The organism is Hirschia baltica ATCC 49814, assembly GCF_000023785.1.
GTDB classification, from domain to species: Bacteria; Pseudomonadota; Alphaproteobacteria; order Caulobacterales; family Hyphomonadaceae; genus Hirschia; species Hirschia baltica.
In genome coordinates this window covers 1728187-1785857 of sequence record NC_012982.1, presented here as the reverse complement: position 1 = coordinate 1785857, position 57671 = coordinate 1728187, and the positions used below count along the sequence as shown (strand labels likewise).

The window sequence follows — 57671 nt, the reverse complement described above, 5'->3', positions numbered from 1 at the left end:
AACAGCTAAGGAAATGGGAACATCCATATTTACGTGACCAGCACGGATTGCAGATATTGCGGATGAAAAGAACGGGCGTCCCGAAAATGCAACAACAGGCAGGGCAATACACGCAGAGATCCAATGCAGAAATTCTTTGGTCTCAGCGTTCATTTCATCAACACCAGCCCATACGGATACTGACAAAAGCATAACATTAGCTGCTGCAAAACCAGCTACAGCCATTGCCATAAGTAATTGACGTTCTCTCTTTGAGTGTTCGTTATCTGCCTCTTCAGGGTCAAAAGGGGTTGCACCGTAACCTAATGAAGAAATTTTTGATATGATATCAGCGGATTGCAGGCTTTTAGTTTTCCAAGAAACATGAAGACGACCGGTGGTCAGATTCATTCTAACTGCATCAATGCCTGCTAATTCACTGATGCCATTTTCTATTTTTGAAAGACAACCACCACATTTAGCGCCTCGAACGAGAATATCCAAACTGTATTCGTCAGCGGACCTCTTCACAAAAGCAGTCGGATCAACCAGAAGAGCAGTCTCGTCACTCTCTTTGGGTGCCAAGCCTGATGGACAACCAGCAATCTCTGAAGCATTTAAATCAATCGAACGGCCAGAGAGAGTCATGGGATGAATATCTCCTTTTGTGCTTTAAAGAATATTTCAGAAGATTTTTTTACTTCAATCTGCACGGTCCATCTGCCTGTTTCTAAGCTATCTATCGGGTGGGCATATTCTCCATTGGTAGAAAATTGCATAGGAAAAGACACGTTTTGATGTTTACTAGAGTGCTGATTTAAAACAGCATTTACTTGCAACTCATTTAGAGGTTGGTCGTCTCTATCAAAAAAACGAGCGACTAGGACTGAATTTTTTTGTGTGTCTTCAGAGTGCATCACACCTATTTCAGATCTCCAACCTAAAAGTACCTGTTGATGCATTTCGTGTATCGTATCGTTGTAATTAATACCTTGAACATATGATTTTTTGGAAATTTCGCCAGGAAAGGACTTTATTGCTTGAGACAGAAATATTCCGTTCACAATGAAGATTACGCCAAAAAATGCAAGAAACATGAATAGAACATGTTTACCAGTAAGTTTGGTTTTTGATGAGTTTGTCTTTTCCATTAATCATCTCTTTTGGGTATAGCAAAAAATACTCTGTTGCTTTGAATATCACCTGTCGCAACATCCTTTGCTTCAATGATGAGGTGTTTGCCTGACTTATGCTTGTCTGCTTCTGGAACAGTAATTAAAATTCTGAATCTATCGACATGCTCTCCAGACATAATGATTGTTTTGTCTGTATCGTCATTTCCAATTATTTTAAGGTCGAGACCGTTTATTCCGGATGCAGTGATTAGAACTTCTCGGTCTTCGCTTTTTTTGTTTACAAGTTTAATTGAATATCCATTGCGAATATCTCCATTGGATAATTTCACAAATGGTGGTGAACGATCTTTGATGACATTGAGCTCAAAGGTTGAGCGAGTTGAAAGCCCATAGACCATTATACAAGAAATTGCAGCAATCAAAAATGCGTACAAAATAACGCGTGGGCGCAGCATATTATAAACTGCAGGCTTACCTTCTGATCTAGCTTGAACATTTTTATCTGTATCATACGCAATTAGCCCAGTTGGCCGATCAACGCGTTTCATTATTGTATCGCAAGCGTCAATGCATAGCGCACAATGGATACATTCAAGCTGAGCTCCATGACGGATGTCTATTCCAACAGGGCAGGCGACGACACAGGCATTACAGTCTATGCAATCACCGCGACCATCCCAGCTCGTATTTTTTTTATGAGCACCTCGAGGTTCACCTCTATCCCATCTATAGGTTACATTTAAAGCGTGCTCATCAGTTAAAGCTGCCTGTATGCGAGGCCAAGGGCATAAGTAAGTGCAGACCTGCTCGCGCATAGTGCCGGCGAGAGCGTATGTCGTGAAAGTCAATATTCCTGCAAATACATAAGCACTGACTTCAGCATCTCCTGTGAAGAAGTTTGCAAAAAGCGTAGGTGCATCATGATAGTATAAAATTAGTGCGCCGCCCGTTGCGAATGAAATAAATAGCCACACAATATGCTTGCCAACTTTGCGCAGTGCTTTGTTTACGCTTAGCGGGGCTCTATCTAATTTAATGCGCGCATTTCTATCACCTTCAAAAATTCGTTCTACGGCGATGAATAGATCAGTCCAAACCGTTTGTGGACACGCATAACCGCACCATACCCGCCCAAAGAGCGATGTAACCAGAAATAATCCAAGCGATGCTAATATCAATAAACCTGTAATATAGTAGATTTCTTGTGGCCAAATTTCCAAAAAGAAAAAATAAAAACGTCCGCCAGCGAAGTCTGCCAATACTGCTTGATTTGGTGCGTCAAGACCACGGTCCCAACGCAACCAAGGGAGGATGTAATAAACAGCAAGTGCAAATACCAACACCACCCATTTAATGGTCCGAAATTTTCCTGAGACTAGTTGAGGGTATATTGGTTCCCTTGCCTTGTATAAGGCACTTTGTCCTGGAGGAGGAGGTGTGACGTTGTTATACATCGCTGTGAATCACTTTTTGATTGTTATTCGCCGCCGCCAAGTGTGTGAACATAAACCGCTAACGCTTTGATGGTGGCCTCATCCAAGCGTTCATTCCAATGCGGCATAATGGAGTTTCGTGCGCTATAAATAGTCTCACGAATTGCACTGGCATCTCCGCCATATAACCATTCTTGATCGGTTAGATTCGGCGCACCAAATGTTCGGTCCCCAGTACCATCAACACCATGACAAGAAGCACACTGATATTCAAAATTTTCTTCAGCTCGTGCAACTGCATCGGTATTTGCTTCCTGCCCTGAAAGCGAAAGAACTTTTTGAACAAGGTCATCAATTTCTGATTCGGAAATAAATCCATCTCGACCAAAAGCTGGCATTTCAGAATAGCGTGTTTCATCGTGGGTTGAACGAATTCCGTACGTGATTGTTTGTTGAATATCGTCTAGCGAACCACCCCACAACCAAACATCATCAGCAAGCATTGGGTAGCCAATAGCACCTCGTCCGCCAGCTCCATGACAAGTCGCACAATTATCACCAAATGAACTTTCACCCATAGCCAGTGCAAATTGTTGTAGTTCTGGTGTTTTCTCAATTTCTTCAAGAGAAGCACTCATGAGTTTTTGGGCATTTTCAATTCGCGCAGAGCGTAGTTCTCCAACTGCTTCACCAACTTGAGCGCGGTCAGATTGATTCCAAACCCCGACTGTATTTCCCTGAAACCCTGGTAGTGCAGGCCAAGCCGGCATCAAAATCCACCAAAGAATAGAAAATGCTATTGTGGCATACCAGACATAGAGCCACCAACGAGGCAGTGGATTGTTTAGCTCTTTGATACCGTCCCATTCATGGCCGGTTGTTTCTACACCGGAAAAGGCATCGACATCTTTATTTTTATTATCTGTCATCGGAAATCTCCCGATCTTCTAAAGGAACATTTGCTGCGGCATCAAAAGTAGATCTATTTGACGGCCAAAGCGCGTATGCTAGCGCAGCGGCAAACATGAGAACGAAGTAGAGAAGTCCCCAAGTTTGGGCAAAGCTTGATAGAGCGTGATAAGTCATAAACCCTATCTCCTATTGTGTAGGTCGTCGGCTTCGTATTTATCGAAATCGACTAGTGAACCCAGCATTTGCATATATGCGATTAAAGCGTCCATTTCAGTGACGTTTTCAGGATCGCCATCAAACGCGCGAACAGCAACGGAACCTTCCCGGCCAGCCAAGTTTTCGTAACGCTCGACCATTTCTTCCCAATCAGAGTTAGGGTCGGTTTGGACAATCAAATCAGATTTTGCAAACTCGACCATTTCATCTGTATAGGGGACACCCAACGCTTTCATGGCTTTGATGTCCGCTTCAATATTTTCAAATTTCAATGGTCGACCAATCATGAATGCATAGGGAGGCATTACAGATTCTGGAACGACAGATCGCGGGTCTTTCATGTGGTCCATATGCCATGTGTCAGCATATTTTCCGCCCAATCTTGCGAGGTCTGGCCCTGTGCGTTTAGACCCCCATTGGAACGGGTGATCATACATGCTTTCTGCAGCTAATGAGTAATGACCATAGCGTTCAACTTCATCTCGCAAAGGTCGCACCATTTGTGAGTGGCAGACATAACAACCTTCTCTGATGTAAATATTGCGGCCTGCGAGTTCTAAAGGTGTGTAGGGGCGCATTCCTTCCACTTTTTCGATTGTGTTCTTCAAATAGAAGAGCGGAGCAATTTCGATTAATCCACCGATAGCAACAACAAACAAAATACCAATTGTCAGTATTGATGAATGCTTTTCGAGAAATGAGTGTTTGTTAAACAAAGACATGTTCCAAAGCTCCTATTCTGCTGGTTGCGCTGGAGCGCGTGTTGTAACAGGTTCATTGCTTAAGAGTTCTGCACGCTCCGCATCGCTGAGTTCGGAGAGGCGGGTGTCGCCGCGTGCTGTTCGCCATAAATTATATGCCATCACAATGGCTCCGCCGAGGTAAAGAACACCACCAAGTGAGCGGATAATGTATGCAATATGTTTGGCTTCTACAGTTTCAACGAATGAGTATTCCAAGAATCCGAATTCATTGTATGAACGCCACATTAGGCCTTCCATAATTCCTGCGACCCACATTGAGGTTATGTAGAGAACTATTCCTAAAGTTGCAGCCCAGAAATGCCATTCAACCATCGCTATGGAATACATACGTGGTCGTTTCCATAGATATTGAGTCATACAATAGAGAGCGCCAAATGATATGAAACCTACCCATCCAAGAGCACCTGAATGCACGTGTCCAATACCCCATTCGGTATAGTGGGATAATGAATTAACAGCACGCACAGACATTAATGGACCTTCAAAAGTCGACATTCCGTAGAATGCTAATGAAAGAACCATCATTCGAACTACAGGATCAGTTCTCAGCTTGTCCCATGCACCTGATAGCGTCATCAAACCATTGATCATTCCGCCCCATGACGGCATCCACAACATAAGTGAGAATGTCATACCCAAGGTTTGTGCCCATTGAGGCAATGCCGTGTAATGGAGATGGTGTGGACCGGCCCAAATGTATATGAAAATCAAAGACCAAAAGTGAACGATTGAAAGGCGATAGGAATATACCGGACGATTTACGCGTTTGGGGATGAAGTAGTACATTATGGCAAGGAAGCCAGTCGTCAGAAAGAAACCAACAGCATTGTGTCCATACCACCACTGCGTCAGGGCATCTTGAACTCCAGCCATAGCTATATAGCTTTTTGAGCCAAATAAGCTTACGGGCAGAGTTAAATTGTTTACAATGTGAAGCATTGCAATTGTGACTATAAAAGAAAGGTAAAACCAGTTGGCAACGTAGATGTGTGGCTCTTTACGTTTCCAAATTGTACCAAGAAATACAAAAAGATACCCAACCCATACGATTGTCAGCCATAGGTCTGCATACCATTCAGGTTCTGCATATTCCTTTGATTGTGTGATCCCCATCAAATAACCGGTTGCGGCTATTACGATGAAAAGTTGATATCCCCAAAAAACAAACCAAGGCCACGCACCGCCAGCAAGTCGAGTGCGGCAGGTTCGTTGAACAACATAGAATGAACTTGATATGAGGACATTTCCTCCAAAAGCGAAGATCACGGCAGATGTGTGCAAAGGGCGTAGACGACCAAAGTTCGTGAAACCCCATTGGTCGAAGTAAAAGAGATTGGGGTAGGTCAATTGCAGGGCAATAATGACTCCGACGAGTAATCCTGCAATTCCCCAAAACATTGAAGCAAAGACACCGGCTTTTACGATACCGTCTTCATATTTTGTGGGATCAAATACTTGCTCGTCGTCGCGCCCAGCGTACCAAAAGACTAGCGCTAACGTGCCGAGCACAAATCCTGCTGATAGAAGTCCAGCGTGAAAACCCATTCCTGGATCGACCGACCGGGAAGCTACATACAATGTGATGAAAGCAAGTAGGGTCGTAAAAATCCCTACACTCACAACACTAATATCGGGTCCATTTGCCCCTCGCAATTGCATATTCGTCACTGTTTGCCCCCTCGCATTGTAGCCATCTGGAGTTGCTTTCACCATATTTAAAATGAGGCTAAAAAACCACACAATAAATCCGTCTATTATTGTGAATGCGCTGGTTCTTTTAATTTTACAACGGCACATTTTGCCGCAATGACAGAAATCCAGATTTATTATAGGGTTTTTGAGCGTTCAGAATTATTGTCTTGCCGAAAAGGTATGTAAGATGTTGAATAAGTGGTCTTTTATAAGTTTAGGCGCTGCCACAGCACTTACCAGCATTGGGTTGGCTATGCGTTCTTGCGCTACAAATAAAGTGGATAACGTATTTGGCGCAACATGGTGTACACAGGATTTGAATGCAGTTACCCAAAGTACATTTTCTGTAAACGGTGCATTACACTGCGGCGGTTGTTACATTGCCGCGTTGGGTTTAGTCATTGCCGGAGTATCAGTTTTTCAACTTTTATTAGCGGTTTTGAATTCGAACAAATACTCAAAGATAATTTCAGCTTTCTCTTAGCATCGTAATTTCACAATATTGAGATTATGCGGTCTTGATTCTGTCAGCTGCCAGTTTTTGTACGGACCCAATATCCATTTTTCCTGACCCTAACAGTGGAATTTCATCTACTTTGAATACTTTCCGAGGTAGGGAAAGTTCGCTGACCCCGTGATTTTGAAACCAATGAAGTAAATCCATTCTATCTGCGTTATCATTCGTCGTAAGAAGTATAATTTGCTCGCCTTTGCGGGGATCTGGTAAAACCGCCGCAGCATGGTTGTGTTCTGGCCATACACTTTGAGCGCAATTTTCCACAACTGCCAACGACACCATTTCTCCACCAATTTTTGCAAATCTCTTGATGCGTCCGCGTATTGTCAGAGCGCCGTCTTCGTCTTGACTAACAACGTCGCCGGTATCGTGCCATCCATCTTCGATTGGTTTTAGAACCATGGGATCATCTTCAGATAGATACCCAAGCATAACATTGGGCCCCTTCGCTTTCATTCGTCCCGCACCAACGATGCCGTCAACAGGCTCAAATTCGACCACAATACCAGGAAGGGGCCTTCCTACAGTGCCTGGTCTATTAAAATCTGGTTGGTTCACGGCAAGAACAGGAGCTGCTTCTGTCGCTCCATAGCCTTCGAGAATATCGACATTAAATTTCTTTTTGACGAAATCTCTAGTTTCTTTTTTGACGCTTTCAGCACCACAGACGACATATCGTAAACAACTTAATTCCTCATTGCCGGAGGCTCTGGCGTATTGGTTGAGAAAAGTGTCTGTTGCAAAAAGAATCGTAGCTTTAGTGTCAGCTATTCGCTTAGGGATTTCTTTCACTTGCAAAGGAGAGGGGTGAAGGACGACCTTCATTCCTGTAAGTAATCCTATCATGACCCCAGCTGTTAGTCCAAAACAGTGAAAAGTTGGAAGTGGATTATACATGATATCTTTAGGCGTGAGCATGCCTTCAACATGTTGAATAATTTGAAAAACATTAGACACTAGATTGGCATGTGAAAGAACAACTCCTTTGGGACTACCTTCAGTGCCTGATGTGAAAAGAGTTACAGCAGGAGAATCCCAATGCGCTTGTGAACGAAATAGCCAAGGTATGAATGGACCCAAACCACCTTTGATTTTGTCCATAAATGTAAGCGACTCTCTGACGTCTTCTAAGTAGATGAAATTGAGTTCATTCTTGAGTTCATCAACAAGGTTTTTTAGGTTTGCTTTTTCTACAAACTGATGTGCGGTAATGATGTTTGTTATATTTGCAGCTTTGCAAGCTGCTTTGATATTTGCACTTCCGGCGGTGAAGTTAAGCATAGCCGGTATGCGGCCATAAGCATTGAGAGAAAAGAAAGAGATGATAGAACCAGCTCCGGTAGGGAGCATGATTCCCATAGTTTCTTCTTTCATTCTTCCTTTAGTTAGTGCACTTCCAAGGGCAAAGCTTGCTCTGACAATTTCTGTATAACTGAGTTGTCTACCATCAGAGTCTTCAATGATAATTTTCTTTCCGCCGACTTTTGAACGAGCATCGAGTAATGCACCAAATATATTTTTCTGTGCTTTTCTAATGTCGAAAGACACATCTAGATTTGACATTTCCTACTCCCATCCGACGTGTTGATCACTTGTTGTGATACTTTTAAGGTATGGATACGAAATATTTTAACATGTCGACAAGCTCTAATTCATCACTATACTTGATCCTAATATAAATCAGGCCCATTTTCCGAACATGACAGAACTCTTCAACACGCTAAAAGATCGCCGCGCATCCAAACCAGACGTGCGCCATCCTGAAAAACAAAAGCGTCCCGATACGCCGGTTCTAAAAAAACCCGACTGGATCAGGGTGAAGGCACCTATGGGTGCTGAGTTTGCAAAAACTCAGAAGATCATGACTGAAGGTAACCTCACAACTGTTTGTGAAGAAGCGGGATGCCCCAATATAGGGGAATGTTGGACTAAAAAACACGCAACAATGATGATTATGGGGGACACATGTACACGCGCGTGTGCCTTTTGTAATGTTCGTACGGGTAAACCAAATCCATTAGATGCAGATGAACCTCGTAGAGTGGGTCTGGCCGTTGCAGAAATGGGACTTGAGCACGTCGTTATTACATCAGTTGATCGTGATGATTTAGAAGATGGTGGAGCTGCTCATTTTGCTGAAACGATTCGTTCGATTCGTGAACAAGCCCCCAATGCCACCATTGAGATACTGACGCCTGATTTTTTACGAAAAGGTGACGTTGCCAATATCGTCATTGATGCAAAACCAGATGTTTTTAACCATAATCTAGAAACTGTTCCGCGGCTGTACTTATCCATTCGCCCCGGTTCACGCTACTATCATTCTCTTAAATTGCTCGATCAGGTGAAACAACGCGATCCAAACCAGTTTACGAAATCTGGTATAATGGTTGGCTTGGGTGAAACCAAAGAAGAAGTTATGCAGGTGATGGATGATATGCGTTCTGCAGGAATTGATTTTTTGACAATTGGTCAATATTTGCAGCCAACACGAAAACATGCTGCGATCGACAGGTTTGTAACGCCAGAAGAATTCAAAACATACGAGACAATTGCTCGCTCAAAAGGCTTTCTCATGGTGTCAGCAAGCCCTCTGACGCGTTCTTCGTATCATGCCGGAGAAGATTTCGCGCAATTGAGAGAAGCTCGAGAAAAAATGAACGCCAAAAAATAAGATATGACGGTTGTTACTAAATCTATCGTCGTACCATATCGGGCCAAGCAAATGCTTGAATTGGTTTCTGATGTAAAAAGTTATCCAGAATTCATACCTTGGATAAGATCATTAAAAGTTGTGTCAGAGGCCGATTCAGAAGCTGGATGGGAAGGCAGAGCAACAGCCGCTGTTGGGTTTAAAGGGTTTTCGGAAACATTCACAACCGACGTTAAAAAGAGCCTATTGGAAAATAAAGTCAATGTTCAACTCGTCAAAGGGCCGTTCAAATATCTTGAAAATAGCTGGCAATTTTCTGACCATGAAAAAGGCTGCGAAGTTGATTTTAAAATTAGATTTGAGTTTTCCAACTTTCTCCTACACGCATTAATGAAGGCTAATTTCAATAGGGCGGTTACCGTTTTAATGGATGTCTTCATAGAAGAAGCAAGAAAACGTTATTCCGAGTGACTTTTACTGAGCAAGCCGCATCAAAAGCTCAAGCGCTACTTCCATAGATTTGCGACGGACATTGGAACGACCGATATCACCAAAATGACATGCTTCATGCAACGTTTCTCTATCTCGGCGTTTGGCGGCAATGTGTACTAATCCGACAGGTTTCATTGGAGTTTGGCCGCCAGGACCAGCAATTCCTGTGATTGCAACTGTTAAGGAAGCTCTAGAATGTTCCATTGCACCTTCTGCCATAGCTATTGCTGTTGGTTCAGATACGGCTCCAAAGTCAGCTAAAATATCACCCGATACGCCCAACATATCTTGTTTTGCGCGGTTCGTATAAACCACAAAACCGCGTTCGAGAGTTTGAGATGAGCCGGGAATTTCAGTTATTAGTCCAGCAAGTAGTCCCCCTGTACAACTCTCTGCAGTAGCTAGAGTTAATTTTTGAGTTTGGGCTGCTCTTAAGAATTTACGAGCTTCTTCAATCAATTGGTTGTCAAACATAAAAACACCCTAATGTTATTGAATTATAGGTTATTCACTTGAAACAAGTAAAACGCTTGCTTGAGCAGCAATACCTTCTTTTCGTCCGGTAAATCCTAATTTTTCCGTGGTCGTAGCTTTAACACTTACGCGATCTAATGGAATACCCAATATTTTAGATGTAATATCGCGCATTGTCATGCTGTGTGGTTTTATTTTGGGAGCTTCGCAAATAATTGTTATATCAGCATTTGCAATCATAAACCCTTTTGAGTCTGCTAGTTCAACGGCATGCTTCAAAAACACTTTTGATGCAGCACCTTTCCATTTCACATCACTTGGTGGAAAATGTGTTCCGATATCTCCTTCGGCTAGCGCGCCATATATTGCATCTGTTAATGCGTGCCACGCAACATCGGCATCAGAGTGCCCTTTAAGAGATGCTGAATGGGGGATTTCTAGACCGCATAGAGTGACAGATTGACCGTCTTCAAAAGCATGAACGTCATAGCCGTTTCCTATTCTAGGAAGAATATTCTTAATCTCTAAGCTGTTTTGAAGTAGTTTTTCAGCCATCTCAAAGTCCTCTGGCAGCGTTATTTTTACTAAGCTATTTTCACCCTGAATAAGCGCGATATCGGCACCTAATGATTCGACTGCCTCCAAATCATCTACAAATTGCGATGATTTTCCATTCTGCGCTTGCCAGATAGTATTGAATCGAAAAGCTTGAGGAGTCTGGATGCGACGCACAGGGGATCTGTCCAATGTTTCAAGTTTTCCATCGGCACCTACTTTTTTTATAGAATCCATCATTTGAAGTGCTGGAGCAGCAGCTAGATAATCAATCAAAGCCTCAAACAGTGAGTCTATAATCTTTAAACTCACACCTGGTCTGGCAGCATCGTGAATTAGAACAATGTCTGGAGAGTTGGGTTTAATGTGCTTAAGCGCATTCCTGACACTATCCGCTCGCTCTTTACCGCCTAGAACAATAGAAATGTTATTATATGGTTGGCAGATTTCTTTAGCTGTTTGCAGGTATTCATCGGAAATAACGACAACAATCTCGTCAAATTTTCCGCATTCTGAAAAAGTTCTAAGACTCCAATCAAGGACTGGGCGTCCGTTGAGCATCGCAAACTGTTTGGGTGTAGAAAGGCCGGAGCGGGAGCCAGTGCCAGCTGCGACGATAATTGCTGTATTATGTGACATCTCGGTGACTGCCTCTATATTAATCATCAAGCTGCGCTAAATGGCCTTGATAGATTGCTATATGCATATAAAATGCACAATAATTAGGCTATGTAAGCCGTTTTGGAATTTGTAATGATATCTGTTGGCGATGTTGAAATTAATGACGCGGTTTTTTTAGCTCCGATGTCAGGTGCTACCGATGCGCCGTTTCGTCGCCAAGCGTCAAGGTTTGGTGCTCCTGTCGTTATAACTGAAATGATAGCAGGTTCAGAATTGGCCACAGGTCGTCAAGACATGGTCTGGCGAATAACGAAACCTGAAAACACTTTTCCCTTCGTTGTGCAATTGGCAGGTCGAGACCCTAAATGGATGTATGAAGCGGCAAGAATAAGTGCTTCAGCAGGTGCAGACATAATCGATATCAATATGGGTTGTCCATCGCGGCAGGTAACAGGCGGTCAGTCTGGCGCGGCTTTGATGCGAGATCTTGATTTGGCGCGTGAACTAATCATTGCGGCACGTGAAGGTGGTGGACTACCCGTGAGTGTGAAAATGCGTCTGGGGTGGGACGATGACACCTTAAATGCTCCAGCCTTGGCCAAAATATGCGAAGAAGAACACGTTAAACTTATCACAGTGCATGGTCGTACGCGATGTCAGTTTTATACTGGGAAAGCTGACTGGAATAAAGTAAAAGAGGTCAAATTAGCATCGAATTTGCCGCTTATCGTGAATGGTGACATAGATTCATCTAAAACAGCCAAACAAGCTATTTTATTATCACAAGCCGATGGTGTGATGATTGGAAGAGCAGCTTTGGGACGGCCTTGGTTGCTTGGTAAAATAGCTTCCGACTTGGCTAACCGTCCCTACATTGAGCCAACTTGGTCTGAAAAATTGAGTTCTTTATGTGAACAAGTGTCTGATAGTGTTTTGCTTTATGGAGACCGGTTAGGTGTTAGAGTTTTTAGAAAGCACCTCGCGGCTTTTATAGATTATTCCAAAGAAATTCGACTAAACACTGAAGATAGAAATGAGCTTAGGGGACGGTTTTGCCGCATCAGCTCAGAAAATGATGTCATTTCAGCAATTACGTCTTTGGAAGCTCCTAAAACTGCCATTTGTAGAACTGAGGAGCTTGTTTAATGTCAACTAAAATGACCTTATCTGAACAAATCCTTGATACGCTTCCTGTAGCTGCGCTCAGTGTAAATTTAGATGGCATCATTGAATTTGCCAACCCCATGGCAGAAACTCTGCTTTGCCAAAGCATTGCACTTCTTAAAGGCAATCCTCTTGAAAAATTAACTGCAAAAGATTCTCCGATAGTTGATTTGATTCATAGAGCTGCGAAAGATGGAGGAACTGTATTTGCTAGAAACATCGTATTATCAGGCCCATTTATCTCACCAATTCATATTGATGCGACTGCCGCTCTGTCTCAAAACGAAGATATTATTGCGGTAAGCCTTTCGCCAACAGCCCATCAAGCGGATCATGAATCAAAAAGTCAATCAGCCGCTATGGCTGAGGTAGCTAGAATACTGGGACACGAAGTCAAAAACCCTCTTGCTGGTATAGTGGGTGCCGCGCAATTACTCGCGCGTCAGGCTCGCAATGACCAAATGTCTATGCTGACTTTGATTAAGGAAGAGGGCGCTAGGATAGGGCGCCTTGTTGATCGATTCGCTGCATTTGAAACGTTTTTCAGACCTCGGCCTACCATGACGAATATTCACCAAGTTCTAGATAGAATTATGGAAATGTCATCTGCAAGTTTTGCGGAGAACGTAAAACTAACTTTCAGATTTGATCCGTCATTGCCCGATATTTTCGTTGACCCAGACCATATACATGAAGCTTGTTTGAACCTCGTCAAAAATGCTGCTGAAGCCATCACAGACACTAGGGACAATGGGCATATTCACATAGAGACTCGATATCGTGCGGGCGTGAGTATGCGTCATGGAAAAGGGGAAAAAATCACCCGGTCAGGTGCTATAGAAGTTTCGATCAAAGACAATGGCCCCGGTGTACCAAAATCTGTTGCGGATAAAATTTTCACCCCATTTTTCTCAACTAAACAATCAGGCGAAGGGATAGGCCTGACAGTTGTTGCTGAAATTATATCAGCTCATGGCGGATTTGTAGAACTTGACAATTCTTCTACAGGAGCATGCTTTAAGCTGTTGCTGCCTATAACAAAATCAAAAACATAAAGGTAAATCATAGTGAGTGGTCCTACAGTATTAGTCGCAGATGACGACTCGAGCGTACGTTTAGTTGTCAGCCAAACCCTCGCTCAAGAAGGGTATCACGTTAGATCGACAAACACAGCGTCAACACTGTGGAAGTGGATTGAGGCAGGAGAAGGAGATTTGTTAATTACAGATGTCTATATGCCTGATGAATCAATCTTCGATATAATGCCGAAAATCCGCCAAGAGCGGCCTGAATTGCCTATTATCGTTATAAGCGGACAAAGCACCGTATTAACAGCAACAATGGCATCTGATCATGGCGTTTACGATTATATGCCAAAGCCATTTGATATTGATGTATTGGCAGATTCTGTAAAACGCGCGCTTCAAAAGCGGTCATTGAAAGGAATTGAACCCGCTAGCCGGAAGGCAGAAAAAGACGAAGCACTTCCATTAATTGGGCGCTCTACACCTATGCAAAACGTGTATCGTGTAATTGCGCGGGTGATGAATACAGATTTAACGGTGTTGATTGAAGGTGAAAGTGGTACTGGTAAAGATCTATGTGCGAGTGCCATTCATGACCTTGGAAAAAGAAAGTCTGGTCCTTTCGTTGCGGTTAGTCTCGCCGCTTTACAAAAAGAACAAGTTGAAGCTGATCTTTTTGGGGTAAATATTGATGGTGAGGCATCTTCTCCCGGACGTGTCGGCGAAGCAAACGGTGGAACACTTTATCTCGACGAGGTAGGTGATATGCCATTGGAAGCTCAAACCCGATTGCTCAGATTTTTACAAGATGGACAATACTCCTCACATGGCGGTGGTCCTGTTCGACAATCAGATGCAAGAATCATTGCTTCAACAAAGCACGATCTTCGCAATCTTGTAGAACAAGGGTTATTTCGAGAAGACCTGTATTACAGGCTAAATGTTGTCTCTCTATCTCTTCCACCTCTTCGTGAAAGAAAGGAAGACATTTTAGAGCTTGCCGCTGCGTTCTTAGTACGCGCAAAAAGAGAAGGTTTACCAGAAAAGCAACTTGATAAATCTGCGTATGACCTTTTGTCAGCCTATGATTGGCCTGGTAACGTTCGAGAATTGGAAAACCTGATCCGCCGCCTTGCTGCTTTGAGTCCGGAACCAGTAATATCCGCCCGAGAAATTGAACGAGAAATGCGTTCTGGAACAAAACCAGAGACAAAAACGGATGCATTTGAGGCTGAGGTAGAGGCGTTATTGTCTAGACATTTCATGGCAAGGCTAAGTATTGCAAATGAATCTGAAGGTACGATTTATCAAAATGTAATTGAGCAAGTTGAACGTCCTCTTTTGAAGTTGGCGCTTGCTGCAACGAATGGAAATAAGGTTCGCGCTGCTTCATTACTTGGGTTAAACAGGAACACTTTAAGATCTAAAATCAATAGCTTAGAGATTTCTGATGAAGAATAATCGAAGATAATTAAAACTTTCTGCGTGTGCACTTAAATGTGTTCACGCAGATAAGTGTTTACGAACCCGTGTGTTGCGTTTATGTATCAGTGTGTCTCAGTTGCGACACGTAGTTTAGTAAGCATAAATGCGAACCCCTAGAATAAAACTCATATCTCCAACAAATTATGGTCCTGTAGGGACTGCTGTGCTGCGTGCTCTATTTGCGATTTCTGCAATCGTAGCTACTTTCGCGACGTACCTATCTGTTGCTGATGTCGGGAACACATCTACGGCCGGCAGCCCCATGATGACATGGCTTCTTGTGGCCAATCTGTTCATTATCTTGATACTTGCTGCTGCATTAATGGCGAGGATCTATCGACTTTTTCGAGAGAATAGAAGCACCCAAGGTGGCGCCAGACTTCGACTAAGAATTATTGCATTATTCGGGCTAGCTGCAATGGTTCCTACGATAATCGCAGCGTTACTTGGGACACTAATAAACAGAAGTGTCGAGAATTGGTTCTCTGAAAGAGTATACGCCGTAATCGAAAATGCTTCCGATGCTGCAAATGCTTCCTTTACAGCGGTCATAAGTGATGTGCGGAGTAATGTAACTGAAGCGGCAAAAGACTTAAATGATGCGTCAGTGGTAGCTGCGTTTACGGAAGCTCCTTTGCAGTTCAAAGAATTTTTGACAGCGGAATCTCAATTGAGAAATCTTCCCGTACTTGCCATTTACAATTCTCAGAAGGAAATAGTATTTTCAACGCAAAATGACACACCTCTGACAATAGGGCCGATGTCCGAGCTAAACTGGATTGCCGCAAAAAATGGCAAAGACGCAGTGAGTGTTTCAGAAGACTTTGTAGTGAGTACGCTTACACGGCTTACAGCTTATCCAAATGCATACCTATATAGCGCGAGCCAAGGTCCGATTTCGGTCGGTAAACAACTAAAAGCAACACAAGCAGGTTTAGAAGAATATCGGGCTGCTGGACTTCGAAAAGACAGTTTAAGAACAGTTTTTGTGCTGTCTTACATCGAGTCAGCTTTACTCGTCCTTTTAGGCACAGCTTGGTTGGGGATGTATGCCGCTGGGCAAATTGCAACGCCAATCGGAGATTTAGCAGCAGCGGCTAGGTCAGTACGAGACGGTGATCTATCGGTGCGATTGGATCGTCCTAAAGGTCGAGATGAAATAGACGACCTTTCTCAAGCGTTCAACCAGATGACTATGCGTTTATCACGCCAAAGAAGAGATCTAGACTCTGCTAGGCTAGAAGCAGAAGGGCGTTCTGAATTTATTGAGACGGTGTTATCGGGTGTTGAAGCAGGCGTTATACGCGTAGACCCGCTCTTTAAAATAACACTCGCTAATGCGTCAGCCGGTAGATTATTAGAGCTATCGTCTGAAATGCTTCAGGGCGCTCTATTACATGAAGTCGCACCGGAATTCTTATCTGCCCTCCGCAAAGCTGTAGAATCTAGTGAAGCAATAGGATCTAATATTCAGATTACGTCTGGTCGAGGAACTAGAGATATTCACGTTCGAATTTCTCCTGAAGCTGAAATGAGTGGCTTTGTCGTTACATTCCATGATACGACCAGATTGGTCGCTGGGCAAAGGCAAGCCGCATGGAAAGATGTAGCTCGCAGAATTGCGCATGAAATTAGAAATCCGCTAACACCAATACAGCTTTCTGCCGAACGGATACAAAGGCGTTTTGGCAAACAAATTACTATAGATAAGGACACTTTTGATAGCTGTACCGACACGATCTTGCGTCAAGTTGGAGATATTGGTCGCATGGTTGAAGAATTTTCTTCTTTTGCACGTATGCCAAAACCGACTTTAGCTCCGTTTGACTTGAATGAGCTTGTTCAAAATATTGCATTTGCACAACGTTTGGCATCACCTACAGTTGCTATTGTTGCTACAGTTCCAGAACAAAAAAGTATGATGACAGGCGATGAACGTCTGCTTGGTCAAGCGCTAACAAACATCATCAAAAATGCACGTGAATCTGTCGAACGGCACATACTCACTGGTGAGATTAAAGTTGGTTCTGTTTCTATAAATCTGGAAGTTATGTCTGAAAAAGCAATTTTAACTGTTCGAGATACTGGGGTTGGGTTTCCCGTTGAAGACAGAAGCCGCTTGTTGGAGCCATATGTAACAACACGCGAGACGGGGGTTGGTCTCGGTTTGGCGATTGTAAGTCGTATTGTCGAAGATCATGGCGGCGAAATAACCCTAGGGGATAATGAATTAGCGGAATCTGGCGCACGTGTGAATATCAGTTTGCCACTTACCGTACTTAATGAAGATGAGGAATTAACCCCCTCAAGTGAAGGAGTAGCATGATGGCGTTTGAAATCTTAGTGGTTGATGACGAAACGGATATTCGAGAGCTAGTCGGTGGTATTCTAGAAGATGAAGGCTACAAAGTCCGTACTGCTGCTGATGCAAAGCAGTCTATGGATGCAGTTAGAGAACGTGCACCAAATCTTGTGCTGTTAGACGTCTGGCTAAAAGGGTCAGAATTTGATGGTTTGGAAATTCTTTCAATGCTGAAAGAATTAGATCCCAATATGCCGATAATCATTATGTCAGGGCATGGAACTGTAGAAACTGCGGTTACAGCAATTCGAAACGGTGCATATGATTATCTAGAAAAGCCGTTCAACTCAGATAAATTATTAGTGCTAGTGCAAAGAGCCCTAGAAGCAGCTCAATTGCGCAGAGAAAATACACGACTTAAATCACAAACAGCTATAAGCGATCAATTGATAGGTGACAGTCAGGCAACGCAACAATTAAGAGCTGCGATAGCCAAAGTTTCACCTGCCAATAGTCGAGTCCTTATTTCAGGTCCTCCCGGTGTAGGAAAAGAACTCGTGGCTAGGATGATACATGCTAATTCTTCAAGAAATGATGGTCCATTTGTCGTTGTGAATGCAGCAACTATCGCACCTGAACGCATGGAAATGGAGTTGTTTGGAGAAGAAGATCAAACCGGACGACCAAGGAAAATAGGTCTGTTTGAACAGGCACACAACGGAACTCTGCTTTTAGATGAAGTTGCGGATATGCCGGCAGGAACTCAATCAAAAATACTTAGAGTTTTAATAGATCAACGTTTTAAGCGAGAAAATGGGAATTCCGACGTAAAAGTCGATGTCCGAGTGATTTCTTCGACAGCCCGTAATCTTCAAGATGAAATATCTGTGGGACGGTTCAGGGAAGATCTTTATTATCGCCTTAGTGTGGTGCCAATAAATGTGCCTTCTCTTGAGAGTCGTCGTGAGGATATTGCTGATTTAGCAGTTTTCTTTGCTAAGCGTATTGGTGAATCTTCTGGACTGCCTGCTAGAAGTTTCTCTGAAGAAGCCTTAGCTGTACTTCAATCATCAGAATGGCCTGGAAATGTACGCCAACTAAGAAATGTGGTTGAACGTATTTTGATACTTGCAGGTGGGGATTCTTCCCAGCAAATAATGCCTGACCATCTTCCAATTGATAGAAGTGGTGATGGAAGCAACACAGCTTCCATGGATACCATTTCTCTACCTCTTCGGGAAGCTCGAGAAAAATTCGAACGAGAATATCTTACGCTACAAATTACGCGTTTCGGCGGAAATATCTCTCGAACAGCAGCTTTTATTGGTATGGAGAGATCTGCTCTGCATCGCAAACTAAAAGCTTTGGGTGTAGATACATCTTCAGAGAAGCTTTAACACTTCAGTGTTGGATAGAAAAACATGCGAATTATCATTTGTGGAGCTGGGCGCGTCGGTCAAGGTATAGCCGAAAGGCTCTCTTTGGATCATGACGTGACAATGATCGACGCCGATGCAAAGCTTCTAGAGCAGGTTGGAACGCGCTTTGATGTTCGAACAACTATTGGGCATGCTGCATATCCAGCTATCTTGGCGGAAGCTGGCGCTGACAACGCAGAAATGATTATTGCGGTAACATATTCAGATGAAGTCAATATGGTAACGTGCCAAGTGGCACATTCGCTTTTTAAAGTTACGACCAAAATTGCAAGAATTCGAAGTCAGGCATATACGCATCCCGCATATTCAGACTTATTTACTCGCGATAACCTGCCAATTGATATGCATATATCGCCAGAATCAGAAGTAAGTGAGTCCATTTTGCAGGGGCTTATGACGCCTGGTGCTTTTCTTTCCGCAGATATGGGAATTTTAAGCTCAAGCGAAGGCGGCGTAGTCAAGCTCCTCGGTGTTGAAATCACCGATAAAAACTCTCCAATGCATGAAGTACGTCTGGAGGATGTATATGAGTTATGTCCAGACAGCGGTGCGCACATTGTTGGAATTGGCCGAGACAAAAGATTATTTGCACCAAAAGACAATCATAAAATAAAGCTAGGTGATCGTATCTATTGGATCATCCCAACGGACAAAATTGAACATATGTTTGATATTCTTGGCTTGTCTGAAGGGCAAAGCCGACATGTTGTCGTTGTTGGTGGTGGTCATATCGGCCTAAATGTAGCCAAACAATTGGAAAAAACGCACAAGAGAGACACGAAGAATGGTCGGCTAAAACACACGGTTAAAGTGCGTTTGATAGAAAAAGATAGTGAGCGAGCAAACCATGCTGCTGAAGCATTGGAAAGAACAATTGTGCTGCATGGAGATGGCTTGGATCCAGAATTACTCGAAGAAGCTGGTGTCTCAAATGCTGATTTAGTCGTTGGCCTTACCAATGATGATAAAACCAACCTTCTTTTAGGTGCGCTTGCTAAAAATATCGGTGCGAAGAAGGTTGTTTCTCTCGTAAATGAAGCTGACTTGGCAAACATCAAATCTAATGTCGGTATCGATGTCTTGATAGATCCAAGGTCGATCACTGTTTCGAAAATTCTTTTGAAATTGAGACAAGGAAGATTGTCTAATCTCAAATCACTTGAAAATGGTGCTGCTGAAGTTGTTGAAGGTATAGTTAAAGAAACGGCACCTTTAGTGGGTATGAGTTTAGTTGCCGAGGAATTGCCCGAAGGCATTTCCGCTGGTGCACTTATTCGAGACGGCAAGCCAATAGACCTATCTAACCGCGTAAAGGTTCAAGATACGGTTATTCTTTTTGCAGAAAAAGAAATGGCCCGAAAAGTCGATCAACTTTTCCGCGTTAAGCTTGAATATTACTAGGCTCTAAGGAAGGGAAGACAATATTGAACCTTTCAAGTGTTCTCAAGCATCTTGGGCTAACAGCTATCGTCATAGGTGCCTGTGCGTTGCTATGTGGATTGTTCGCATCCATCTCAGGTGATGCTTCATCAGCGCGTGGTTTTCTGTTTTCTGGAGTTCTCGGTACTTTTTTAGGCGGGTCATTTCTAATATTATTGTGGGATGTTCCTGCCAAAACCGGAGCAAGGGAAGGTCTTCTATTCGTACTTGGTTTTTGGTTTTTGATGCCGCTTATAGCCGCTCCCCCTTTCTGGGCGTCGGGTGTTTCGAATTCATGGATCGAAGCAAGTTTTGAAGCCGTCTCCAATCTAACGACCACAGGAACAACCGCTGGAGAAGCTGTTCAACCTGATTCAATACGCTACTGGCGCGCTATTTTGCAGTTTATCGGCGGTGTATTGGGGGTGGTTATGGCAGTTATCGTACTAGCTGCCTTAAATTTGTCTGGTCCTGGCGTGCACAGGTCGCATCTCTTAACGCTAACTAGAGACGATCTATTCGGGCGTATTGGTAGAATTACGGCGACTGTAGCACTGGTTTATGGGATAGCTGCTATTATTGGGACATTCGCCATTGTGTTGGCAGGCGCTGAATTTATTGATGCTTTCACACGTAGCCTAGCTGCGATATCAACCAGCGCGACTTTGAGTGGAGCAGCTGGTGCTTACGCATATTCTCCCGCAGCGGCGGCTGTCATAACGCTTTTACTTTTTATCGGTGCAACAAATATCGCTCTTCACGCGGATATTTTAAGGCAAAGCAGTTGGAGAGTTTACCTAAGAGATACCGAAACGCAGATTCTAATACTTGGCGTACTGGCCTTTGTATTGCTAATGGCTATCTCAAAACAGAAGTTTGATTTTCGTTTGATCTCTGAGGCACTTTCTTTTGTGTCTACTTCGGGAATGAATGTAACGGGAAGTGAAAAAGTTCTTGATATCCTACCACAACCTATTCCTGATGTTTTTGTCTTTGTAGGTGCTGCAGCTCTTTCGACAGCTGGCGGTTTAAAGATGACACGCGTATTGGTTTTATTTAGTCGTGCGCTAACTGAGTTCAAAAGGTTATCATTTGAACATTCTACAGCAAAACTTAAGTTCCAAGGGCGGACTCGCGCAGATGCCATTGTTGTCGGCGTATGGGTTTATTTAATAGCCTATCTTGGTGCCGCTATTATTCTAGGCATGTTGCTGGCATTGACTGGATTGAATGTCGAAAATGCTTTTCGGGGTGCCATTGGCGCGATCGCAAATGCTGGTCCGCTTATGGATGCAGCTGTCGTGGACCAATCCCCTAGTTCTACATCACTCTTTGTCCTTGCCATTGGGTGTATATTAGGGCGTATTGAAGTCTTAGCGCTGGCACCATTGTTTTCTAGTGATTTTTGGCGCAAATAGTACTAGATAAACTTTTTACGAATCAAAACTCAGTTTGTCGCAACGTTAAACCAAGACCCAAAACGGAAAATTAATAACAAAGTCCCGAAAAGAGGCTCATAATAAAATGTCATCCGATAAAAAACAAAACCTTCAAGACACCTTCCTAAACGCTGTACGTAAAGACAAAGTCCAATTGACTATATTCCTTATGAATGGGGTCAAGCTTCAGGGCGTCGTCACATGGTTTGATAACTTTTGTGTGTTACTAAAAGGCGATGGTAGACCGCCACAACTTGTTTACAAACACGCTATTTCGACAATTGCACCAAATAGTCCGGTAAAATTATTTACTGGTGATGATGGCTCTTCCGACGAAGCGTGAATACATCCAATTTAATAGATATCTCGGTGCCAACTCAAATAGCTGGAATAGTCATTCCAGCATTGTTTGATGCTCCAATCTATGATCAATCACGGATCGAAGAAACTCAAGGCCTTGTTGAAGCCTTAGGTGTAGAATTGGGCTTTACTGATGCTGTCCGCATTAGAAAGCCCAATGCTGCTAAATTATTTGGTGCCGGTCAATTAGATCTCATCAGTGAGAGGCTAGATGATTGCGAAGGCAATTTACTCGTCGTCGATTGCTCGCTTTCCCCCATTCAACAGCGAAACCTCGAAAACACTTTGAATGTTAAAGTAATGGATCGAACCGGTCTTATACTTGAAATATTCGGAGTGAGAGCACGTTCTGCTGAAGGGCGATTGCAAGTAGAAATGGCGCGTCAATTATATGAACGCTCTAGGCTAGTAAGAACCTGGACACACTTAGAACGTCAAAGAGGTGGAACAGGATTCCTAGCGGGTCCGGGTGAAAGCCAATTGGAAGCTGACCGACGGATGTTGGACGGCAGAATCGCAAAACTAAAATCTGACCTTGAAGCTGTTCGTCGGACGAGGCGACTTCAAAGGGCTGGGCGTAAACGTCGCGGCGCGCCAATAGTTGCACTTGCTGGTTATACGAATGCGGGAAAATCTACTCTGTTTAACTCACTAACGCATTCGAGTGTATTTGCAGCTGATATGCCATTTGCAACCCTTGATCCAACTGCACGTGATGTTGAGTTGAGCAGTGGCAAAAAGATTTCAATGATTGATACGGTTGGTTTTATTACGGACCTCCCAACTCACCTGATCGAAAGCTTTAGAGCAACAATTGAAGAAGCTATTGAAGCGGATTTATTACTGCACGTAAGAGATATCAGTCATCCTGAAACTGACAGGCAATCTAGTGATGTCAATGATGTTCTTACGAAACTAGAACAAGATTTGAATGCTGATCGTCCTCCAGTGATTGAAGTGTGGAATAAATCAGACGCTTTGAGTGATGATGTGCTGACCGCATTAAAGACAACCGTGGAAAATCGAGATGATATCGCTTTGACCTCGGCGACGACAGGTGAGGGCTTAGATGATCTCATGCAAATGGTGCAAGACAAGCTATTTGCTTCAACGCGTGAATTTGAGCTGAAGATTGAACCAAAATATGGGCGTGCGCGTTCTTGGCTTCATCAAAATTGTGATATTTCCAATGAAACGGTTGATGAGAATGGAAATGTCATTATCCGTGTGCAGTTGTCTGTTCGTGAACTCAATGAATTTGCGCATGAGCATCCAGACTTGGATATGAATTTAGTTATATTATCATCTAAATCCTAAAACGTGATGAGGTCGTGATGTTTATTTGGTCTCAGTAGCTTTTACTTGCTGCCAGAGGTCAGATTGAGCAGATAGACTGAGTTGTGAAAAGTCGGAGCCTATTTCTCTTGCACGTTCTTCCATTGCTTGAAAGCGGCTTACAAATTTAGCATTTGCTGCGCGAAGTGCGCTTTCTGGGTCAACATTATGCTTTCGGGCAAGATTGGCCACAACAAGGAGTATATCACCCATTTCCTCTTCTACATGGGCTTGATCATTTTGTGTGGCAGCTTCTTCAAGTTCCCTCAATTCTTCTTGAAGTTTATCTGTAACTTCTTTTGCAGATGGCCAGTCAAATCCTACTCTAGCAGCCCGTTTTAAAAGTTTCTCAGCCCTTGTCAGGGATGGTAACGCATACGCTACGCCATCAAGTGCAGAAACTGGAGTTTTATCATCTGATTTGTTTTCACGTTCTTTAGCTTTCAACTCTTCCCAATGACTTGTTTGGGCTTCAGAGTTTTCAATTTCGACACTCCCGAAAACGTGTGGATGACGGTGAACCATCTTATTGACGATGGAACGCGCAACATCTTGAATATCAAATTCACCCTGATCTTTTGCGATTTGACTTTGGAAAACCACTTGAAGAAATAAATCGCCTAACTCATCCCGAAGTTCCTGCATGTCATTTCTATTGACAGCTTCAGCAACTTCATAGGCTTCTTCAATTGTATAAGGAACGATAGATTCAAAAGTTTGCTCCAAATCCCACGGACAGCCGGTTTCTTTATCGCGAAGTCTTTCCATTAGTCTAATGAGATCGGAAATCGCATCTTCAGAAGAGATAAATGAGCGGTCTTTGGTCTGATCCATTGAGAATGTTCACCTGATACTAATATTTGAAAGCAAGCTTGATATGAGCTCGGGTTTAAATTGAATGATCCTGAAAGCTAGCGCTTTTAATCAATGCGAATACATTCATTCCAGCTTTTAATCCAAGGTTAATTAAAGAAGCACGAGTTATCCTAGATTTCAAAGAATGACCATTTACATCAAGCACAACTTCACCAAAGGGACTAGTTTCTTCTAATTCGAACGATCTAACGACGCATGGAATGATATTTTTAAAGCTCGTATTTTGGGGATAAATTGTAGCAATACCAACATCCTGCATACGAATTTTGATAGCGATTTTCTGATCAACCTTTAAAGGAAAACGTTGAGGTAGAAACAATTGCTGCCCTAATACATCTATTTCAGCAAGCATCATCTCTTTGTCGATGTTTTTGACAACGCCTACAAATAAAGAAGAATCTGATTGCGTAAAAATTTGTAGGTGTTCCAAAGGTTTTTCAACGAAAACTTCTTGAGTTTTACCAAAAGCAATTTTCCTACCTTCAGATATGATTAAAGTAGAACCTGTAAGGCGCAAAACTTCTTCTATATCGTGACTGACTAATATTATAGGAATGGAAAAATTAGACTGGAGGCTCTCTAAGTACGGAAGAATCTCAGTTTTTCTCTCCCTATCAAGTCCCGTAAGTGGTTCATCCAATAGTAAAAGTGATGGGCGTGAAAGCAATGTTCTACCCAAAACAATTCTTTGCGTTTCCCCTCCAGATAATTCTCTGCTGGTCTTATCCAGCAATGATGACAAATTGAGGTTTTCGATGACTGAATCTAGAGAGAGTTGAGAATTCTGATGTTTGCTTCGTTTGTCGGCATATTTCAGGTTTTCTATAGGTGAAAGGTGAGGAAATAGCCTTCCATCTTGAAATAGATACCCTATTTGTCGTTTATGCGTTGCTTCATCGATTTTCTGTTTGCGATCATACCAAACAGTTTCTATTCCTCTGCCATCGCTGGATCGTATTGAGCCGTTATCAGGCGTTTCCAAACCTGAAATCATTCGAAGCAGGGAACTTTTTCCCGAACCACTCGCACCAAATATTGCGACAGGTGCCTCAAATGAAAATTCTTGAGAAATTTCTATATTGAAATTTTCCCATTTCTTTTCAATGTCCAAATAAAGCCGATTAGCCGACATTTAGTCGAAACCTTTTATTGAGAGTGTATACGCCCAAAAGAATAGCGAACGACATGAGAAGAAGGAATGCAGACCACAAATGGGCTTGAGCATACTCAAGTGTTTCAACATGCTCATATATAGCAATTGAAATAACTTTGGTTTCGTTGGGGATATTACCGCCAACCATAAGCACAATGCCAAATTCACCAATGGTGTGGGCAAATGTTAGAACCATAGCTGATATAAACCCTCGCAATGACATCGGAATGATAACACTCACAAACGCATCTAAGGGTGTCGCTCCCAATGACTGAGCTGCTTCATATTCTTTTCTGCCGACAACTTCAAAAGCAGATTGAAGAGGTTGGACCATAAATGGTAAAGAGTAGACGAGGGAAGCTAAGACAAGCCCATTGAATGAAAAGGTAAGTGTCTCGCCCGTCATTGTCATCCAGAAAGCTCCTAGAAGCGAATTTGGATTGAAGGCAACCAGAAGGTAAAACCCAATAACTGTAGGCGGTAGAACAAGCGGAAGCGATACGACAGTTTCACATATTGGTTTTAACCGAGACTTCGTGTGAGCAAGCCACCACGAAAACGGTGTTCCTAGTATCAACAGGATTATCGTAACGGTCACAGCCAGCTTTAACGTAAGCCATAAAGGTCCAAAATCATCTATCATGGGGAAAAGCATTAATGTGCAACGTCATACCCACCATTCTTAATAATTTTTCTGGCTGTGTCCGACTTTAAAAATGATAGAAATTCAATGGCAGCCTGATTAGAAGACCCAGTTGAAAGCAACAAAGCATCTTGTCTAATTGAAGAATAGTCCTGCTCAGGAATAATCCAAACATCATCATCAATTTCAGGTGAGAAAAATGAACCCGCCAACAGGCCTATACTCGCATTTCCACTTGCTACCATAGCGTATGCCTGTCCGACATTTTCACCCAATACGAGTTTTTGTGTGAAACCCTTTGTTCCGTAATGCTTTTCTAAAAATTCCATCGCTGCAACACCATAGGGTGCCAGTTTTGGGTTTGCTATGGCAATCTTAGTATCAGTCTGTAAAATATTCTTCCAGCTCGCTTTGTCGCGATTAGGAGCCCAAAGAACAAGCTTGCCGATAGCGTATGTAAACCGTGTACCTGCTACAGCCTTGGGGGATTCTTCTAACAATTGGGCGTGCTTCTGGTCCGCTGAAAGATATGCATCAAATGGAGCGCCGTTCAAAGTTTGAAGATAAAGCTTTCCCGTTGAGCCAGAAATAATAGTCAGTTCATGCTGAGTTGTTTCTTCAAATTTGGCTTCCAGTAATCGCATCGTTGGGATGAAATTAGTCGCAACTGCGATATTCGCTGTTTCGGCTGTACATATTGGCGTAAACAAAAGCAGGCAAAGTAAAAGAGAATTCAGGAAATGTTTCTTGGCATTCAAGGACAATTGATTGAAAAATTTCGACATTCTCATATTTGGCTTAAAACTCATTTTTTGAAACAAAACTAAGAATGTAACATTGTCGGTGAAACTGCAATTGCCTGTTTGGGCTGATGCAAAGGCTAAATAGCGCAATCACAGCATGAGTAAGCGCCAATTACACTAATTCATAAGAAGTATGGATTGCCAGAAGCGTAATAGTGGCGAGCTTTCAACACCTGTTTTGATAAAAGCTAAATCAGCCATAGTGGCGGAGAAGGAGTCCGCATAACCAGAGTTTGCGTGTTTTCGTGTGAGTCCATTATTAAATATAAAATACAGGTACTTAAAGTATTTTTGTTCGTACGTGTTCATTATCTGTCGTCCAAATCTATCGTTTATGGCATACTCTTTGGCTAACCCTACGGCTAACCCTGAGACGCAATCGAACCTATGCCTGACCTTACTTCCAATAAGCTTAGTGACCTTAAATGCAAACGCGCGAAAACCGGCCGCCATTCAGACGGCGGCGGTTTGTATTTGAACGTAAAGCAAACCGGAGCGCGTAACTGGTTGTTTATATACCGGTGGGGCGATAAGCGTCCTTCCATCGGGCTGGGCGGGTATCCATCAGTTTCACTCTCTGAAGCACGGAAACAGGCCGCCATGTGTCGGGACTGGCTCAACCAAACGCCACGCAAAGATCCTAAAAAAGAATGGATGGTTCTCAATGCGCCAGAAGTAAGAATTGAGCCTTTCGGCCCGTTTGCGCTTCGTCATATAGATGCGATTAAAGGCGACTTCCGAAATGCAAAACATATTGCGCAATGGCGATCAACATTGGAACGCTATGCCGAGCCTATCTGGGCTAAGCCGTTAAATGAGATTGAAGTCGATCATGTGCTGAAATGTTTGGAACCGATATGGGCTACAAAGAATGAAACCGCGCGCCGCGTCCGAGGGCGGATTGAAGCTGTGCTGGAAAGTGCTCGAGTGCGCGGCATGCGCGAGGATCCAAATCCTGCATCTTGGAATGGTCAGCTAAAGCATGTGCTTGGACGTAAGCGGCCAAAGCAAAAGCATTTGGCGGCGTTGGAATACGACCAAATGCATGCTTTTTGGCAGACTCTTCGGCAAAAAAGCGGAATAGGCGCACTCGCGCTTCAGTTTACCATTCTAACGGCTGCAAGGTCAGGAGAAGTCAGAGGTGCCACTTGGAATGAGATCGATATAGAGGCGGGCATTTGGTCAATACCGGCTGAACGCATGAAGGCTGAAAAACCGCATATGGTGCCACTTAGCCAAGCGGCGCTTGCAATCATTGATCATATTTCGAAAGCCAGACAAGGCGAACTAATCTTTATGGGTATGCGCGCAGGAAAGCCGATTTCTGACATGACCATGACCAAGGCTTTAAGAGATATGAAGCTGACAAATTCACAGGGGGAAGCTGTCACCGCACATGGCTTCCGATCTACCTTTTCCGATTGGGCGAGGAATGAAACAGACTTTCCGCGTGAACTCATAGAAGAAAGCCTAGCTCATAGTCTTGGCAAAGTCGAAGCAGCTTATAGGCGGGGGCAGGCCATAGAACGCCGCCGCGCTTTAATGGAGGCATGGGCATTGTATGTGTGTGGCTAAGTCAAATGCATTAGAACCATGATTGGGTTCAGGGTTTAAACTGAGATTTCAGGTTGATGATATCCGCTTTGGTTCCAGATTGGCTCGATTCAACCTTTATCACTTGCTCGGCCATTTCCATCAAAGAATGACTCAAACACAATGCCTGATGCGCGGATAGTTTTATGACAGCTGACTCAACCGATTTACCTGTTATTGGATGTCTCGAGGTGAGAAGCACAACCAGCTGACCGTCGGGCGTGCAATGTGCAAGTGGGCAATCGTCCGTAGTCATCACAAGCATCAGGACGGCTTTTCTCTTAGTTCCTGTAATCGAATCAGCATGCTCATAGCCTTTTCAAACTGGCGTCCTAGGCGTTCGTCCAGCGCCATTAGTGTGCTCATACGATGAGGGTCTAGACTTTCCCCGTAGGCCTGCATTCGAACAATTGGGCGTTCTTCTGTTTCGTGTTCTAAATTTTTGAGCCAGGGCAGGAGTTTTTCTTCAATGAATTTTGTTAAACCTTCTGAGCTGGCTTCAAAACCATTTTCATTTTCCTGGATCTCTTCTTCCCACCATTCAAGACTTCCTTCGTCTAAATAACCTAATGCGTTAGTGTAAGCGTTCTTGTTTGGGTCTTTCAGAATGAGCAGTGCCTCCTTCAAACGGGAGAGGTTTTCTCTTACAAAAATATCCAGTTCTTTGTCATCTCCTTCCGTAGTTGATATCGCAGAGCGTGAGTTAAACGTTCGCTTGCGTTCTGAGTGGTAAACGAGCGCGCGGCGGGTAAGGAGATCGCACGATGAGTATGTTTCACCCGTTCCCGTGCAATTGTGAAGCTGATTAATGTGTAAGGCGCGCTCACCGGAAATGAGCCTTCTTCGTCTCCATTCAATCCAGACAAGTTGGTCAATGAGGCTATCTTCTGCGGGGCCTTTCGGCATATAGACCGTGCGCCACTCGTACAGTAATTCTAGGAATTCCGCTTCGTTTTCCCAGGGCAGAAGCGCGTTAGTAAAATGACCCGAAGGGATGTTCTTTTTGATTGGGGCAGTCATTACCAGAAATCCTTTTGATTGATGCTGAGCCGAACGCTTGTTTTCTGAATACGTTGTAGAATGCGGATCATGTCATCATTGATTTCGCACTCGGCTTCTTCAATACGTTCTAAGTAATGTTGGAAGGTGGTTTCGTGCATGCCCTTAGGTCGTGGAACATAATCACCGAGTCCTTGCGGTGCACCAAGCTTTGCACGCAGTTTCTGGTTCTTTCTGGTCGCACGATTGCCAGGCTGTTCCTGGCTGGAAGCATGGACAAGGTTGTGACATTTGCGACACCTAAAATGTAAGTTGGCGAGATAGAGTAGCTTCGCCCTTGCATTGCATCGAAGGCAGCCAAAGTAAGCCTGCGCGCCGCCTAAATGTCGCGGTGACCAGACGATGGGAAACGTGTCTCTAACATTTTTCCAGTCTGCGGCGTTGTCTTGCCTTGCGCGATAGATGAGCGTCACTTGGTTTCGACCACCTTCAACCGATATGCAGGGCTTGTCTTGGCTATCGTTTTTCCAATGGATCATGCCACGCCAGCCATCAGTCAAAATGCTGTGTTTTTGAAAATAGGCTGCATTCAAACTCCGGAATTGCTCCAGATATCTCTTGCGTAGATTGTGACCGCCAGATCCGAAACCGCCCATGTTTGAAATCTCCCGCTTTTGCCCAAATCAGTTGGCAAAATGAGGATTAAATCAAGTGTCGTTCCGGTGGTGTTCGTGTGCGTGCGCTTAATGGCAGGAAACGAATTGTGCCGCGTCATTTGGGTCGCGAACTTTCAGGGGCAAAAAATCGCCAAAAGTTGACTCATTGCGGTTCTGTTCATGGGGCTGCAATCAGAACCAGAACAGACATTCCCTCATACGAATCAAACAATCGCTGTAAATCCATTTTCATCACTCCGATCTCATGAATTTTTTATTCCCAGCTTTTCTTTAAGTTGTTTACCCACAGATTGGGTGCATTTTTCTGGCAATTGGTGTGTGTGGCATTTAACTGCCGCACGTAGAGCTGCAGAAACTCATCCGATTAAATTTTAAGATCAATATTTCCTAACTCAACTAGGGAAATCCCTAATTGACGAACTGCTCATCTTATTCTCACTTTGAACAGCAACTTGACCGCAATGTTTTCAGCTTGCGTGTTTAGAAGTCGTTCCGGGGGGGGAGACGAGTGGATATTGGACAATCCATTCTTAATTTAAGCGGTTTTCGCAAAATCGAACTGCTGCGCCAAGCGGAGGCTGCTGAATGCGGTCTTGCTTGCGTAGGGATGGTTGCTTCTTATTTTGGCTATCAATCTGACATTTCAACTCTGCGTCGCGAACATCCCATTTCTCTTAAAGGGTCTTCACTCAAAGATGTTATTGATATTGCAGCACAGTTAGGTCTTGGCTCACGTGCTGTTCGGTGTGAACTGGAAGAACTTAAAGATTTACGTCGTCCAGCCATTTTGCACTGGAATATGGATCACTTTGTTGTCCTTAAAGACGTACAAAAAGATAAACTAGTTTTACTTGATCCAGCCAGTGGTCAGAAAGTAGTCAAGCTCGTTGATGCAGATGAGAGTTTCACTGGCGTTGCCTTAGAACTTACTCCCACACCTAAATTTCAAAAAGCCAAGGTTAAGAAGCCAGTACGTTTATCCAGTCTGGTCAAGTTGGACGGCTCTACATGGAAAGCGTTGGGCCAAGGGTTGGTTTTGTCCCTCATCATGCAGGTCTTTGTCTTGATGAGCCCATATTTTATGCAAATCGTGATTGATGAAGCCGTGCTTAAAGGAGATTTAAGTCTGCTGGGCGCGGTGGCAGCAGGGTTTGCACTCCTCAAAGTGTTTGAAGTAGCTACCATCATCCTTCGCGGCTTGGTGTTTCAATTCCTCTCCAATGTTGTTTCTTTTGATATGGAGGCCAGTCTTTTGCATCACATGATGCGTCTGCCATTGCCATATTTTCACAGACGGCATGTGGGTGATATACAGCAACGTTTTCAATCCTTGCAGCCCATCCGCGATCTCGTGGTCAATGGCGCTATAATGGTTTTGATTGATGGTGTGCTCGCCATCTTCGTTGGCGCGATATTGTTCCTTTATAATATGCAACTCGCATTCATTACGATTGCAGGCATTTTACTCTATGTCGTCTTGCGATTGATCTTCTTGGAGCTTTCTAAGCGCTTGGCAGGTGATTTGCTGGTTGCCGAGGCTAAAGAGAATACTAAATTCCTTGAAAACCTACGCGCTATGCAAACAATCAAAATTGCAGGTGCAGAAAATAACAGAGCCAGCCTATGGCGTAACCTCGCGGCCAATTCCATTAATGCCACTATTCGTGTTGGCAATGTGAATATTGGCTATGGAGCGATCAGTCAGGCTATATTGGGGCTTACCACAATCCTGATTGTCTATATCGCGGCAAAATCCGTTATCGCCACGCAAATGACCGTTGGGATGATCACAGCATTTATCGCTTATAAAGGCCAACTTGAGCAACGTCTCATGGCGCTTGTCGAACAATGGATAAATTTTAAGCTCCTGGATGTGCATTTAGAGCGCGTGGCAGATATTGCTTTGCAAGATCGCGAAAAAGGAATTGATGCGCCTAGCGTAGAACGGGAATTGAGGGGCAATATCCAGCTTCAAGGTGTATCGTTTCGCTATGCCCCAAATGAGCCTTTAATCCTGACCAATGTGAATTTGGACATTCAGGCAGGTGAATTTATTGCTTTGACAGGGCCATCAGGTTCTGGAAAATCAACACTCTTACGCGTGTTGATGGGTTTATATCCATCCACAGGTGGACAAGTTTATTTTGATGGATTGCCGCTGTCGACTTGGGGGCCTTCGTCTATCCGTGCCCAGATTGGTGTGGTCATGCAGGATGACACTTTGCTGGCAGGTTCTATTACCGAAAACATCGCTCTATTTGATGAGAAGACAGATATGGAGCGTGTGCGCTGGGCAGCCCAAATAGCATGTATCCATGATGACATTGAACAAATGCCAATGGCATATCGTTCCCTTGTCGGGGATATGGGCACAACCCTTTCGGGTGGCCAGCAGCAACGCATCATGTTGGCGCGAGCGCTTTATCGTCAGCCGAGAATTCTCGTGATGGATGAAGGTACTGCGCATTTGGACGAAGCGACAGAGAAAAAAATCAATGAAAATCTCAATCAGCTCAAAATGACACGAATTGCAGCAGCTCATAGAAAAGAGACAATTGGCGCAGCTGACCGTGTGATTGGTGTGATGAATGGACAGGCAGGTGAATTGAGAAAGCCGCCATCCATGACATCTCCACCTCCAAAAGAGCAACAGATCCCATCGGCAATAACCGCCAATCCGGATCTTCAAGAAATCCTGTTCGGATCAAACGCAATCCCGCGCGAGACTGAAAAGGGGGAGTAGAGTGCATAAACTATTAGGAGAAAATTATGCGTGATTTAAAAATGCATGAGCTGGAAGCCGTGAGTGGTGGAAGCAGGCAACCGACTATTGTTGTAACAGCAAGTGCTGTTGGAGGACTAGATTTGCAGGCACATAAAGCATTGGCTGATGCAGCCGACGCTTGGGCAGCAAGTCAATTTACAGAAGATAACTTATCTTTTGACCAAGATGAATTGGTGATGGCACCGATTATAGTACAATACTCACCTGAACCACAAGAAGACTGGGGGCCTCCAGATGATAGTGATTCCTTTTGGAACAAATTTGGTGATGACGCAGAGAATGTTAAACAATTTATGATAGAAAACCCTGATTACCCCCTCAATGATCCTGCTTATAGGGAGCATGTAGAAGATTTGGATCAAGCTACTTTTGCGATACTCGTAGGTATAATTACTGGTACAGCCTCAGGAGCTTATAACGGATATAAAGTGGGGGGAGTGCCTGGGGCGGCGACAGGGTCAGCTAGTGGCTTTGTTGTTGCCGTGCTCGGAGCTGTCCTCACTGGATGGTATGTAAATAAAGATAATTGATCTAATGGTCGAGAGCCAATAGAAGAATTTACATTTTTTCTATTGGCGCTTAAGGAAATCCAAATGCAAGAAAATCGTTCTATTGGCAAAGTAATTTTACGAGGTTTACCAATGATTTTGGTTACCATGATATCATCATGGTATATAGTAAGAAATCATGAAGGGGCAATGTTCTTTCTGATAATTGAATTTCTTATCTTGTATTTTTTCTACTTCCTGTGGGAATACTACTTTGCTAAAATTTTGAAGTGAATTTCGTATAAAGACAATAGTTAAAGCTAACAAATAACGGGAAAACCCCTTTAATATTCAGGGAAGTTATTGATGTATATTCATATATTGCCCCGTTAGCTTTTAAGAAGGAAGCAGAATAACTCAAAATATAAACATAGATGCTTAATGAGTATGACTAATAATCATGATCTTTTCCGCCCCGAAACCCTAGAAGCAAATTCAACGGACCGTTGGGGACGGCCTGTTGGTCTTTTGCCTATGGCATGGTCACGCATCACATTACTACTATTGCTCTTTATCGTTGTGATTATCGTCTTTCTATCGACAGTCAACTTCTCACGTAAAGAAACAGTGCGTGGGCGATTGCGTCCAACTGAAGCTGAAGCGCGTGTGTATGTCTCTCAACCCGGTGTTTTGAAGTCTTTGGATGTTACGATCGGAGAACCTATCGAAAAAGGGATGCCGATCGGACTTGTGAGCACAGACCGTCAAATTGAATCAGGTGAAAGCCTTGGTGAACAGGCGGTGCAAGCTCTTGCAGAAGAAGCTGATAGCTTGAAAGACCGTCAAGCTGGTTTGTTGCGGAGTGCAAAGATTTCAGCAGATCAAATCGTCCTTGAAGAGGAAAAAGCAGAACGCGAACAACTTGATGCTAGAGCAAATTTGCAAATTATTGAGCGCCGCTATGAGATAGCTTTAGAACGCGTCGAGTCTGCTCTTCCGCTCATGGAAAAAGGATTACTGCCTAAGGAAGAATTCCGTCGGCGTGAAGAATTAAAGCTTCAAACCGAGCAAGCTGTTATTGATCTTAACGGCGCAATTAACAGAGCATCTTCTAGATTATCTGAATTAGCATTGGAACGTGCTTCTAGCAAAGAGAATTTAAAGCGAGAGAGTGCCAGCATTGATGAACGACTTTTGCAGATACAGTCCCAATTGGCGACTGCTCAATCTCAAATCGGCTATGTGATTAAAGCACCAATATCAGGACGCGTGGCAGCCTTGCAAATCTCTGAAGGAGAGCGTGCTGATCCACAACAGCCTCTGCTCACAATCCTTCCAGAAGGTGGACAATTAATTGCCGAATTGTTTGTGCCGACGCGCGCCATTGCTTTTGTGGAGCCTGGTCAAGAAGTTCGCTTACAATATGACGCGCTACCATATCAGAAATTTGGAGCAGCATTTGGCCTGGTGGAAAGTGTCTCGGCGACGACTTTATCTCCGCATGAATTGCGTAATGGTATGCAAACGGAAGAGGCCGTCTATCGTGTACAGGTGAACCTGAATGAACAATCAATGCCTGCCTTTGGCAAAGAACTGGCGCTTCAATCAGGTATGGAATTATCAGCTGATATCATTCTTGAAGAACGCAAATTGATGGAATGGCTACTAGAGCCATTAATGGCAACTCGCCAACGCATGAAATCAAGCTGATTTGTGAATTAATCCAGTCATTCATGCTAAAAGCAATATCGGACAATACAGGGCCAAATCCAGTCATCAATTGCTATACTCCCTGCTGACTGCTGTTGCTCAGATTGCAGACAATAAGAACGGCTGCAAAATTTCATTCTCTCAGGCGTCTCCATCCTACATTTCCTATTTCTCCTACAGTTGGGCTGAAAAATAGGACAAATAGGAACTATAGGACGATAACACCGTCAGATTTCATTTTTGTGATGCTCAATCTTTAGCGCGTCTTATCCGCCAGGCTTCGCGCCGCTTCTGGCCGTCAATGATCGCGCCACGGTTTTCCTTTACGATCCAGTCATGCGCTTGAAGTACTTCCAACAAGGCGCGGATGTCGCTTGCGCTAAACCCGCGTTTGAGCGGGCCGCGCTGTAGCGCGTCTGTTGCCGAGACATGATCGTGCGGCCACTTGTTGATGAGCCAAAGCCTCAACTTTTCTGCATTGATAATATCTCTAGTTAGACCTGCGCCGCCGGTCAGACGTTCTGCTTCGTTGATATAATAGCGGACTAGTGTGATTGCGTTCTCCATTGTCGGACCTTCAACGGAAGTTGATCTAAGATCCGCATACAGCGTCATGATGCCCGCCAGTCGTGCGGTGTGTTCTGCAGATTTGCTTGCAAAAGCTCGCAATCCTTCCAGCGTGCCATCAGGTTGCTGTGATTTTTCTATATCTTGCGCAAATGCCTTTAAGCGGTCTTTGGCATCGCCTGATAACTCTAGAAGACGGGGCTCGAGTTGGTTGCGAGTATTCTCCGCCAAGGGCAGGTCAGCATGCAGAATATCGCTAATTCTCAAGTGAAAGCGACTCAAAGCAGTTACACTTGAGGCGCAAAAACTATCTCGCAATCTAAAACCAATTGTGCTGGCAGGTTGTACAATAAGAAACCTTGCTAAAAGGCCTTGGCCATTCATGACAGGATCGGCAAGAAAGCTGGCAGAAGCAATTTCTTGCGCCATAAGGTGACAGCATAAGCGGCGACCAAGAAAGAGCGAGCTTCCATCCTCCGCTCGCCATCGATCGATGGCTGCGCCGTCCCAGAACTTGGAAAGCTTGGCGGCGGTTTTAAGCGCATTGTCCTTGTTCATGGCATAGCCGCCGATAAAAGCGCCAGCTTCATCAGAGAATAAACCCAGAGAAGGGTGCATGCAGTGTAGGTTTTTGATTACGCCTTCAATGGTCGGATCAGATGCTACGATAGAAGGAGATAAGGGCGGTTCCGGCTCTGGACCAAGCGCATCTAGATCACGTTTGGCTTGCACAGCAGCGTCGGTTGATTTCAAATTTCTTAGGATATTTTTGCGCCGCTCCATAAAAACAGCTTGCTGGTTTTGAAAGCTTTGCATTTCTGATTGTCGATCGCTTTGTAGCTTGGCTTCAAAGGACCGGACAGGCCCCATCGCAAGCTTGTCGCAACCCGATTTTCGTTCACCGCTTTCACAAATGGTTAGCAGAAATAGATTCAAGGGTCCGCGTGCAGAGCCGCTATGATGAAGCTGCACATCTGCAAATCCTTGAACGGCAAGGGATGCGACGCCTAAAACTGATTGCGCGGCCAGCGCAGAGGGCGCTTGTGTCATATCTTCAATTGCGCGTGCCGCATCACTCAGTGGTCCGAGTGCATCTATTGGAAATGGGGCGGCGGGTGGCTTCTCACGTAACAGCGGAGAGGGAGGGAATTCACCATGGCTCCATTGTGTTTGTTGAATTGCTGTTTTGTCGCCTGCCTGAACGCGAAGGGCATGATTGAGTATCTCGTCAGCAGGGCGGATTTTGCGGGATTGGTTCATAATGTTCACTCCCAACCTTCAATATCATCTGCCAAAGCATGCTCCAGTGCATTCAATACAATGAGTTTTGCAGTCAGAGGATGGACTTTCTGTCGATCACGAATTTTTGCGGGCTCACCTTCAAGCGAACAATTGCCCGCTGCAAGCGCCAGAATATGAGCAAGAAAGCGCGAACTGATTGCGCCGTCTTCTATCAAGTCGCAGGAGCTAGTCGCTGCATTCTTTATTCGCGCTTTTAATGTGTCTCGTGTGGCTGAGCTGGCGACGTGTTCGATCCGTTTTGCCAAGACTTCGCGAAGCAAAGGTGACAGGGTGGTAGTGGTCTCTGGTAGTATAAGGTCATAGACATTGTGATCCTCCAGATTCGAAAAACACTGCGCTTCTGTAAGCTCCAAGGCTTCATATAAATAGCCTAAGGATTGTTCGATGGCATAGCGTATTTCACGAGTAGCAAAGCTAGCAGCAAGACACATTTGCACACCTCTCAATGCGCGTTCCCAGCCTATTAGAAAGGCATCCATTTGTCGTGGTGTGGTCATGATTGTCTCTCCACGTGAAAGCCTGCTAATTCTGCAATCAAGCGAGATGTTGAGGGTGGCAGACCTGTAAGGTGTTGCACATGACGTTCGGCCAAACTTGGTGGCTCGATTTTACAACGTGATATTGGACCAATATTTGTGAGTAGGGGAAGATCGGTCCAGGCGCTTAGATTGTTTGGTCGTCGCCAGTAGCGATCAAACCTTCGAACACTCTGTTTAAAGGCAAGCCGGTCTTGTGCAGCGCTGCGAGTGCAGCGACGGCAAGTAGGGTAGGTTGTCATTGGATTAACTCCGCTGGAGCCAGCCTTGAGCTATCACAAAGAGTGGGGTATGTGTCGGGTATCCAAGCCAAACATACCGCTGCCTTGCAATGCTCGCAGGCGGCGGTTTTCTATTTTTTTGCAGTAGCGCTTTCATGTGATGCGAGCCAGGCTTCTATGGCTGACACGCGTATCAGGCGGCGTGTACCAATCCTAAAACTAGGTAACTCACCTGAAGAGATAGCTTCATATAATTTTGTGCGGCCAAGTCCGGCCATCTTAGCCCCTTCAGCTGGGGAAACAGCGATAGGTGTAGTTGTCTTTAACACGGCAGAAATATTCGACATTCCGTTCTCCTGTTTTCATGCATTCACCAGTGAACGCAAATCAGAAGATACATATGAACCGATCCCGTTTCTTCCGTCCGGATCTATACTCTTTTTCCGGATTCCGGATATTTAACTTGATATTCTTTTCTGTACCCTAGGATTCCAGAGCGCTCAATAGGGTCAAAATCTTCCGGCCAGTAGTCTTTTATGATTTCTATAAATACATCTTCCGTCCACGAAAATTCAGGTAAATGCTTTGTTTTCTCTATGATTTCAAACACAATTTCCCGGCTAGTCTTTTGAGCTTTCACCGATTTTCCGGATGTATTCAGGTGCCGCCTGATATGTTTTGCGTTGTAGCAGAGACGGTTCTGTTCAAGTTCGAGCACATCGCCAAACTTGACAAAATTATAGTTGAATTTTACAGACGTACATAAATCATCAAAGTCATGACAGAAAATGAGTGCTTGATCGACGCCAGCGATGCCTTGCTTGTTAATCTTATAAATCTCGTTTGCGATATCTGGGTTTTGAAGCTGTCTAGCCGCAAGAACAGTGTATTCTGTCGATCCGAGAAGCGTCTTACCAAGCTTCCAAAAATGCCCAGACTTCCCTAAACTAGCACCGTTAAAGTGTTTCACCTTCAGGCAATCTGCGAGTGCTTTTAGGAAAAGAATCTCATCCAGACGCCTCCCTTCACATTCCGACGCATCAAGTAAATATGGTTCTTCCAATGCAAAACAGAGCGCCAAGTAAGAATGGTGCTTTTCATCCCATGCAACTTCCACCGGGTGCCCTATCTGTTCGCATTCATAACAACTTACTTCAGGGAGCTGCTGTATATTGGACAAGAAAGTAGATGCCCATATGGTCCAGTCTTGTCCAAGCAGGCTTTCAATTCGTGCAAGAGATAGTGGGCCACCCGCACTATTAAACCAGAGGCCTATATTTTTAATTTGGTTCATGACTATGCCGCATCAAACAATGGCATGCCGGTGATGCAGACGCCTAGAGATTCGATCACATAAGCAACGATAAATCGGTCTTCCTCTGTTGCATTTGCGATGTTCAATGAGTTTTTCTTCAATGAGACATTTAATTTTCTTCCATGCGGATAGTCGTCGCAACGCTCCATCAGAATTTCTAGTTCTACACATTGAATGTCAGCTGATTTTAGCTTGGAAAGGCTATCATTGGTTTTTCCATTGTCCTCATAGTATGAAACCAGTGCTGGCTTCTCTGGGGTCAAACGATGACTAGCGGTATTGATACTATCGATGGCTTTATAAACCACGTTTGTTGTACCGATACGGGCGATACCGAAACGAGGCGGTATTGGCAGTGGCGTGCTTGTAACGAGTAACCGGGGCATGAAACGCGGACCGGCCAACTTTTGTGGGGGCTTATTAGCCCTTATCAGATGGTCGTTGAGTGCGTCAGCGAGCGCTTGTCGTCCATCCCGTTTAAGATATTTCCCATAAATGCTGACTGTTTTGTGCTCTCTATCAATTAAGATTGAGAATGTTTCTTCAGTATTAATCGAACCAAATTCCGGACCATTGCGCGTAAATATAGGGATGCAGATGTTCGGGTTTCCATAGCAGACCATAAACTCTAGTAGGGATTGAGCATTTTGTGGAAATCGCGGCGTCACCACTCTACGCTCAATACGGATATCCGTTTTTATTCCGATCGCTCGCGCGAGAATAGATTTCACTTGCGCCTCAAACACCTCATTTGCGTGTATGCGGCTATAAGCGGGCACTTTGGAATATTCAAACTGATCTGAATAGCGTTCACTATACCTATAAGTATCATTGAGTACCCGAAACTCACCCGTTTGAAACTCACTCTTATAATGCAAATAACAAAAAAGCGCCCGTTTTGGAGCGCTTGAAAGATCGTACAACTGTGTCTTAAGCTGGGAGGGATTTTTTGACGCCCCGATAATAGCATCAATACACTTCCTTTCAGACATTCGGTTGATCCGTTGCATATCTGAATAAAAGGTATTGAGCTTTTTAGCCGGGAACGTCTCTTGCCAAGCTGTTGTGAGTTCTAACCCAAAGGCTCGTTGTGGGTGTGAGATCTGAATGTCTGGTGGTTCTTGTTTTAGTTTTATTCGGCAGTAATCAGCCATTAATTCTGGGCCTAATTTGCCGACAATTGCAGCAAGTGATTCAGACATGTTTTCCTCCAAGCCTAATAGAGCTTGGAATTACTATTTATCTAGCGAATACGTCCGTACAGCGACGAATTTGGGGCATATATGCTTAAAATTTCTGAAGAGTTCCAGTTATCGCCTAAAAATCTTCATAAAAGCTAATTTCGAAATGTGATTCGTTTTACCTGATTCCTCAACACATTTTTGAATGATCTTATGGCTTTTGGGTAGCCATACCACATAGATTCACTTTATCAATTTCTGATGGACTTAATAGGGGGATTTGATGAAGGGCCGTTCAGTACGTTTGTTCCTTGTTGATGGAACACCTACAGGCTTAATCACAGCGGAAGTCATGAATTGGGTAGGGCATGTTCTCATGACGCCACGCTCACGATTGGTCGATGCTTTAGCAAGAGAAGAAGCAAGCCGAACAGGTGTCTACATTCTCCTTGGAGAAGATCCAGAAAATCCAACACGAACGAAAGCCTATATTGGTGAAGGGGATAACATCGCCAATCGAATAAAGGCGCATGCAAAAGATGAAACTAAAGATTTCTGGACGCGAGCTTGCCTGATTTCCTCAAAAGATAAGAATCTTACAAAAGCACACATTCGCTACCTTGAAGGCCGTTTGATCGACAAAGCGATCCAGGCAGGGCGTGCAGATCTAGCGAATGGAACAAGCCCCGATATAGTGAACTTCCTTCCAGAATCCGATGAATCCGATATGGAGTTTTTCCTATCTCAGATAGAGGTCGTTTTACCTGTTTTGGGGGTAGATATATTGCGTGAGCGCCCTAAGGTAAGCTTGTCTACTGACACGACGACCAGTCTACAAAAAGATGTGCAATCTCCTCACATACTAGCTTTATACCTAGAATCAAAAAAGCATGGCTATCGAGCGCAAGCTATAGAACAAGATGGTGAATTCGTTGTATTGAAAGGTTCAACGGCGCTTGCTGATCCGCCACATACTTCTGATGGCTATGCAAAATTGCGCATAAGCCTAATTGAGAATAATACACTCGCCAGCAGTGAGCCTGACAATGGTTTATTGGTGTTTCTACAAGATGTTTCATTCAACAGCCCTAGTGCGGCTGCGTCGGTTATCAGCGGTCGTAATTCAAATGGTCGCTGGGAATGGCGGCTGATGGATACCAACCAGACTTTGAAAGATTGGCAAATCCAGCAACTTGAAAGCAAACTCACAGATTAAGATCAAAGTGAACTTGCCTGAATCATCGGTTTGTTTCAGACCATTTACCATAGATATTATAAGGGAATTTTATGCCTGTATTGGATTGGATCGGTAAGAAAGCTGTTGTGAACCATCATCGTGAGGTGCCGTATCGCCTTGTGCATTGTGATGGGGAGTTGTCAGCGGGTGATCCAGATGCAGGCAATTTGTTGGTGCAGGGCGATAATCTGGGGGCGCTCAAAGCGTTGCTTCCCTATTATGCAGGCAAGGTGAAATGCATTTATATCGACCCGCCCTATAATACGGGGAATGAAGGCTGGGTTTATAATGACAATGTGAACTCGCCTGAGATTAAAGCTTGGCTAGAAAAGACCGTTGGCAAGGAAGGTGAAGACCTATCTCGTCATGATAAATGGCTATGCATGATGTATCCGCGCTTGCGCCTGCTGCGGGAATTTCTGCGGGAAGATGGTGCTATTTTTGTAAGTATTGATGATGATGAAAATCACCGTCTACGGGTACTTTTGGACGAAATTTTTGGATCTCAGAACTTCATTGCTTCACTGATCTGGCAAAAAAAATATGCTCCTGCGGGAGATGCTAAGTACTTCAGTGATGATCACGATTATGTACTTGTTTATGGAAAACATAAATCGCGCTGGGTTCCAAACAAATTGGCGAGGACCGAAGAACAGAATGCCCGTTATTCCAATCCAGACAATGATCCGCGAGGCCCTTGGAAAGCGGACAATTATGCTTCAAATAAAAACAACACAGAGCGCCCCAATGGATGGTATCCAGTATTGAACCCGAATTCGGGTGAAGAGGTTTGGCCTTCCTCTACTGCTGTTTGGAGGTATCCAAAATCTACTTTTGATAACCATGTTGCGGAGAATCGGATATGGTGGGGTGTAACAGGAAACAACCGCGTGCCTGCTTTTAAGCGATTTCTCAGTGAAGTTGGTGGGATAGTGCCACGTACCGTAATGTTGCATGGAGATGTTGGGCATACGCAATTTGCAAAGCGTCAAATTCTCGAAATTTTTCATGGTCAGGATGAAATTTTCGCCACGCCGAAACCATCAACTTTGATTCAGCGTCTGCTAGAAATCGGTTCAAATCCCGATGACCTAATCCTCGACTCTTTTGCAGGTTCAGGCACAACAGGCCACGCTGTGCTAGACCTCAACAAGCAGGATGGCGGCAATCGCAAATTCATTCTGGTGGAAATGGATCAAAAGATTGCACCTGATGTGACGGCAGAACGCCTCAAACGTGTGATTCATGGCTATGATAAGGGGGGTGACCCGGACAAGCCCGTAGAAGGCCTTGGCGGTGGTTTCCGTTATTGCCGCCTTGGCGTGCCCTTGTTCAATGAATTTGGCGATATTGATGCAGAGGTCAATTTCCCTGACCTTGCTGCTCATGTTTTCTTTGCCGAAACGGGTGCGCCTATCCCGCAAAAAGCCAATACCAATTCACCCTTCCTTGGCACCCATCAGGATAAAGCAGTTTACCTGTTATTCTCCCAAGCCATGCAGGGCTTTGCCCGCGAAGCCGATGGCAATGTGTTGACGCCTCAAGTGCTCGCAGACTTACCCGCGCCACCCGAAGGCTTTGACGGCAAACGTATAGTCTATGCTGAAGGCTGCACAGTCTCTGAAGACACATTGAAAGAGGCCAATATCAGCTTCAAACAAATCCCTTATCAGATTGAAGGGGGCGCATAATGGCCGCCGTCAATTTTGAACTAAAAAACTATCAAAAAGAGTCACTTGGTAAGTTTGAGCAGTATCTTGTTGATACTGAAGAAATGGGAGCAAACTTAGCTTTTTATAAGCTTACCAGTTTGCCTTATAGAGATGCGCCGAACATTGCAGATGGTACGCCTTATGTGTGTCTGCGCGTGCCAACAGGTGGCGGTAAAACACTGATGGCTGCGGTATCTGTCGGGATTGCAGCAAAGTCTCACATGCAGACGCCAAATCCAATGGTGCTTTGGCTTGTGCCGTCTACACCGATTAAATATCAAACGCTTGCAGCGCTTAAAAATGTAGATCATCCATACCGAGCGGCATTGATGGAACAATTTGGCCGCAACGTTTCTGTGATGGATAAAGATGAAGCGTTAGCTATGTCTCGCGCGGATGCTGAGGGCGGGGCGTGTATTATTGTATCGACCATCCAATCTTTCAAACGCGACGATAAAGACGGCCTTAAAGCCTATCAGGATTCCGGCGCATTGATGGATCATTTTTCGGGCTTGAAGGATGAACAAACCGAACATTTAGAGAAAGTTGAAGGCACGCATCGCCCGATAGCTTCGCTGGTAAATTTGCTACGCTTGCATCGCCCGATGGTCATTGTAGATGAAGCACACAATGCGCGCTCGGCTTTGTCATTTGATACGCTGGAAAATTTCCACCCGTCTTTGATATTAGAATTAACCGCGACGCCTCAAACTGAATATGAGCCTAAAAAAGAGAAGTATCCGTCTAATATTTTGCATTCAGTATCCGCCGCCGAATTAAAAGCGGAGCAAATGATCAAATTACCTATCCGTTTAACCACGAATAGTGATTGGCAAAAAACAATAGGGGCTGCTTTAGATTGCCGTCATTCTCTTGAGGAAGCGGCGCAAGCCGAACGCGCCGAAACCAAGGAATATATCCGTCCTATTATTTTGTTTCAGGCACAATCTGCAAGCAAGAATGATCCTGCACGAATAACGTACGATGTCATCAAAAAGCACTTGCTAGAAGACAAGCTAATCCCTGAAGATCAAATAGCGGTGCATACAGGGCCTGAGAAAGATCTGGACGGCCTTGATGTGCTATCTGAAGATTGCGACGTGCGTTACATCATTACGCAATCCAAACTAAAAGAGGGATGGGATTGCCCGTTTGCTTATGTGTTGTGTTCTGTTGCAGAGCAAAGGTCTGGAACGGCAGTAGAGCAAATCCTTGGCCGCATTTTGCGAATGCCAAAAGCAAAGCGTAAAACAATTGATGTGCTCAATAGAGCTTATGCCTTTGTGGCTTCCGCTAATTTTAATGCGACCGCTGAAGCACTAAAAGATGGCCTTGTAGAAGGTTCAGGTTTCAACAAACAAGAAGTAAACGAGCTTGTCACTGATAACAGTGATTTAGGATTTGACCGCTTTCGAAATGAAACAGATTTTGAGTCAGAGCCTGTAGAAATTGATCATACACCAGTTGTAGAGGTTCAGAAAAAGATTAGTGAACTTCCAGTACGGGTGCGCGCACGTCTTTCTTTCAATGAAGAGAAAAATACATTTGTTTATAAAGGCCAAATGAGCAAAGAAGACAGAAACCTTGTTCAATTGAAAATGGCGAATGTTGCGGGTGCTGATAAAGCTATTGATAGATTGTACCAAGAGACTAATGGCTATCAGCGCTCACAGGCGGCGGATATAGATAAGCCTCCGTTTATCGTCCCAGGCTTGGTTTTTAGTGAACAAGGTAAGCTAGAACTCTTCAAACGCGATCATTTCTTAGACTTACCTTGGCGATTAGATGAATGCGACGCGACCTCTATTTTAGACAGATTTACACTACGTTTGGATAGTAAACGTGGTGAATTGGATGTGACGCAAAAAGGCAAAATGGAAATACGTTTCATTGACCGTATGCATGATGATTTGCTTGCTGTGGTGCATGAACCGTCTTGGAATATTCCGCGATTAGCTAATTGGATCGATACGGGTATCAAAAAACAAGACGTGACCAAGCCTAGTTCTGTCATGTTTATGAAAAAGGTTTTGGATGCGCTAATCTATCAAGGTGGTTTTACGCTGGATGAACTAGTACGCAATAAATTTGATCTTCGTCGTGCTGTTTCAGATTTGATTGGTGATTTGCGTGAAGTGCGAGAAACGCAAAACTATAGTGCATTGTTTAGCGTCGATGCTTCAAAGTTTGCTGTTAGTGCCGAAGAAGGCGTTATTTTTGACGAACAAACCTACGCCTACAATCAACCACACAAAGGTGGGTATCGCTTCCAAAAGCACTACGCTACTTTGATTGGTGATCTAAAGGATTCTGGTGAAGAGTATGATTGTGCAAAATACTTAGACCAAATGGATGCTGTGCAATATTGGATACGTAATGTTGAACAAAAGCCAAATTCATTTTGGCTGCAATTGCCTAAGTACAAATTCTATCCAGATTTTGTCGCCCTATTAAAAGACGGTCGCATTCTTGTTGTTGAGTATAAAGGTGCTTACCTTTACAATGATGATGATGCTAAGTCTAAGCGTTTTATCGGTGAAGTCTGGGCGAATGCAAGTGAGGGCAAATGTTTGTTCGTTATGCCTACTGAACGACGCTTTGATGAGATTGATAAGATAGCAGGAGTGTAGGAACCCATTTAGCTTGTTGCGAATGTGGTTTCTTCTCTGAATTGAGCTGCCTTCAGTAAAAATTGTCAGGAATACTATAAGTTAATCACAATTTTTGATCTTAGAGCGGTGTTAGAAAACCGTCTGCGAAGACAATCGTACCTTGGCGAAGCGATCTTAACCTCAACAAAATGAACAAATCGATAAAGTACAGCGTTCAGCACACCACAACTATGGCTAACCCTATGGTTTACCCTGTCTATCATGAAGTATAGAAAATAATTTATAATCAACAACTTAAATACAAGTTATGGCGGAGAAGGAGGGATTCGAACCCCCGGAACCCGCAAAGGCTCAACGGTTTTCAAGACCGCCGCATTCGACCACTCTGCCACTTCTCCGAGGCGCTGTTCATACATAAACTAATTTTATTTGCAAAGGGAAATCTTACTTTTTTTTCTAAAAAGATAAAAACCACAAAACGCTGTTAATCATACTCTTGAGGAAAAACGTCGAAACGAGGCTATCAAAGCCCAATAGCTGTTAACTTATATAGTTAAAATTTAAGACCGTCTTATTAAGGTAAACGCACTGGTAACCATACAGGTTATCAAATTTGGGCATAAAATTAACTATTAATCCAATTTCCTTTGTTATGTTTACTTCATACCCGCCGAAAGAGCGGAGAGTTTGAGGAAAAAATTCCCGAGCTCGCCTTTTAAAACAAAAGGAAGACCAGACCGATGGCAAGAGCCGCCCAAACACGAAACGCAATGCGTTTTTGTATAGTAAAGAGAGTTGTGCTTAGCACAGCAGTAATTGTTTCAGGTGTTATAGCGCCTGGAGCAAGTGCTGAAACCTATAATGGAGTGCCAATTACTTTTGTTGGCAGTTCTCCTTCAACTCCCCAATATATGCAGATTGCCTCCGCGCCAACAAGTTCAGCAAAAGTGCAGGGCGGCTCTAAGCGAATTGAATATAGGTATCCTGACCAACCTAATATGTCATATGGAAAACAGGGGCCGCGTTTATTGGGAAATAATGCCAAGCCGATTGCCTTTGCTTCTGCGACAAGCGCTATTTCTCGTAACCAAGCGCAAAAGATTAGCGGCTCGTCATACGTGGCTCCAAGTGGTGTGCTAAACAATTCTGCTGCAGCGCCGAATCGTGGATTGAGAGCCGTAAAATTGGCCTCCACACCTCCAGCAGGGTTCGCAAAACAGAAAATCGGTGCTCCGTATGAAATTCAAGGACGATGGTATGTGCCGTTTGCTGAGCCAAATTATGATGAAGTCGGCGTAGGGTCTTGGTATGGACCGCAATTTCACGGGAAAGATTCTGCTGTCGGTGAAGTCTTCGATCAAAACGCTCTGACTGCCGCACACCCAACGCTGCCTATTCCAAGTTTGGCGCGTGTTACAAACCTAGAGAATGGCCGTAGCGTCGTCGTACGCATAAATGATCGTGGACCGTTTGTTGACGACCGTATTATTGATTTGTCTAAACAATCAGCGACTGTTTTAGGATATAAAGACAACGGCACAGCCAAAGTTCGTGTTCAATATATGGGATACGCGCCAGAGGCTCACAATTCCATTCCAGCGAAATACGTTGAGGAAGCACGCCAAACGCTTGCAAAAGGAAAAGCTGAGGCACCAGCAAATCCCATGTTGATGAAAGCAAGTTATTCGCCTCGCCCAATACAACGCCAGATGATGCCACTTCAACAAGCTTCACTTCCATTGTCTTTTTCTAATCAAGAGAAATATGTCCTTCAGGCAGGTGTGTTTGGTGAATTGGCCAATGCTCACCAATTACGTGCGAAACTTCACACTTACGGACAGGTGTCGGTTAAAGAAACGCGAATCAATGGTCGCGACATGTTCAAAGTCTTTGTCGGTGAATGGCAAACACGCGATCAAGCGGTTAAGGCCAGAGCAAATCTGGCTGGTAGCGGCTTTGAAACACTGATTGTGTCCAACTAGACAGATTTTTGTCAAAACATACGCTTCTTTCAGCTGGAAACATTGACGTTTCCAGCTGAACTGATTTTGTGTGCCTTATAAGGTTGCTTTTGGTCAGCCGTCCCTGTCTATGCGATCGTATAGATTGAGTATAAAGGTTTCACATGCGCATTTTTTCTGCATTCATTGTTAGTACATCCCTCCTGCTTGGAAGCGTTTATACGCCAGCCTATGCCGATGCTCTGAATACGTCAGCCGATTATGCTTACATTATGGATGCTGATACCGGCATGGCCTTGTATTCAAAAGATGGCGATACGCCATTTATCCCCGCGTCCATGACCAAGATTATGACCGCGTATATTGTGTTTGAACGTATTCGCGATGGCCGGCTTACTCTCGAAGATGAGTTTGTTGTATCTGAAACAGCGTGGCGTGAAGGTGGAGCCGCTTCTGGTGGTTCTACGATGTTTTTGGAGCTTGGCTCAAAAGTATCGGTTCGCGACCTTTTGCGCGGTGTGATCATTCAATCTGGAAATGATGCATGTATCGTAATTGCTGAGGCGATCAGCGGTTCTCAAGAAGCCTTCGCTGAAGAAATGACGCGGCGTGCCCGCGAGTTGGGATTAGATAGTGCTACGTTTGAAAACCCTACTGGGCTCTACTCAGACAATCACCGCATAAGCGCTGCAGACCTTGCACAACTTGCTTATCTTACAATCAAGGATTTTCCTGAATTCTACGCTTTGTATAGCGAGAAGGAATTTACTTGGAATGGAATCCGTCAGCCAAACCGAAACCCTCTATTGGGCGAAGTTCAAGGTGCTGATGGCTTAAAAACCGGACATTTAGAAATTTCGGGCTATGGCCTTGTTGGATCTGCTGTTCGGGATGGAAAACGCCGGATTATTGTTCTCAACGGCCTGGATAGTATTGCAGAGCGTGCATCCGAAGCTCGTCGAGTTATGCGGTCGGCTTTTGTAGATTTTAAAGTGGTTGAAGTCGTACAGCCAGATCAGATCGTGGGTGAGGCAGACGTATTCCTCGGAAAACAAAAAACTGTAGAACTTAAGGCCATTGAACTTATGAAGGCCGCTCTACATGCCGATTCCATTCGCGATATAAAGGTTGAAGTGGTTTACAACGGTCCACTTAAAGCGCCTCTATCCGAAGGTGATGTTGTTGGTGAAATAATCGTGTCAGCACCAGGCATGCAGGATGTAAGAGCACCTGCTGTTTTGGCACAATCGATCGCTAGAAAAAGTCTATTTGAGCGCGCTTTGGTCGGAATGGGGCTTGGTGGCTAGAACATGAACCTTGGACGATTTGTTACGCTCGAGGGTGGTGAAGGTGTTGGTAAATCAACATTAGCCTCCAATCTACAAAAAAAACTATTAGAGTTGGATATAAAGTGCCTGCTTACGCGGGAACCAGGTGGTTCGCTTGGTGGTGAGGCTATTCGCAACATAGTCCTTAATCCGCCACATCATCAGGATTGGTCGCCGTTGACACAAACGCTTTTGTTTTTTGCCGCGCGTTGCGATCATTTGGAAAATGTTATCAAGCCAGCTCTATTGCGAGGTGAATGGGTTATTTGCGATCGTTTCACAGACTCAACCCGTGCCTACCAAGCCGTAGCCGGTGGCGTTGATGATCATGTTGTCAGCACATTGGATCAGCTAGTTGTAAATGAGCAACAACCCGACCTTACGCTTTTATTAGACATGCCGCTGGAAGTCTCGGCGAAACGACGGATCGAACGCAATGGGCCACAAGATGCATTTGAGAAACTACCTCAATCTTTTCATGAAAATGTTAGGCAAGCATTCTTAGAAATAGCAGATAGGTATAAAGATCGATGTTATGTTTTAGACGCATCAAATTCAGTTGATCAGGTGACGGCTGAAGCTTTAGAGCTAATATGTAAGCGGTTTTCTGTTCAATGAGTGAAATAGACATAGCTTCATTTGGGCCCGTAATTGGTCATGACGATGCACAAGCAGAAATTCTTGAAGCTCTACGTTCAGGACGCATGCATCATGGCTGGATGTTTACTGGCCCACGAGGCATTGGGAAGTTTCGTACAGCAATGCAGTTTGCTGCAGCTTTATTGTCAGGTGAAACAGGTACACTAGATATTGATGAAGCTAACCATACAGCACATCTAATGTTGAATAATTCACACCCAGACCTTCGAATTGTCCAACGTCCTTTTGATGATAAAGGAAAACAAAAAGCAGAAATTCCTGTTGCGTCGATCAGGGATTTAATCAAATTTTTCTCATTGCGGCCCGCTATGGGAGGCTGGCGTATCGCTATAATTGATGCGTTGGATGAAATGAACCGCAATGGTGAAAATGCTCTTCTTAAAACCCTTGAAGAACCACCTGCACAATGCCTCATCATTCTTATAGTTCACGGAGAGGCGCAGGTTCTTCCAACGATAAAAAGCAGATGTCGAAATTTGCGTTTTAATCCATTATCAGAAGCAGAAGGCGTGACAGCTCTTGTAAACACAGGCATGCTTGAGGCTGATGCGAAAGATACACTCAGCTATGCTCCAGGCCGGCCGGGCATTGCCATGAAGCTAAAGTCTTCTGACGCACGTACTGCAGCGCGTTCAGCGAGAAGTGCTGCATCAAAGCCTTCTGGTATAGATTTTAGGCAATTGTCTGAAGTTCTCACAAGCGCGGCCAAATCTCCTGAAGCCTTTGATGCCGCGTTTAGCTCTCTATGTGCAGTGGCTTACAAATCTGCAAAAAATGCCGATGACGCATTATCAGCGGGAGCTTGGGCCCAAACGCATGAAAATCTAATTGCTTTAGCCGCTGAGACAAAAGCACTTAATCAAGATAAATCTCAGGCTGTCGCTAATGCGATAACTCAGATTCAAAGAACAGGACGTTTGGTAAGTCGATGAAGCCCACCTTATTTGATAGCCATATCAACCTTCACGGCGAACAATACGATGAAGATAGAGAAGAGGTTCTTCTGCGGGCGCGTGAAGCCGGTGTTTCTCGATTCATCTCCATTTGTGATAAATTAGAGAATTTTCCAACAATCCGTAAGCTCACAGACCAGCATAATGATATGTGGTGTTCAGTAGGTGTGCATCCTCATTACGCTAAAGATTACGAAGTTTTGACGAGCCAAGAGCTGATTGAGTTGGCCAATGATGAGAAAGTTTGTGGAATTGGAGAAACAGGATTAGATCTGCATTATGGCTATAGTGATATCCAATTGCAGGAAAAGGCCTTCCGCAAACACATTATAGCCGCAAGGGAGACCCAGCTTCCATTGATTATTCATAGTCGGGAAGCAGATGACCTTATGGGCGATATTCTAGAAGAAGAGATGCAAAAAGGTAGGTTTCAACCTCTTATGCATTGTTACACATCAGGTGCAAATCTAGCGCGATGCGCTACTGCACTTGATGCATATTTTTCGGTGTCTGGTATTTTGTCCTTTAAAAAAGCTGAGGATGTACGAGCAGTAGCTTTGGAGATGCCACTCGACCGTGTAATTCTTGAAACTGATTGTCCGTATCTAGCACCAACACCTTATCGTGGTAGACGCAATGAACCTGCATATCTAACTGAGGTCTGCAAAGCCTTCGCTAATCTACGAGGGTTGAGCTTTGAAGACGTCGCTAAGATAACGACGGAGAATTGTTTGCGATTATTTGGGCGGGTTAAATAATGTCCCAGAAAAGTAAAATACAGCTTCGAATTCTCGGATGCGGTTCATCAGGCGGCGTGCCGCGTATAAATGGTGATTGGGGCGATTGCGACCCGACAGAGGTCAAGAACCGACGTTCAAGATGTTCCGTCCTAATACGAAAGTGGAGTGACAAACATTCAAAGCCCACTCAGGTGTTGATAGATACATCACCGGATATGAGAGAACAGCTCCTTGCGGCAAATGTAAAAAGGCTAGACGCCGTTGTGTACACGCATGATCACGCCGATCAATCCCATGGTATTGATGACTTAAGAGCTATAGCTTATTCCAACAAAATGCGGTTACCCGTCCACATGGATACGGCAACAGCAAGCACACTGATGACCCGTTTTGGCTATTGCTTTCATGGAGGCGGCGGATACCCATCTATATTAGAGGGCAAAGATTCTATCCGCGTTGGTGAAGTTCTCAATCTTGATGGCCCAGGCGGGAAGCTTGAGTTATTACCACTAGATCAAGACCATGGACGTATCAGATCTTTAGGTTTTCGAATGGGCCCAATTGCATATTGTAATGACACTGTGGGCTTGCCAGAAGATACTTTCCAAGCACTTGACGGTGTTGATACGCTCATCGTTGATGCTTTGCGTTATCATCAGCACCCGTCACATGCGCACTTAGATCTGGCGCTAGAATGGATAGACAGGGTAAAGCCTCGGATAGCTGTGCTTACGAATATGCATATTGATATGGACTATAAAACGTTACAAAAAGAACTTCCTGAGAATGTTATGCCGGCTTATGATGGTATGGAGCTAGAAGCCTCATACTAATTTAGCTGGGCGTCAACAAATGATAACTCGCTGTTTTTACTTGTGTCTATTATTCAAAATTGCACATAATGTAGATTATGCGTTTTGTTGTGGTGGCTAGAATATGATAGTCTACGGTGCAAGTTTCTTGATATAACTTATCGATATGCATTGGGTGTGTTTAGATGTTCTGTGAGACATAATTGAATGAATGCGACTATTCTAGATAAGCAATTGCACCTGACCAAGCTTATGCTAGAGCGACAAGCGATTGTTACTGAACATAAGTTCCAGTACTTGGATGATGCCTCCCCTGTTTATTTTTCAGCATATCGCAGCGACCTTTTAGGTAGATACCTATCAGGCAACAAAATATTCAAATTAGCTCCAAACCTACAAGAATACCTGACCACAACCCAATCCCACATTCCCGTTGCGACTTTTGGCGGCAGCCATTCAAATCATTTAAGAGCTTTTTCAGCTGCATCTAGACTTCTACGGCTACATTCAATTGTGTTTATGCGGGAAAGTCCAAATGGAATGCATAAGCCTCTAGCTGAGACGATTATCCAAAGAGGTTGTAAGCTTATTCTTCTGTCACCAGAGGAATATAAACACCGTGAAGATCAAGCATTTTTAGATAGCCTACACTCCAAGCATGGACCATTTCACCTGATATCTGAAGGTGCAACATCACCACTTGCCGTGAGGCATATCGCCAATGTTTTTGCGCCGTTCAAGAGCCAATTTTCTCACGCTTTTGTACCTGTTGGCCTTGGCGGAACATTGGCTGGAATTGTTGCTGGTTTAGGTGCTGAAACCAAAGTTATAGGTGTTTCAGCGTTAAAATCAGATTACAGCCTAAAAAGTCGAGTTGAAAACCTGCTAAGAGCCTCCAATTGTGAAAATTCTGGAAACTGGACGATTGATTACAATTATCACTTTGGTGGATTTGGGAAAGCAAAACCTGAGTTGTTGAATTTTGCATCCCGTTTTGAGGCTCAGACAACACTCAAGCTGAACCAAACATATACAATGAAATCTGCATACGCATTATGCTGTGAATTGCGGGATGCGAAGATGGACAGTCCCTTATGGGTCAATACATTCAACCCCTATTGAAAATCACTTTCAGGGATTTGTATCACAGATGTATCAATAATTTCTTCCATGACAGGATAACTATCGGTTTGGTTTACGTTTGGTAGCTCAGCGATGACACCGCCCAGCAATTCTCTAAATGCGTCCATGTCTGATGTCCGAATTTTCATCAGATAGTCATATCCACCCGACAGCATATGACATGCCAGCACTTCGGGTATATTCTTCACCGCAAGATTGAAACCTTCCAGCGCGGTTCTACGCGTGCTTTCTAGCTTTACCTGCACATAAACCAAATATCCCTTTTGAACTTTTTTAGGATCTATATCTGCGCGATATCCACGTATTACGCCATTTTTTTCCAACCGGCGAAGTCGCTGAAGACAAGGACTCTTTGTTAAATTAACAGCTGCGGCAAGCTCAACAATAGGTATTCGACCTTTTGTCTGTATAACTCGCAAAATGTCTCTGTCTTTCCGGTCAATCATTTTATCTCCTATCAATATCAAAGCCCATATGTAATGTTTTTTTATAAATAGCAAAACAAAAGGAATGCATATTGCTAAATATAGGTCCCTATTCCTTTTCAAAATATGAGATTATTTTTCGTTGCAAAATGCATCTCTCAGAGGTCGACTATGGATACCACATACACACAAGTTTCTCGTTCAAAACCCAATACTCATGTTTTTGACGATAGTTTTCTTGGGGAATTTTCTTCCCTTTATGCGGCCTCAGAAACTGAGGTCGTGCAATTTCTTTTAGCCCAGATTGATGTTACTGCTGATCAAAAGAGCAACATCAAGCAACGCACGATACAACTTGTAGAATCAAGTCGCGAAGATGCTGGAGATGGCGCGCTATTTGATCAATTCCTTCAGGAGTTTGGTTTATCCTCTACTGAAGGTGTAACGCTAATGAGATTAGCGGAATCGCTTATTCGCACACCAGACTTTGATAATAAAACATCGCTTCTAAGAGACAAATTAATAGCAGGTGATTGGAAGTCACACGCCGGCAATTCGTCTTCTTGGTTAGTAAATAGTGCGACTTCAGGGTTACGTTTGTCTTCAGCATGGATCAAAGCGTCTGGTGGTGTAAATGCAAATAACCTTGTCTCAAAATTAGGTGACAGGGTTTTATTGCGCGCTGTCCAATATGCAATGAACATGATGAGTGATCATTTTGTGCTTGGTAAAACAATTGGATTAGCGCTCAAAAAGTCCGCCATGTATGAGAAAAAAGGCTTTAGTTTTTCCTACGATATGTTGGGAGAAGCTGCACACACACAGGCAGATGCTGATCACTATTTCAAAAACTATCTAAATGCCGCCAATACTATCGCAAAAACGGCAAAAAAATACCCATCTTATAAAGAAGCGCCTGGATTGTCAGTAAAGCTGTCTGCCTTACACCCACGCTATGAGTCAGTGCAACGCCAAGAGTGTGTTCCCAAGCTAGTTGAAAGCGTTGGAGAAATAGCGCTCATTGCAAAGCAAGCCGGTTTTGGTTTGACGATTGATGCGGAAGAAACTGAACGTCTAGAAGTCTCTTTAGAGGTCGTACATGGCCTATTGAACAACCCGGCACTGCATGGATGGGACGGTTTGGCTGTGGTTGTTCAGGCTTATCAAAAACGATCGCAAAAAACGATAGAATGGCTGGTAAATACTGCTAGAGCAGCAAACAGGTGTATTTCAATTCGCTTAGTCAAAGGCGCTTATTGGGATATGGAAGTTAAACGCGCTCAAGAACTAGGGCTTGCCGATTATCCTGTGTTTACCCGCAAAGAAAACACGGATCTTTCCTATCTGGCGTGTGCACAACAATTATTCAAAGCAAATGACTGTATCTATCCTCAATTTGCCACACACAACGCTCAAACAGCCGCAGCTATTATCGAACTTGCCGGCAAGAGTAGAAACTACGAATTCCAACGCCTTTACGGTATGGGACCAGAATTGCATGCTATTTTGATGAAAGAAGCTGGCGTTAAAAGCCGCATATATGCACCTGTTGGAAAATACAAAGATCTTCTACCTTATCTTGTGAGACGATTGCTTGAAAACGGAGCAAACAGCTCATTTGTATACAAGGTATTAGACCCGAAAACACCTGCATCTTCACTGGCTGTTTCGCCGGAAAGTTTAGTGACAAAAAACATTCCAGAAATGAACCCCAAAATCCCTTTGCCTTTGGATCATCTCGGTTACGACCGCTTGGCAGCGAAAGGTTGGGACTTCACGCAATACCAAACAGCATCACAGCTTATGGCCACAACAAAACGCTATGTGCCAGAAGATGTTTATTCTATTATTGCAGGTAAAAAGGTTGAAGGAACACTGAAACCAGTCATCTCTCCAACACATGCAAGCAAACCAATATCTAATGCTCACTTTGCCGATAAAGAGACCTTGCAACAAGCTTTTGCTGCATGTCACCAATCGACTTGGAGTACGCAGTTTACACCTGAACAACGTAGTCAATGTCTATTAAAGGCCGCAAAACTTCTTGAGCAACGTGCAGATGCTTTCTTTTCCTTATGTGTTCAGGAAGCTGGTAAAACTTTACCAGATGCCATTGCCGAAGTACGTGAAGCGGTCGACTTTTGCCGATATTACGCCGGTGAAGCACTGACACCAAATATGCATTTACGTTCCCCTTTAGGAAATGTGCTTTGTATTTCTCCGTGGAATTTCCCTCTTGCTATATTTTTGGGGCAAATTACTGCGGCTTTATCGGTTGGAAATAATGTCATAGCCAAGCCGGCCGAAACAACGCCAATAATCGCAAGTGAAGCAATAGACCTACTTTATGATGCTGGCATCCCTCACGACTCGCTACACCTTATCATTGGTGAAGGGTCAACTATAGGATCTGCTCTCGTCGCGTCTGAAGAAATCCATGGTATTTGTTTTACAGGCTCCACCCAGACTGCCAAAAGAATTTCTCAGACTTTGGCAGTTACTAACCGTCCACTCACGCCGCTTATCGCCGAAACTGGTGGTCTGAATGCGATGATTATTGATTCAACAGCACTACTTGAACAATGTGTGGCTGATGTTGTTGCATCTTCTTTCCAAAGCGCTGGTCAGCGCTGTTCCGCCTGTAGAATCGTATGTGTTCAGGACAGCATTGCCGATGACTTTATAAAAATGTTGGCCGGAGCAATGGCTCTTCTAAATGTCGGAGAGCCTGCATATCTATCAACGGATGTTGGTCCAGTCATAGATCAAAACGCAAAAAACAAACTAACCTCATATTCTAATGAGGGAAAAAAGCGTTGGAAAGTTATTGCGCAAACACCTGTGCCCGAAGATCTTGATGGGTATTTTGTCCCACCAATAGCTTTTGAGATAAACGCCTTATCTGAACTAGAGGAAGAACAATTTGGACCAATTCTTCATGTTGTTAGGTTTGCGTCAGATAAATTATCCGCGACCGTAAATCAGATAAATGCACTGGGATATGGTCTGACAATGGGCTTGCATACGCGTATAGATGCGCGAGTGGATGAAGTTCGAAACACCGCTAAAGTGGGAAACCTATACATCAATCGCAATCAGATCGGTGCTGTTGTGGGTGTTCAACCATTTGGTGGAGAAGGACTGTCAGGAACTGGCCCTAAAGCAGGTGGCCCACACTACCTCTACAGGCTTTCAAAGCATAATCAGTTCAACGACTATACAAACTCTGAAACCTTCACACATGAATTGCCTGAAGATGGAGCCGATATTGATAAATTGGCGCTTACCAATGCGCAGATTGCTCTATCAAATTGGAGTATTTCTGAAGCCGAAGCGTTTATGACTCAATTCACCGAAGACCAGCACACCTATCTAGATGTTGAATCAATGTCTCATTTGCCATTAGTTCGACTTCCCGGTCCCACAGGTGAAACAAATGAGCTGTCATTACATCCACGCGGGGTGCTCGTGTGTTCTTCTGATCATGTGGAAATAACAGAGCTGCAAATCCTAAAAGCTTTAGGAAGCGGAAATGCAGTCATAGTTTGTGTGGATGATCTACAAAAAACACAATTGGCGGCTTTATTAGATAGTATGACATATTCAGGACTACCTGAGCATCTCATGACTTTAGCCTCTATAAATTCTCTGCCTAATTATCTGAAACAGGATATTCAAGGGGCTGTTATTGATGGTAAAAATCAAAACTCAGTCGCAAGTTACTTCTGTAAAAAAGCGGGCCCAATCCTGCCATGTCTATCTGCGCATGACGATGTTTATCGTTTTGTCGTTGAGCGCACGACAACAATCAATACGACAGCAGCAGG

The 57671-nt window shown here is 44.0% G+C and carries 49 protein-coding genes and 1 tRNA gene (2 of these 50 only partly in view); 26 read left to right on the top strand and 24 right to left on the bottom strand.

What is annotated here, in order from left to right; translation table 11 throughout:
* The 8 genes from HBAL_RS08405 to HBAL_RS08365 form a co-directional block, all read right to left on the bottom strand.
* Positions 1–627: the beginning of a heavy metal translocating P-type ATPase gene (locus tag HBAL_RS08405; RefSeq protein ID WP_015827515.1), read on the bottom strand. It extends 1632 nt beyond the left edge of the window; 627 of the gene's 2259 nt are visible here — the first part of the coding sequence; it begins with the start codon at positions 625–627; the stop codon falls past the left edge of the window.
* A complete protein-coding gene (locus HBAL_RS16320) occupies positions 624–1130 on the bottom strand; it encodes a FixH family protein (protein ID WP_015827514.1) in 507 nt (168 codons plus the stop codon). The genes HBAL_RS08405 and HBAL_RS16320 overlap by 4 nt, the downstream gene beginning before the upstream one ends.
* Positions 1130–2569, bottom strand: a complete 1440-nt coding sequence (ccoG, locus tag HBAL_RS08395; protein ID WP_015827513.1) for a cytochrome c oxidase accessory protein CcoG — start codon at positions 2567–2569, stop codon at positions 1130–1132. The genes HBAL_RS16320 and ccoG overlap by 1 nt, the downstream gene beginning before the upstream one ends.
* A gap of 23 nt (positions 2570–2592) precedes the next feature.
* Positions 2593–3477: a cytochrome-c oxidase, cbb3-type subunit III gene (gene ccoP, locus HBAL_RS08390; protein ID WP_015827512.1), complete on the bottom strand. Its 885-nt coding sequence runs from the start codon at positions 3475–3477 to the stop codon at positions 2593–2595.
* Positions 3467–3634: a cbb3-type cytochrome c oxidase subunit 3 gene (locus HBAL_RS08385; RefSeq protein WP_015827511.1), complete on the bottom strand. Its 168-nt coding sequence runs from the start codon at positions 3632–3634 to the stop codon at positions 3467–3469. The genes ccoP and HBAL_RS08385 overlap by 11 nt, the downstream gene beginning before the upstream one ends.
* Before the next feature lie 5 nt (positions 3635–3639).
* Positions 3640–4398, bottom strand: a complete 759-nt coding sequence (gene ccoO, locus HBAL_RS08380) for a cytochrome-c oxidase, cbb3-type subunit II (RefSeq protein WP_015827510.1) — start codon at positions 4396–4398, stop codon at positions 3640–3642.
* A gap of 12 nt (positions 4399–4410) precedes the next feature.
* Complete coding sequence (ccoN, locus tag HBAL_RS08375; protein WP_041302145.1) at positions 4411–6099, bottom strand: cytochrome-c oxidase, cbb3-type subunit I; 1689 nt, start codon at positions 6097–6099, stop codon at positions 4411–4413.
* A 541-nt stretch (positions 6100–6640) separates the two neighbouring features.
* Positions 6641–8212 carry an AMP-binding protein gene (locus tag HBAL_RS08365; protein WP_015827507.1) on the bottom strand — a complete coding sequence of 524 codons (1572 nt, stop codon included), beginning with the start codon at positions 8210–8212 and terminating at the stop codon, positions 6641–6643.
* Between the two features lie 136 nt (positions 8213–8348).
* Here HBAL_RS08365 and lipA point away from each other — a divergent pair, with 136 nt between their 5' ends.
* Positions 8349–9323, top strand: coding sequence for a lipoyl synthase (gene lipA, locus HBAL_RS08360; protein WP_015827506.1), 975 nt, complete (start codon positions 8349–8351; stop codon positions 9321–9323).
* A gap of 3 nt (positions 9324–9326) precedes the next feature.
* Positions 9327–9773 carry a type II toxin-antitoxin system RatA family toxin gene (locus tag HBAL_RS08355; RefSeq protein WP_015827505.1) on the top strand — a complete coding sequence of 149 codons (447 nt, stop codon included), beginning with the start codon at positions 9327–9329 and terminating at the stop codon, positions 9771–9773.
* A gap of 3 nt (positions 9774–9776) precedes the next feature.
* Here HBAL_RS08355 and HBAL_RS08350 read toward each other — a convergent pair whose 3' ends face one another.
* Entirely contained in the window at positions 9777–10268 is a 492-nt protein-coding gene (locus tag HBAL_RS08350; RefSeq protein WP_015827504.1) for a CinA family protein, read from the bottom strand.
* Between the two features lie 30 nt (positions 10269–10298).
* Positions 10299–11462, bottom strand: coding sequence for a bifunctional 2-C-methyl-D-erythritol 4-phosphate cytidylyltransferase/2-C-methyl-D-erythritol 2,4-cyclodiphosphate synthase (locus HBAL_RS08345; protein WP_015827503.1), 1164 nt, complete (start codon positions 11460–11462; stop codon positions 10299–10301).
* Between the two features lie 114 nt (positions 11463–11576).
* Between HBAL_RS08345 and HBAL_RS08340 the strand changes: the two genes are divergently transcribed.
* From HBAL_RS08340 to hflX, 9 genes are all read left to right on the top strand, one after another.
* Positions 11577–12590, top strand: a complete 1014-nt coding sequence (locus tag HBAL_RS08340; protein WP_015827502.1) for a tRNA dihydrouridine synthase — start codon at positions 11577–11579, stop codon at positions 12588–12590.
* Positions 12590–13663: a two-component system sensor histidine kinase NtrB gene (locus HBAL_RS08335; protein WP_015827501.1), complete on the top strand. Its 1074-nt coding sequence runs from the start codon at positions 12590–12592 to the stop codon at positions 13661–13663. Before HBAL_RS08340 ends, HBAL_RS08335 begins: the two co-directional genes overlap by 1 nt.
* 12 nt (positions 13664–13675) lie before the next feature.
* Positions 13676–15094: a sigma 54-interacting transcriptional regulator gene (locus HBAL_RS08330; protein WP_015827500.1), complete on the top strand. Its 1419-nt coding sequence runs from the start codon at positions 13676–13678 to the stop codon at positions 15092–15094.
* A 127-nt stretch (positions 15095–15221) separates the two neighbouring features.
* Positions 15222–17444 (top strand): sensor histidine kinase NtrY-like, encoded by a 2223-nt coding sequence (locus HBAL_RS08325; protein ID WP_015827499.1) that lies wholly within the window; start codon positions 15222–15224, stop codon positions 17442–17444.
* A complete protein-coding gene (ntrX, locus tag HBAL_RS08320) occupies positions 17444–18817 on the top strand; it encodes a nitrogen assimilation response regulator NtrX (RefSeq protein WP_015827498.1) in 1374 nt (457 codons plus the stop codon). Before HBAL_RS08325 ends, ntrX begins: the two co-directional genes overlap by 1 nt.
* Positions 18818–18841: 24 nt before the next feature.
* Positions 18842–20260 carry a Trk system potassium transporter TrkA gene (gene trkA, locus HBAL_RS08315; RefSeq protein WP_015827497.1) on the top strand — a complete coding sequence of 473 codons (1419 nt, stop codon included), beginning with the start codon at positions 18842–18844 and terminating at the stop codon, positions 20258–20260.
* 23 nt (positions 20261–20283) lie between these two features.
* The gene (locus HBAL_RS08310) at positions 20284–21696 is read left to right on the top strand and encodes a potassium transporter TrkG (RefSeq protein ID WP_015827496.1); all 1413 of its coding nucleotides are present in this window, start codon (positions 20284–20286) and stop codon (positions 21694–21696) included.
* A 106-nt stretch (positions 21697–21802) separates the two neighbouring features.
* Entirely contained in the window at positions 21803–22060 is a 258-nt protein-coding gene (gene hfq, locus HBAL_RS08305; RefSeq protein ID WP_015827495.1) for an RNA chaperone Hfq, read from the top strand.
* Positions 22061–22086: 26 nt separating this feature from the next.
* A complete protein-coding gene (gene hflX, locus HBAL_RS08300; protein ID WP_233356655.1) occupies positions 22087–23394 on the top strand; it encodes a GTPase HflX in 1308 nt (435 codons plus the stop codon).
* A 21-nt stretch (positions 23395–23415) separates the two neighbouring features.
* Here hflX and mazG read toward each other — a convergent pair whose 3' ends face one another.
* The 4 genes from mazG to modA are packed head-to-tail and all read right to left on the bottom strand — an operon-like array spanning position 23416 to position 26869.
* Positions 23416–24246, bottom strand: a complete 831-nt coding sequence (gene mazG, locus HBAL_RS08295; protein WP_015827493.1) for a nucleoside triphosphate pyrophosphohydrolase — start codon at positions 24244–24246, stop codon at positions 23416–23418.
* Positions 24247–24301: 55 nt separating this feature from the next.
* Positions 24302–25420: a molybdenum ABC transporter ATP-binding protein gene (modC, locus tag HBAL_RS08290; RefSeq protein ID WP_015827492.1), complete on the bottom strand. Its 1119-nt coding sequence runs from the start codon at positions 25418–25420 to the stop codon at positions 24302–24304.
* Complete coding sequence (gene modB, locus HBAL_RS08285; RefSeq protein WP_041302144.1) at positions 25410–26084, bottom strand: molybdate ABC transporter permease subunit; 675 nt, start codon at positions 26082–26084, stop codon at positions 25410–25412. Before modB ends, modC begins: the two co-directional genes overlap by 11 nt.
* Before the next feature lie 11 nt (positions 26085–26095).
* Complete coding sequence (gene modA / locus HBAL_RS08280) at positions 26096–26869, bottom strand: molybdate ABC transporter substrate-binding protein (RefSeq protein ID WP_049763133.1); 774 nt, start codon at positions 26867–26869, stop codon at positions 26096–26098.
* 405 nt (positions 26870–27274) lie between these two features.
* Between modA and HBAL_RS08270 the strand changes: the two genes are divergently transcribed.
* Positions 27275–28462 carry a tyrosine-type recombinase/integrase gene (locus HBAL_RS08270; protein ID WP_015827488.1) on the top strand — a complete coding sequence of 396 codons (1188 nt, stop codon included), beginning with the start codon at positions 27275–27277 and terminating at the stop codon, positions 28460–28462.
* A gap of 282 nt (positions 28463–28744) precedes the next feature.
* Here the strand turns inward: HBAL_RS08270 and HBAL_RS08260 are convergent, their stop codons facing one another.
* A complete protein-coding gene (locus HBAL_RS08260) occupies positions 28745–29500 on the bottom strand; it encodes a hypothetical protein (RefSeq protein ID WP_015827486.1) in 756 nt (251 codons plus the stop codon).
* Positions 29500–30135: a hypothetical protein gene (locus tag HBAL_RS08255; RefSeq protein ID WP_015827485.1), complete on the bottom strand. Its 636-nt coding sequence runs from the start codon at positions 30133–30135 to the stop codon at positions 29500–29502. The genes HBAL_RS08260 and HBAL_RS08255 overlap by 1 nt, the downstream gene beginning before the upstream one ends.
* A gap of 529 nt (positions 30136–30664) precedes the next feature.
* Between HBAL_RS08255 and HBAL_RS08245 the strand changes: the two genes are divergently transcribed.
* The 3 genes from HBAL_RS08245 (at position 30665) to HBAL_RS08230 (ending at position 35139) form a co-directional block, all read left to right on the top strand.
* Positions 30665–32899, top strand: coding sequence for a peptidase domain-containing ABC transporter (locus tag HBAL_RS08245; RefSeq protein WP_015827484.1), 2235 nt, complete (start codon positions 30665–30667; stop codon positions 32897–32899).
* Positions 32900–32925: 26 nt separating this feature from the next.
* The gene (locus HBAL_RS08240; RefSeq protein WP_015827483.1) at positions 32926–33471 is read left to right on the top strand and encodes a hypothetical protein; all 546 of its coding nucleotides are present in this window, start codon (positions 32926–32928) and stop codon (positions 33469–33471) included.
* Positions 33472–33870: 399 nt separating this feature from the next.
* Positions 33871–35139: an HlyD family efflux transporter periplasmic adaptor subunit gene (locus HBAL_RS08230; RefSeq protein ID WP_015827481.1), complete on the top strand. Its 1269-nt coding sequence runs from the start codon at positions 33871–33873 to the stop codon at positions 35137–35139.
* A gap of 249 nt (positions 35140–35388) precedes the next feature.
* Here HBAL_RS08230 and HBAL_RS08225 read toward each other — a convergent pair whose 3' ends face one another.
* From HBAL_RS08225 to HBAL_RS08205, 6 genes are all read right to left on the bottom strand, one after another.
* Positions 35389–36966 (bottom strand): YfjI family protein, encoded by a 1578-nt coding sequence (locus HBAL_RS08225; protein WP_015827480.1) that lies wholly within the window; start codon positions 36964–36966, stop codon positions 35389–35391.
* A gap of 5 nt (positions 36967–36971) precedes the next feature.
* On the bottom strand, positions 36972–37505 hold the full coding sequence (locus HBAL_RS08220; RefSeq protein WP_015827479.1) for a hypothetical protein: 534 nt from the start codon (positions 37503–37505) through the stop codon (positions 36972–36974).
* Positions 37502–37786, bottom strand: coding sequence for a hypothetical protein (locus HBAL_RS16705; RefSeq protein ID WP_015827478.1), 285 nt, complete (start codon positions 37784–37786; stop codon positions 37502–37504). Before HBAL_RS16705 ends, HBAL_RS08220 begins: the two co-directional genes overlap by 4 nt.
* Positions 37787–37896: 110 nt before the next feature.
* Positions 37897–38112, bottom strand: a complete 216-nt coding sequence (locus HBAL_RS08215; protein WP_015827477.1) for a helix-turn-helix domain-containing protein — start codon at positions 38110–38112, stop codon at positions 37897–37899.
* Between the two features lie 83 nt (positions 38113–38195).
* Complete coding sequence (locus HBAL_RS08210) at positions 38196–39059, bottom strand: hypothetical protein (RefSeq protein ID WP_015827476.1); 864 nt, start codon at positions 39057–39059, stop codon at positions 38196–38198.
* Between the two features lie 2 nt (positions 39060–39061).
* The gene (locus tag HBAL_RS08205) at positions 39062–40282 is read right to left on the bottom strand and encodes a hypothetical protein (protein ID WP_015827475.1); all 1221 of its coding nucleotides are present in this window, start codon (positions 40280–40282) and stop codon (positions 39062–39064) included.
* 262 nt (positions 40283–40544) lie between these two features.
* Between HBAL_RS08205 and HBAL_RS08200 the strand changes: the two genes are divergently transcribed.
* The 3 genes from HBAL_RS08200 to HBAL_RS08190 all read left to right on the top strand — a co-directional run bounded on the left by HBAL_RS08200 (position 40545) and on the right by HBAL_RS08190 (position 45840).
* Positions 40545–41477 carry a GIY-YIG nuclease family protein gene (locus HBAL_RS08200; protein ID WP_015827474.1) on the top strand — a complete coding sequence of 311 codons (933 nt, stop codon included), beginning with the start codon at positions 40545–40547 and terminating at the stop codon, positions 41475–41477.
* A 71-nt stretch (positions 41478–41548) separates the two neighbouring features.
* Positions 41549–43189 carry a site-specific DNA-methyltransferase gene (locus HBAL_RS08195; RefSeq protein WP_015827473.1) on the top strand — a complete coding sequence of 547 codons (1641 nt, stop codon included), beginning with the start codon at positions 41549–41551 and terminating at the stop codon, positions 43187–43189.
* Complete coding sequence (locus HBAL_RS08190) at positions 43189–45840, top strand: DEAD/DEAH box helicase (RefSeq protein WP_015827472.1); 2652 nt, start codon at positions 43189–43191, stop codon at positions 45838–45840. The genes HBAL_RS08195 and HBAL_RS08190 overlap by 1 nt, the downstream gene beginning before the upstream one ends.
* A gap of 290 nt (positions 45841–46130) precedes the next feature.
* Here HBAL_RS08190 and HBAL_RS08185 read toward each other — a convergent pair.
* A tRNA-Ser gene (locus HBAL_RS08185) sits at positions 46131–46220 on the bottom strand.
* A 399-nt stretch (positions 46221–46619) separates the two neighbouring features.
* On the opposite strand from HBAL_RS08185, the gene HBAL_RS08180 reads away from it, so the two are divergent.
* The 7 genes from HBAL_RS08180 to HBAL_RS08150 all read left to right on the top strand — a co-directional run bounded on the left by HBAL_RS08180 (position 46620) and on the right by HBAL_RS08150 (position 53398).
* The gene (locus HBAL_RS08180; RefSeq protein ID WP_233356654.1) at positions 46620–47804 is read left to right on the top strand and encodes a septal ring lytic transglycosylase RlpA family protein; all 1185 of its coding nucleotides are present in this window, start codon (positions 46620–46622) and stop codon (positions 47802–47804) included.
* Positions 47805–47947: 143 nt separating this feature from the next.
* Positions 47948–49090: a D-alanyl-D-alanine carboxypeptidase family protein gene (locus HBAL_RS08175; RefSeq protein ID WP_015827470.1), complete on the top strand. Its 1143-nt coding sequence runs from the start codon at positions 47948–47950 to the stop codon at positions 49088–49090.
* A gap of 3 nt (positions 49091–49093) precedes the next feature.
* Positions 49094–49729: a dTMP kinase gene (gene tmk, locus HBAL_RS08170; protein ID WP_015827469.1), complete on the top strand. Its 636-nt coding sequence runs from the start codon at positions 49094–49096 to the stop codon at positions 49727–49729.
* On the top strand, positions 49726–50703 hold the full coding sequence (locus HBAL_RS08165; protein WP_015827468.1) for a hypothetical protein: 978 nt from the start codon (positions 49726–49728) through the stop codon (positions 50701–50703). The genes tmk and HBAL_RS08165 overlap by 4 nt, the downstream gene beginning before the upstream one ends.
* On the top strand, positions 50700–51482 hold the full coding sequence (locus HBAL_RS08160; RefSeq protein WP_015827467.1) for a TatD family hydrolase: 783 nt from the start codon (positions 50700–50702) through the stop codon (positions 51480–51482). Before HBAL_RS08165 ends, HBAL_RS08160 begins: the two co-directional genes overlap by 4 nt.
* On the top strand, positions 51482–52297 hold the full coding sequence (locus tag HBAL_RS08155; RefSeq protein WP_015827466.1) for an MBL fold metallo-hydrolase: 816 nt from the start codon (positions 51482–51484) through the stop codon (positions 52295–52297). Before HBAL_RS08160 ends, HBAL_RS08155 begins: the two co-directional genes overlap by 1 nt.
* A 186-nt stretch (positions 52298–52483) precedes the next feature.
* Entirely contained in the window at positions 52484–53398 is a 915-nt protein-coding gene (locus tag HBAL_RS08150; RefSeq protein ID WP_015827465.1) for a 1-aminocyclopropane-1-carboxylate deaminase/D-cysteine desulfhydrase, read from the top strand.
* Here HBAL_RS08150 and HBAL_RS08145 read toward each other — a convergent pair.
* Positions 53392–53865, bottom strand: a complete 474-nt coding sequence (locus HBAL_RS08145; protein ID WP_015827464.1) for an Lrp/AsnC family transcriptional regulator — start codon at positions 53863–53865, stop codon at positions 53392–53394. The genes HBAL_RS08150 and HBAL_RS08145 overlap by 7 nt on opposite strands.
* Before the next feature lie 150 nt (positions 53866–54015).
* Between HBAL_RS08145 and putA the strand changes: the two genes are divergently transcribed.
* Positions 54016–57671 carry the 5' portion of a bifunctional proline dehydrogenase/L-glutamate gamma-semialdehyde dehydrogenase PutA gene (putA, locus tag HBAL_RS08140; RefSeq protein WP_015827463.1) on the top strand. It continues 28 nt past the right edge of the window, so the window shows 3656 of its 3684 coding nt (coding positions 1–3656); the start codon lies at positions 54016–54018; the stop codon falls past the right edge of the window.

Coding starts and splice junctions, on each gene's coding strand:
- HBAL_RS16320 (WP_015827514.1), bottom strand. CDS start 1,130: ATGGAAAAGACAAACTCATCAAAAACCAAACTTACTGGTAAACATGTT.
- ccoG (WP_015827513.1), bottom strand. CDS start 2,569: ATGTATAACAACGTCACACCTCCTCCTCCAGGACAAAGTGCCTTATAC.
- ccoP (WP_015827512.1), bottom strand. CDS start 3,477: ATGACAGATAATAAAAATAAAGATGTCGATGCCTTTTCCGGTGTAGAA.
- HBAL_RS08385 (WP_015827511.1), bottom strand. CDS start 3,634: ATGACTTATCACGCTCTATCAAGCTTTGCCCAAACTTGGGGACTTCTC.
- ccoO (WP_015827510.1), bottom strand. CDS start 4,398: ATGTCTTTGTTTAACAAACACTCATTTCTCGAAAAGCATTCATCAATA.
- ccoN (WP_041302145.1), bottom strand. CDS start 6,099: ATGCAATTGCGAGGGGCAAATGGACCCGATATTAGTGTTGTGAGTGTA.
- HBAL_RS08365 (WP_015827507.1), bottom strand. CDS start 8,212: ATGTCAAATCTAGATGTGTCTTTCGACATTAGAAAAGCACAGAAAAAT.
- lipA (WP_015827506.1), top strand. CDS start 8,349: ATGACAGAACTCTTCAACACGCTAAAAGATCGCCGCGCATCCAAACCA.
- HBAL_RS08355 (WP_015827505.1), top strand. CDS start 9,327: ATGACGGTTGTTACTAAATCTATCGTCGTACCATATCGGGCCAAGCAA.
- HBAL_RS08350 (WP_015827504.1), bottom strand. CDS start 10,268: ATGTTTGACAACCAATTGATTGAAGAAGCTCGTAAATTCTTAAGAGCA.
- HBAL_RS08345 (WP_015827503.1), bottom strand. CDS start 11,462: ATGTCACATAATACAGCAATTATCGTCGCAGCTGGCACTGGCTCCCGC.
- HBAL_RS08340 (WP_015827502.1), top strand. CDS start 11,577: ATGATATCTGTTGGCGATGTTGAAATTAATGACGCGGTTTTTTTAGCT.
- HBAL_RS08335 (WP_015827501.1), top strand. CDS start 12,590: ATGTCAACTAAAATGACCTTATCTGAACAAATCCTTGATACGCTTCCT.
- HBAL_RS08325 (WP_015827499.1), top strand. CDS start 15,222: ATGCGAACCCCTAGAATAAAACTCATATCTCCAACAAATTATGGTCCT.
- ntrX (WP_015827498.1), top strand. CDS start 17,444: ATGGCGTTTGAAATCTTAGTGGTTGATGACGAAACGGATATTCGAGAG.
- trkA (WP_015827497.1), top strand. CDS start 18,842: ATGCGAATTATCATTTGTGGAGCTGGGCGCGTCGGTCAAGGTATAGCC.
- hfq (WP_015827495.1), top strand. CDS start 21,803: ATGTCATCCGATAAAAAACAAAACCTTCAAGACACCTTCCTAAACGCT.
- mazG (WP_015827493.1), bottom strand. CDS start 24,246: ATGGATCAGACCAAAGACCGCTCATTTATCTCTTCTGAAGATGCGATT.
- modC (WP_015827492.1), bottom strand. CDS start 25,420: ATGTCGGCTAATCGGCTTTATTTGGACATTGAAAAGAAATGGGAAAAT.
- modB (WP_041302144.1), bottom strand. CDS start 26,084: ATGATAGATGATTTTGGACCTTTATGGCTTACGTTAAAGCTGGCTGTG.
- modA (WP_049763133.1), bottom strand. CDS start 26,869: ATGTCGAAATTTTTCAATCAATTGTCCTTGAATGCCAAGAAACATTTC.
- HBAL_RS08270 (WP_015827488.1), top strand. CDS start 27,275: ATGCCTGACCTTACTTCCAATAAGCTTAGTGACCTTAAATGCAAACGC.
- HBAL_RS08260 (WP_015827486.1), bottom strand. CDS start 29,500: ATGACTGCCCCAATCAAAAAGAACATCCCTTCGGGTCATTTTACTAAC.
- HBAL_RS08255 (WP_015827485.1), bottom strand. CDS start 30,135: ATGGGCGGTTTCGGATCTGGCGGTCACAATCTACGCAAGAGATATCTG.
- HBAL_RS08240 (WP_015827483.1), top strand. CDS start 32,926: ATGCGTGATTTAAAAATGCATGAGCTGGAAGCCGTGAGTGGTGGAAGC.
- HBAL_RS08230 (WP_015827481.1), top strand. CDS start 33,871: ATGAGTATGACTAATAATCATGATCTTTTCCGCCCCGAAACCCTAGAA.
- HBAL_RS08225 (WP_015827480.1), bottom strand. CDS start 36,966: ATGAACCAATCCCGCAAAATCCGCCCTGCTGACGAGATACTCAATCAT.
- HBAL_RS08220 (WP_015827479.1), bottom strand. CDS start 37,505: ATGACCACACCACGACAAATGGATGCCTTTCTAATAGGCTGGGAACGC.
- HBAL_RS16705 (WP_015827478.1), bottom strand. CDS start 37,786: ATGACAACCTACCCTACTTGCCGTCGCTGCACTCGCAGCGCTGCACAA.
- HBAL_RS08215 (WP_015827477.1), bottom strand. CDS start 38,112: ATGTCGAATATTTCTGCCGTGTTAAAGACAACTACACCTATCGCTGTT.
- HBAL_RS08210 (WP_015827476.1), bottom strand. CDS start 39,059: ATGAACCAAATTAAAAATATAGGCCTCTGGTTTAATAGTGCGGGTGGC.
- HBAL_RS08205 (WP_015827475.1), bottom strand. CDS start 40,282: ATGTCTGAATCACTTGCTGCAATTGTCGGCAAATTAGGCCCAGAATTA.
- HBAL_RS08200 (WP_015827474.1), top strand. CDS start 40,545: ATGAAGGGCCGTTCAGTACGTTTGTTCCTTGTTGATGGAACACCTACA.
- HBAL_RS08195 (WP_015827473.1), top strand. CDS start 41,549: ATGCCTGTATTGGATTGGATCGGTAAGAAAGCTGTTGTGAACCATCAT.
- HBAL_RS08190 (WP_015827472.1), top strand. CDS start 43,189: ATGGCCGCCGTCAATTTTGAACTAAAAAACTATCAAAAAGAGTCACTT.
- HBAL_RS08175 (WP_015827470.1), top strand. CDS start 47,948: ATGCGCATTTTTTCTGCATTCATTGTTAGTACATCCCTCCTGCTTGGA.
- tmk (WP_015827469.1), top strand. CDS start 49,094: ATGAACCTTGGACGATTTGTTACGCTCGAGGGTGGTGAAGGTGTTGGT.
- HBAL_RS08165 (WP_015827468.1), top strand. CDS start 49,726: ATGAGTGAAATAGACATAGCTTCATTTGGGCCCGTAATTGGTCATGAC.
- HBAL_RS08160 (WP_015827467.1), top strand. CDS start 50,700: ATGAAGCCCACCTTATTTGATAGCCATATCAACCTTCACGGCGAACAA.
- HBAL_RS08155 (WP_015827466.1), top strand. CDS start 51,482: ATGTCCCAGAAAAGTAAAATACAGCTTCGAATTCTCGGATGCGGTTCA.
- HBAL_RS08150 (WP_015827465.1), top strand. CDS start 52,484: ATGAATGCGACTATTCTAGATAAGCAATTGCACCTGACCAAGCTTATG.
- HBAL_RS08145 (WP_015827464.1), bottom strand. CDS start 53,865: ATGATTGACCGGAAAGACAGAGACATTTTGCGAGTTATACAGACAAAA.